Origin of the sequence: Candidatus Cybelea sp. (genome assembly GCA_036489315.1) — a bacterium.
Lineage (GTDB): Bacteria > Vulcanimicrobiota > Vulcanimicrobiia > Vulcanimicrobiales > Vulcanimicrobiaceae > Cybelea.
Genome location: DASXFZ010000012.1, coordinates 57,672 through 113,912, shown reverse-complemented (window position 1 = coordinate 113,912; position 56,241 = coordinate 57,672). Strand labels below are relative to the sequence as shown.

Annotated in this window: 58 protein-coding genes and 2 pseudogenes (1 of these 60 cut by a window edge); 28 read left to right on the top strand and 32 right to left on the bottom strand. The window is 63.9% G+C overall.

All coding sequences use genetic code 11. The features are described from left to right. Positions 1-272: 272 nt before the first annotated feature. The gene (locus VGG51_03355; GenBank protein ID HEY1882063.1) at positions 273-1,742 is read left to right on the top strand and encodes an alkaline phosphatase family protein; all 1,470 of its coding nucleotides are present in this window, start codon (positions 273-275) and stop codon (positions 1,740-1,742) included. 22 nt (positions 1,743-1,764) lie between these two features. Here VGG51_03355 and VGG51_03350 read toward each other — a convergent pair whose 3' ends face one another. Further along, complete coding sequence (locus VGG51_03350; protein HEY1882062.1) at positions 1,765-2,304, bottom strand: hypothetical protein; 540 nt, start codon at positions 2,302-2,304, stop codon at positions 1,765-1,767. A gap of 53 nt (positions 2,305-2,357) precedes the next feature. Between VGG51_03350 and VGG51_03345 the strand changes: the two genes are divergently transcribed. Together VGG51_03345 and mdlC are read left to right on the top strand one after the other, a co-directional pair. Next, positions 2,358-2,492, top strand: a complete 135-nt coding sequence (locus VGG51_03345) for a hypothetical protein (GenBank protein ID HEY1882061.1) — start codon at positions 2,358-2,360, stop codon at positions 2,490-2,492. A gap of 12 nt (positions 2,493-2,504) precedes the next feature. Continuing rightward, positions 2,505-3,974, top strand: a complete 1,470-nt coding sequence (gene mdlC, locus VGG51_03340) for a benzoylformate decarboxylase (GenBank protein HEY1882060.1) — start codon at positions 2,505-2,507, stop codon at positions 3,972-3,974. A 1-nt stretch (position 3,975) separates the two neighbouring features. Here the strand turns inward: mdlC and VGG51_03335 are convergent, their stop codons facing one another. Beyond that, complete coding sequence (locus VGG51_03335) at positions 3,976-4,914, bottom strand: HAD family hydrolase (protein ID HEY1882059.1); 939 nt, start codon at positions 4,912-4,914, stop codon at positions 3,976-3,978. A gap of 80 nt (positions 4,915-4,994) precedes the next feature. Here VGG51_03335 and VGG51_03330 point away from each other — a divergent pair, with 80 nt between their 5' ends. After that, positions 4,995-5,357, top strand: a complete 363-nt coding sequence (locus tag VGG51_03330) for a hypothetical protein (protein ID HEY1882058.1) — start codon at positions 4,995-4,997, stop codon at positions 5,355-5,357. Here the strand turns inward: VGG51_03330 and VGG51_03325 are convergent. After that, positions 5,354-6,136 (bottom strand): hypothetical protein, encoded by a 783-nt coding sequence (locus tag VGG51_03325; protein ID HEY1882057.1) that lies wholly within the window; start codon positions 6,134-6,136, stop codon positions 5,354-5,356. The genes VGG51_03330 and VGG51_03325 overlap by 4 nt on opposite strands. Next, the gene (locus VGG51_03320; GenBank protein HEY1882056.1) at positions 6,137-7,168 is read right to left on the bottom strand and encodes an AI-2E family transporter; all 1,032 of its coding nucleotides are present in this window, start codon (positions 7,166-7,168) and stop codon (positions 6,137-6,139) included. 226 nt (positions 7,169-7,394) lie between these two features. On the opposite strand from VGG51_03320, the gene VGG51_03315 reads away from it, so the two are divergent. From VGG51_03315 to VGG51_03290, 6 genes are all read left to right on the top strand, one after another. After that, positions 7,395-8,042 carry an alpha/beta fold hydrolase gene (locus VGG51_03315; GenBank protein HEY1882055.1) on the top strand — a complete coding sequence of 216 codons (648 nt, stop codon included), beginning with the start codon at positions 7,395-7,397 and terminating at the stop codon, positions 8,040-8,042. Positions 8,043-8,114: 72 nt separating this feature from the next. Next, positions 8,115-8,612 carry a hypothetical protein gene (locus VGG51_03310; GenBank protein HEY1882054.1) on the top strand — a complete coding sequence of 166 codons (498 nt, stop codon included), beginning with the start codon at positions 8,115-8,117 and terminating at the stop codon, positions 8,610-8,612. A 244-nt stretch (positions 8,613-8,856) separates the two neighbouring features. After that, entirely contained in the window at positions 8,857-9,177 is a 321-nt protein-coding gene (locus tag VGG51_03305) for a hypothetical protein (protein ID HEY1882053.1), read from the top strand. A gap of 213 nt (positions 9,178-9,390) precedes the next feature. Further along, entirely contained in the window at positions 9,391-12,633 is a 3,243-nt protein-coding gene (locus VGG51_03300) for an AAA family ATPase (protein HEY1882052.1), read from the top strand. A gap of 91 nt (positions 12,634-12,724) precedes the next feature. Further along, positions 12,725-13,177, top strand: coding sequence for a cupin domain-containing protein (locus VGG51_03295; protein HEY1882051.1), 453 nt, complete (start codon positions 12,725-12,727; stop codon positions 13,175-13,177). Positions 13,178-13,183: 6 nt separating this feature from the next. Beyond that, on the top strand, positions 13,184-14,569 hold the full coding sequence (locus VGG51_03290; protein ID HEY1882050.1) for an FAD-binding oxidoreductase: 1,386 nt from the start codon (positions 13,184-13,186) through the stop codon (positions 14,567-14,569). 44 nt (positions 14,570-14,613) lie between these two features. Here the strand turns inward: VGG51_03290 and VGG51_03285 are convergent, their stop codons facing one another. The 10 genes and pseudogenes from VGG51_03285 to rpoC form a co-directional block, all read right to left on the bottom strand. Beyond that, a complete protein-coding gene (locus VGG51_03285) occupies positions 14,614-15,963 on the bottom strand; it encodes a HAMP domain-containing sensor histidine kinase (GenBank protein HEY1882049.1) in 1,350 nt (449 codons plus the stop codon). Beyond that, positions 15,956-16,624 carry a response regulator transcription factor gene (locus VGG51_03280; protein HEY1882048.1) on the bottom strand — a complete coding sequence of 223 codons (669 nt, stop codon included), beginning with the start codon at positions 16,622-16,624 and terminating at the stop codon, positions 15,956-15,958. Before VGG51_03280 ends, VGG51_03285 begins: the two co-directional genes overlap by 8 nt. Beyond that, positions 16,621-17,838 carry an ABC transporter permease gene (locus VGG51_03275; GenBank protein HEY1882047.1) on the bottom strand — a complete coding sequence of 406 codons (1,218 nt, stop codon included), beginning with the start codon at positions 17,836-17,838 and terminating at the stop codon, positions 16,621-16,623. Before VGG51_03275 ends, VGG51_03280 begins: the two co-directional genes overlap by 4 nt. Then, complete coding sequence (locus VGG51_03270) at positions 17,835-18,536, bottom strand: ABC transporter ATP-binding protein (protein ID HEY1882046.1); 702 nt, start codon at positions 18,534-18,536, stop codon at positions 17,835-17,837. The genes VGG51_03275 and VGG51_03270 overlap by 4 nt, the downstream gene beginning before the upstream one ends. Further along, positions 18,536-20,044, bottom strand: coding sequence for an efflux RND transporter periplasmic adaptor subunit (locus VGG51_03265; GenBank protein HEY1882045.1), 1,509 nt, complete (start codon positions 20,042-20,044; stop codon positions 18,536-18,538). Before VGG51_03265 ends, VGG51_03270 begins: the two co-directional genes overlap by 1 nt. Positions 20,045-20,170: 126 nt before the next feature. Next, positions 20,171-20,878, bottom strand: a complete 708-nt coding sequence (locus VGG51_03260; GenBank protein ID HEY1882044.1) for an amino acid racemase — start codon at positions 20,876-20,878, stop codon at positions 20,171-20,173. Next, positions 20,875-21,258: a cupin domain-containing protein gene (locus tag VGG51_03255; protein HEY1882043.1), complete on the bottom strand. Its 384-nt coding sequence runs from the start codon at positions 21,256-21,258 to the stop codon at positions 20,875-20,877. Before VGG51_03255 ends, VGG51_03260 begins: the two co-directional genes overlap by 4 nt. Positions 21,259-21,359: 101 nt before the next feature. Then, the gene (locus VGG51_03250; GenBank protein HEY1882042.1) at positions 21,360-22,055 is read right to left on the bottom strand and encodes a hypothetical protein; all 696 of its coding nucleotides are present in this window, start codon (positions 22,053-22,055) and stop codon (positions 21,360-21,362) included. 14 nt (positions 22,056-22,069) lie between these two features. Beyond that, positions 22,070-23,407 (bottom strand): hypothetical protein, encoded by a 1,338-nt coding sequence (locus tag VGG51_03245; GenBank protein HEY1882041.1) that lies wholly within the window; start codon positions 23,405-23,407, stop codon positions 22,070-22,072. A gap of 386 nt (positions 23,408-23,793) precedes the next feature. Further along, positions 23,794-27,273: pseudogene (gene rpoC, locus VGG51_03240) on the bottom strand (DNA-directed RNA polymerase subunit beta'). A 320-nt stretch (positions 27,274-27,593) separates the two neighbouring features. On the opposite strand from rpoC, the gene VGG51_03235 reads away from it, so the two are divergent. Then, on the top strand, positions 27,594-27,821 hold the full coding sequence (locus VGG51_03235) for a hypothetical protein (GenBank protein ID HEY1882040.1): 228 nt from the start codon (positions 27,594-27,596) through the stop codon (positions 27,819-27,821). On the opposite strand, the gene VGG51_03230 is transcribed toward VGG51_03235, so the two are convergent. Further along, complete coding sequence (locus tag VGG51_03230) at positions 27,818-28,210, bottom strand: DUF6496 domain-containing protein (protein ID HEY1882039.1); 393 nt, start codon at positions 28,208-28,210, stop codon at positions 27,818-27,820. The genes VGG51_03235 and VGG51_03230 overlap by 4 nt on opposite strands. Before the next feature lie 6 nt (positions 28,211-28,216). After that, a complete protein-coding gene (locus VGG51_03225; protein ID HEY1882038.1) occupies positions 28,217-28,375 on the bottom strand; it encodes a lmo0937 family membrane protein in 159 nt (52 codons plus the stop codon). Between the two features lie 281 nt (positions 28,376-28,656). Between VGG51_03225 and VGG51_03220 the strand changes: the two genes are divergently transcribed. Next, positions 28,657-30,894: a SpoIIE family protein phosphatase gene (locus VGG51_03220; GenBank protein ID HEY1882037.1), complete on the top strand. Its 2,238-nt coding sequence runs from the start codon at positions 28,657-28,659 to the stop codon at positions 30,892-30,894. 64 nt (positions 30,895-30,958) lie between these two features. Further along, positions 30,959-31,492, top strand: a complete 534-nt coding sequence (locus VGG51_03215) for a type 1 glutamine amidotransferase domain-containing protein (GenBank protein ID HEY1882036.1) — start codon at positions 30,959-30,961, stop codon at positions 31,490-31,492. Here VGG51_03215 and VGG51_03210 read toward each other — a convergent pair. Then, positions 31,482-31,637 (bottom strand): hypothetical protein, encoded by a 156-nt coding sequence (locus tag VGG51_03210; GenBank protein HEY1882035.1) that lies wholly within the window; start codon positions 31,635-31,637, stop codon positions 31,482-31,484. The genes VGG51_03215 and VGG51_03210 overlap by 11 nt on opposite strands. Positions 31,638-31,689: 52 nt before the next feature. On the opposite strand from VGG51_03210, the gene VGG51_03205 reads away from it, so the two are divergent. The 4 genes and pseudogenes from VGG51_03205 to VGG51_03190 all read left to right on the top strand — a co-directional run bounded on the left by VGG51_03205 (position 31,690) and on the right by VGG51_03190 (position 33,565). Next, complete coding sequence (locus VGG51_03205; GenBank protein HEY1882034.1) at positions 31,690-31,941, top strand: hypothetical protein; 252 nt, start codon at positions 31,690-31,692, stop codon at positions 31,939-31,941. Positions 31,942-31,984: 43 nt separating this feature from the next. After that, positions 31,985-32,557 (top strand): annotated as a pseudogene (locus VGG51_03200) (UdgX family uracil-DNA binding protein). 74 nt (positions 32,558-32,631) lie between these two features. Further along, positions 32,632-33,132 carry a hypothetical protein gene (locus VGG51_03195; GenBank protein HEY1882033.1) on the top strand — a complete coding sequence of 167 codons (501 nt, stop codon included), beginning with the start codon at positions 32,632-32,634 and terminating at the stop codon, positions 33,130-33,132. A 58-nt stretch (positions 33,133-33,190) separates the two neighbouring features. Next, positions 33,191-33,565 (top strand): STAS domain-containing protein, encoded by a 375-nt coding sequence (locus tag VGG51_03190; GenBank protein HEY1882032.1) that lies wholly within the window; start codon positions 33,191-33,193, stop codon positions 33,563-33,565. A 2-nt stretch (positions 33,566-33,567) separates the two neighbouring features. On the opposite strand, the gene VGG51_03185 is transcribed toward VGG51_03190, so the two are convergent. Next, positions 33,568-35,007 carry an alkaline phosphatase family protein gene (locus VGG51_03185; protein HEY1882031.1) on the bottom strand — a complete coding sequence of 480 codons (1,440 nt, stop codon included), beginning with the start codon at positions 35,005-35,007 and terminating at the stop codon, positions 33,568-33,570. Between the two features lie 62 nt (positions 35,008-35,069). Between VGG51_03185 and VGG51_03180 the strand changes: the two genes are divergently transcribed. Next, on the top strand, positions 35,070-35,372 hold the full coding sequence (locus tag VGG51_03180; protein HEY1882030.1) for a cupin domain-containing protein: 303 nt from the start codon (positions 35,070-35,072) through the stop codon (positions 35,370-35,372). On the opposite strand, the gene VGG51_03175 is transcribed toward VGG51_03180, so the two are convergent. Genes VGG51_03175 through VGG51_03165 form a run of 3 tightly spaced genes read right to left on the bottom strand, consistent with a single transcriptional unit; the run spans position 35,373 to position 36,802 of the window. Further along, positions 35,373-35,903 (bottom strand): hemerythrin domain-containing protein, encoded by a 531-nt coding sequence (locus VGG51_03175; protein HEY1882029.1) that lies wholly within the window; start codon positions 35,901-35,903, stop codon positions 35,373-35,375. Between the two features lie 60 nt (positions 35,904-35,963). After that, positions 35,964-36,440, bottom strand: coding sequence for a DUF2231 domain-containing protein (locus tag VGG51_03170; GenBank protein HEY1882028.1), 477 nt, complete (start codon positions 36,438-36,440; stop codon positions 35,964-35,966). Positions 36,441-36,463: 23 nt separating this feature from the next. Next, complete coding sequence (locus tag VGG51_03165) at positions 36,464-36,802, bottom strand: cytochrome c (GenBank protein HEY1882027.1); 339 nt, start codon at positions 36,800-36,802, stop codon at positions 36,464-36,466. Positions 36,803-36,847: 45 nt separating this feature from the next. Here VGG51_03165 and VGG51_03160 point away from each other — a divergent pair, with 45 nt between their 5' ends. Continuing rightward, positions 36,848-37,516, top strand: a complete 669-nt coding sequence (locus VGG51_03160) for a c-type cytochrome (GenBank protein ID HEY1882026.1) — start codon at positions 36,848-36,850, stop codon at positions 37,514-37,516. A 65-nt stretch (positions 37,517-37,581) separates the two neighbouring features. Here the strand turns inward: VGG51_03160 and VGG51_03155 are convergent, their stop codons facing one another. Genes VGG51_03155 through coxB form a run of 3 tightly spaced genes read right to left on the bottom strand, consistent with a single transcriptional unit; the run spans position 37,582 to position 40,180 of the window. Continuing rightward, entirely contained in the window at positions 37,582-37,968 is a 387-nt protein-coding gene (locus tag VGG51_03155) for a cytochrome c oxidase subunit 4 (protein HEY1882025.1), read from the bottom strand. Then, the gene (locus VGG51_03150; protein ID HEY1882024.1) at positions 37,968-39,536 is read right to left on the bottom strand and encodes a cbb3-type cytochrome c oxidase subunit I; all 1,569 of its coding nucleotides are present in this window, start codon (positions 39,534-39,536) and stop codon (positions 37,968-37,970) included. Before VGG51_03150 ends, VGG51_03155 begins: the two co-directional genes overlap by 1 nt. Further along, complete coding sequence (gene coxB / locus VGG51_03145) at positions 39,533-40,180, bottom strand: cytochrome c oxidase subunit II (GenBank protein HEY1882023.1); 648 nt, start codon at positions 40,178-40,180, stop codon at positions 39,533-39,535. The genes VGG51_03150 and coxB overlap by 4 nt, the downstream gene beginning before the upstream one ends. 60 nt (positions 40,181-40,240) lie before the next feature. Between coxB and VGG51_03140 the strand changes: the two genes are divergently transcribed. From VGG51_03140 to VGG51_03105, 8 genes are all read left to right on the top strand, one after another. Next, positions 40,241-40,831, top strand: coding sequence for a cytochrome c oxidase subunit 3 (locus VGG51_03140; protein HEY1882022.1), 591 nt, complete (start codon positions 40,241-40,243; stop codon positions 40,829-40,831). Then, positions 40,828-41,640 (top strand): Rieske 2Fe-2S domain-containing protein, encoded by an 813-nt coding sequence (locus VGG51_03135; GenBank protein HEY1882021.1) that lies wholly within the window; start codon positions 40,828-40,830, stop codon positions 41,638-41,640. The genes VGG51_03140 and VGG51_03135 overlap by 4 nt, the downstream gene beginning before the upstream one ends. Then, positions 41,637-43,007, top strand: coding sequence for a cytochrome bc complex cytochrome b subunit (locus VGG51_03130; GenBank protein HEY1882020.1), 1,371 nt, complete (start codon positions 41,637-41,639; stop codon positions 43,005-43,007). Before VGG51_03135 ends, VGG51_03130 begins: the two co-directional genes overlap by 4 nt. Further along, the gene (locus VGG51_03125) at positions 43,004-43,717 is read left to right on the top strand and encodes a cytochrome c oxidase assembly protein (protein HEY1882019.1); all 714 of its coding nucleotides are present in this window, start codon (positions 43,004-43,006) and stop codon (positions 43,715-43,717) included. Before VGG51_03130 ends, VGG51_03125 begins: the two co-directional genes overlap by 4 nt. Further along, positions 43,714-44,097 (top strand): c-type cytochrome, encoded by a 384-nt coding sequence (locus tag VGG51_03120; protein HEY1882018.1) that lies wholly within the window; start codon positions 43,714-43,716, stop codon positions 44,095-44,097. Before VGG51_03125 ends, VGG51_03120 begins: the two co-directional genes overlap by 4 nt. After that, positions 44,094-45,791 carry a PQQ-dependent dehydrogenase, methanol/ethanol family gene (locus VGG51_03115; GenBank protein ID HEY1882017.1) on the top strand — a complete coding sequence of 566 codons (1,698 nt, stop codon included), beginning with the start codon at positions 44,094-44,096 and terminating at the stop codon, positions 45,789-45,791. The genes VGG51_03120 and VGG51_03115 overlap by 4 nt, the downstream gene beginning before the upstream one ends. Before the next feature lie 119 nt (positions 45,792-45,910). Continuing rightward, positions 45,911-46,954 (top strand): tRNA (adenosine(37)-N6)-threonylcarbamoyltransferase complex transferase subunit TsaD, encoded by a 1,044-nt coding sequence (gene tsaD, locus VGG51_03110; protein ID HEY1882016.1) that lies wholly within the window; start codon positions 45,911-45,913, stop codon positions 46,952-46,954. Beyond that, positions 46,948-47,829, top strand: a complete 882-nt coding sequence (locus VGG51_03105) for a type II CAAX endopeptidase family protein (protein ID HEY1882015.1) — start codon at positions 46,948-46,950, stop codon at positions 47,827-47,829. Before tsaD ends, VGG51_03105 begins: the two co-directional genes overlap by 7 nt. A 12-nt stretch (positions 47,830-47,841) precedes the next feature. Here VGG51_03105 and VGG51_03100 read toward each other — a convergent pair whose 3' ends face one another. Then, positions 47,842-48,213 carry an STAS domain-containing protein gene (locus VGG51_03100; protein HEY1882014.1) on the bottom strand — a complete coding sequence of 124 codons (372 nt, stop codon included), beginning with the start codon at positions 48,211-48,213 and terminating at the stop codon, positions 47,842-47,844. A 170-nt stretch (positions 48,214-48,383) separates the two neighbouring features. Between VGG51_03100 and VGG51_03095 the strand changes: the two genes are divergently transcribed. After that, positions 48,384-49,118, top strand: coding sequence for a Crp/Fnr family transcriptional regulator (locus VGG51_03095; protein ID HEY1882013.1), 735 nt, complete (start codon positions 48,384-48,386; stop codon positions 49,116-49,118). On the opposite strand, the gene VGG51_03090 is transcribed toward VGG51_03095, so the two are convergent. The 7 genes from VGG51_03090 to VGG51_03060 all read right to left on the bottom strand — a co-directional run. After that, a complete protein-coding gene (locus tag VGG51_03090; protein HEY1882012.1) occupies positions 49,119-49,760 on the bottom strand; it encodes a hypothetical protein in 642 nt (213 codons plus the stop codon). A gap of 18 nt (positions 49,761-49,778) precedes the next feature. Next, positions 49,779-51,098 carry a cyclopropane-fatty-acyl-phospholipid synthase family protein gene (locus VGG51_03085; GenBank protein HEY1882011.1) on the bottom strand — a complete coding sequence of 440 codons (1,320 nt, stop codon included), beginning with the start codon at positions 51,096-51,098 and terminating at the stop codon, positions 49,779-49,781. 138 nt (positions 51,099-51,236) lie between these two features. After that, a complete protein-coding gene (locus VGG51_03080) occupies positions 51,237-52,427 on the bottom strand; it encodes an acetylornithine/succinylornithine family transaminase (GenBank protein HEY1882010.1) in 1,191 nt (396 codons plus the stop codon). Continuing rightward, on the bottom strand, positions 52,427-53,644 hold the full coding sequence (gene argJ / locus VGG51_03075; GenBank protein HEY1882009.1) for a bifunctional glutamate N-acetyltransferase/amino-acid acetyltransferase ArgJ: 1,218 nt from the start codon (positions 53,642-53,644) through the stop codon (positions 52,427-52,429). The genes VGG51_03080 and argJ overlap by 1 nt, the downstream gene beginning before the upstream one ends. After that, a complete protein-coding gene (gene argC, locus VGG51_03070) occupies positions 53,619-54,587 on the bottom strand; it encodes an N-acetyl-gamma-glutamyl-phosphate reductase (GenBank protein ID HEY1882008.1) in 969 nt (322 codons plus the stop codon). The genes argJ and argC overlap by 26 nt, the downstream gene beginning before the upstream one ends. Continuing rightward, positions 54,584-55,984: an argininosuccinate lyase gene (gene argH, locus VGG51_03065; protein ID HEY1882007.1), complete on the bottom strand. Its 1,401-nt coding sequence runs from the start codon at positions 55,982-55,984 to the stop codon at positions 54,584-54,586. The genes argC and argH overlap by 4 nt, the downstream gene beginning before the upstream one ends. A gap of 16 nt (positions 55,985-56,000) precedes the next feature. Continuing rightward, on the bottom strand, positions 56,001-56,241 hold the 3' end of the coding sequence (locus VGG51_03060) for an argininosuccinate synthase (protein HEY1882006.1). It continues 980 nt past the right edge of the window; only the last 241 of its 1,221 coding nucleotides appear in the window; its start codon lies off the right edge, out of view; its stop codon occupies positions 56,001-56,003.

Genomic DNA, 56,241 nt, shown 5'->3' with positions numbered 1-56,241 from the left:
CAATCTTGTGAATACGACGTCTTGTGCCGCCCGTGCCGGCGCATATCCCCCGAGTTGCCAAAGGCCAAACGCAACAAAAGCCGCGGTGTGAAGATTCGCGAAAACGGTTTTCCTCGTTTTTCCTGGCTTGATTAAGTCGACCTTAAGCGCTGTTACGATGTTCGGGGTTAAAGCGCCCCAGGATAAGAAGCGCACAAACCTCGAATGATTCGCCCAAGCAAAAACCCAAAGCGCAGATGTTTCATCACCGCAGCCGTCGCAAGGAGATACAGTTGCAGGGTCCGTTTCAGCGAAATCTCACGCTTACCGTAGCGGTCATGCTTTTGCTTTGCGCGTGCGGTCACGCCACGGGGCCCTCATCGTCGTCCGGCCTCCCGCCGACTGACCTTGGTGCGCTCGGAGCGCCACTTCGCCCCGATGGTCGTTCCAAAAAGATCCAGCACGTCGTCATCATCGTTCAAGAGAACCGAAGCCTCAACAACTTATTCTATGGTTATCCCGGTGCCAAGACGGCGACCTACGGGTACGATTCAGAGAACCAGAAGGTGCCGCTGAAGCCGATCTCCCTCAAGACGCGTTGGGATTTGCAGCACAACGCCCGCGGGTTCATACTATCGTGCAATGGTAAGGGAGCGATTCCGGGGACTGATTGCCAGATGAACGGATTCGACAAAGAATCGTGTAACGACGCAGAGGGCCCCTGCCCCAAGAGTAAGCATCTGGCGTATGCGTACGTGCCGCACAGCGAAACGCTGCCGTACTTTACGATGGCGAAGCAATACGTCTTGGCGGACGAAATGTACGCGTCGGACTTCGACATCAGCAGCTTTGAATCGCATCAGTACATTATCGCCGGCGTGAACCCGAACTCGACGGTCGATTATCCGCTTAACGGTGCGGCCTGGGGCTGCACCGGCGGGCCGGCCGCCCAGATTGACATCCTTGAAAAGGGCCGCACGTGGGGAACCAAGACGGAACGGCCCTGCTGGGATCCGAAGACGCTCGCCGACGAGCTCGACACAGCGAGTCTTCCCTGGGCATTCTATGCGGTTCCCCTCAACGCCGGCGGCAGCGGCGGAACGGCGTGCGGCGGGAGCGGTGCGAAAGACGATACCGGAACCCGGCACGGCATCTGGAGCGCCTATCAAGCGATCAAACACATCTGCTACGGTCCCGATTGGGACCAGGACGTCCAGCCGTTCTCCCCGCCGTCGAAATTCCTGAATGATGTCGCAAAGGGCGAGCTTCGCACCGTAACGTGGATTACGCCGACGTGCGCGGACTCTGACCACGGCGGCTGTGATTCCGCAACCGGACCATCCTGGGTTGCTTCGGTCGTCAATGCCGTCGGCCAATCGAAGTTTTGGAGCTCGAGCGCGATATTTATTTTTTGGGACGATTCCGGCGGCTGGTACGACCCCGAACCGCCGGCCTATGAAAAGAACAGCGATTACGACGGCCTCGGGTACCGGCTGCCGTTGCTGATCATTTCACCCTACGCCAAAAAAGGTTACGTCGACCACACGCATTACGAGCACGGCAGCATCTTGAAATTCGTCGAGGACACTTTTAACCTTTCCAGGCTGAATCTGCCCTATGGCAGCGACGTGCGCGCTAACTCGCCGGACGACGCCTTCGACTTCTCGCAGGCACCGCGGAAGTTCGTGACGATCCAAGCGCCCTACCACGCGGAACACTTTCTTCGCGAGCAGCTCGACATGCAGCCCCCTGACACGGACTAAAACACTGCCGAAAGGGTCGCAGCTATCGGAGAATTTCAACGAGCAAGACCCAGGCCGAATACAAACTTGCGACCAGGGCGAGGACGATTCCGGCCGCAATCGCATCGGGGTAGAACTGACCGCGAATTAACCCCAAGACGGAGCCGATAACGACGGGCAGGGTCGCGGACTGAGCCAGGAGGATGTTCGACGCTAAGCGTTGCGGGGTGCGCCACACAGCCGGAAGCAGACGCAGCGTCCATAAGAGTCGCGTCGCGATAATCCACATTGCCGCCGCGACGAACGCTATCGCAAAAAGAACGCCCCTCGCGTTCACGTCTGGGAACAGCGCCAATGACGCGACGCAGAGGACCCCGGCCAGGATCGTCAGCGTTTGCCCCGCAAGTGCTACGAGATAGCGCGCCTTGACGATGCGTGACAGGTTGATCGACGTCGCCACGAAGAGAAGCCCGACCAGCGCCGCGCTGGCGCCGACCTCTGCGACGAAGAAATCGTGCCAGAGCAGCATCGTACGCGAGCCTTGCGACATCGTCGCTAGCGCATCCTTGGCGCGCAGAACCACGGGGGCGCTTCGCGTTGCCGGGCCGAAGCGAGCCGCACTGATGGGAGGTCACGATGAGCGACGATACGTCTCTTACCGTCCAGGAGGCGACCTACGATCTTCTGAGACGACTCGGCTTGACGACGATATTCGGGAACATGGGCTCGACCGAGGAGCCCTTCCTCAAGAATTTTCCGGCCGATTTTTAATACATATTGGGCTTGCAAGAGGCCTCAGCGGTCGCGATGGCCGACGGATATGCCCAAGCAACGGGAAAACCGGTCTTGGTAAATCTTCATACCACTCCAGGTACCGGCAATGGTATGGGCAACATCAACGCGGCTTACCTGAACAAGACCCCGCTGATCATCCTGTCCGGTAATCAGACTCGGGAAATGCTGGTGGGCGACGTCTACCTGACCAACGTAGAAGAGACGATCCTGCCGAAGCCTTGGGTGAAATGGTCGTATCAACCCGTTCGAGCGCAGGACGTGCCCGCCGCCATCATGAGGGCCTATGCGGCCGCGCTTCAGCCTCCCGCCGGACCCGTCTTTCTTTCGGTTCCGTTGGACGATTGGGACAAGCCCGCGTTGGGCACCGCCGTTATGAGGTCGGTCAGCACACGAGTCGCTCCAGATCCGCAGCGAGTGCAGCTCTTCGCCGAAAAGATCCGCAGTGCACGCAACCCGGTACTCGTCTACGGGCCAGGCCTCGAAAAAGCGGGCGGGTGGGAGATCGGCGTAAAGTTTGCAGAGAGACTTCAGTTCCCCGTATTGCTCTCACCGTTTACGGAGAATATGTCGTTCCCGGTGACCCATCCGCAGTATCAAGGCGTTCTTCCCCCGGCGATCGGCCCGCTCTCCGAGCGGCTGCGCGGATTCGACCTGGCGATCGTCGTTGGGGCGCAAGTCTTCCGCTACTACCCGTACGTCGGCGGATCGTATCTTCCCGATGGAACCAAGTTGCTGCAGATCACCTCGGATCCAAACGAAGCTGCAACGGCATTTGTGGGCGACAGCCTACTTGCCGATCCGCAGCTGGCTCTGGAAATGTTGATCGACTTGGTTCCGCAGAACGCCAAGCGTGAATGGCCCGCTTGGCACCTTCCTCCTCTCAAGGTTCCCGGCGCGGGCGACGTCTTGTATTCAAACGAAGTATTCTGCACCATCGCCCAATCTCGGCCGGCCGATGCGATTCTCGTGGCGGAGACAACCTCCAATCAGACCGAGTTGCTGTACTTCTGGCACATTACCGCGCCGCGCACATACTATTCGTTCGCCAGCGGCGGGCTAGGATGGGGCGCACCCGCTGCCGTGGGTATCGCCCTGGCTATCAAAAGCCAAGGGCTCAAGCGACCCGTGGTCGCCGTCATCGGCGACGGTGCGTTCCAATACTCAATCCAGTGCCTCTATACGGCCGCGCAATACAAGCTGCCAATGGTATTCGTTGTAATGCGCAACGGCGAGTACGGAGTCTTGAAGGACTTCGCCATCCTCGAAAAGACGCCGAACCTGCCGAGTGTCGAGCTCCCCGGTCTCGATATTCCAACCATCGCCAAGGGTTTTGGCTGCCAGGGAGTCTTGGCCAAATCAAAAGCGGAAATCAAGGAGGCTTTCGCTGCAGCAGTGCAGACCGGCTCGCCGACGGTGATTACCGTTCCGATTCAACCCCAGATCCGTTCTTTGGTATAACCTAGTCGGGGAAGATCGCCTTCCAATCGCGCTTCATGTCGACCACCGTCCAGCCGCGCGCCTTCGCCGTCTGCAGCGCTTTGTCGAGCCGCCCAAAGGGCGAGTGCGTATCGTACGCGTACTCGCGCTGCGCATCGGTGTGGTGGACGATCAGCATCAGGCGCGCTCCGCCGCCGGCGGCGGTCCACTCGAGCATCTGCAGGTCGCCGTCGGAATTGCCGAAGGCCGCTATCGGCTGCGCGCCGATGAACTGGTGGATCCCGACGGGTTTGCCGAGCCCGTCGTCCATCAGGTAAATCTCCGGCGTGCGGATCAGCACCGGCGCGCCGTCGCGCATCTCGAAGGTCGTCTTGAGCGAACTGCCCACGATCTGTTCCACCGGAACGCCGTAGGCCTTCGGTGCCCACGGCCGCACGAACTCGGTGCCGCCGCCGGTGACGATGTACGTTTTGAAATCGTTGGCGCGCAGGTAGCGCATCAGCTCGAGCATCGGCTGGTAGATGCACTCGGTATAGGGGCGTTTGAAACGCGGATGGCGCGCCGATTCGATCCAGTCGCTGACCGCTTTGGAGAAATCTGCGGTCGACATGCCGGTCTGCGTCGCACCGAGCAGCTTCATGACGCCGATCGCGCCCGACGCCGCGACCCCCGCCATATCGTCTTCCAGCACCGATCTGAACGGCTCGTTGGTCTGCCACTCCGGATGCGCCGGCGCGAGGCGCTTGACGTCGTCGAGCACGAACGCGAGCTGCGTATACATCGGCTGCTCGACCCAGAGCGTGCCGTCGTTATCGAAAAGCGCGATGCGCTCGAGTACCGGCACGAACTGGGGGCTGCCTTCAGTCGTCGTGCGCCGCACGAAGTCGACGATCGAATTTTTTGTGACGCCCTCGTTCCACGAAGGTAATGCGTCGGGCTCTCCGTTCGGCTGCGTCGTCATTGTCGGGGTTTTCTCGCCGCAGGTTAAGGAATCCGCCGAGAGGTCGCGCCCTGCCGCTGATGCAATACGGGAGTGCGCAAATGGGAACGTATCTCGCACCCGTTCTTCTCATCACCGGCATTATCACGCTATCGACCGGCGTGGGGCTCCTGATGCCGCGCAACGCGCTCGGAATGCTGTTCGGCATCGACACGACCGACGCCGCAACGCTCCTGCTCGGCCGCCACTGGAGCCTGCTGATCGGCCTGGTCGGCGGATTGCTGATCTACGCGGCGTACCACCCCGAGATCCGCGCCGCGGTAATGGTCGTCGGCGTGATCGAAAAGCTCGCCCTTGGCGCGCTCGTGATCGCGAGCCCCTTGCGCAAACGCCCGCCGACCCTCGCCGCCGCCGGCGCCGATGCGGTCATGGCGCTCCTCTACATTTTCTTCCTTATCCGCTAGCGCGGCTGCTCCATCGTTTCGAGCTGCACGCGCAGCGGGTTGAGATTAACCTTGACCCAGCCGGTCTGCGGCCGGTCGTAGTCGATCATCATATTGACGACGAGCACGTAGGCGACTAAGAAGGCGATCGTCAACCCGGGCGGCCGCGACTTGTTGAGCCCAAAGCGAAGCCCTAGAGAGAGCGCAGTCACGATGACCAGCAACACGGTGAGCACGAGCACCGCGGTCGGGACGTGCGTGGTCAGCGCCTGCAGCTGCTCCGCTGAGACGTCGATCGTATCGTTGAGGCTCTGCGCCAACAGCGAATATCCTAGATTGCTGGGGCTTTTACGCAATGCTCCCAACGCGATCTTCCACATTTCGCCCTGATCGTCGTCGCTCTGGGCGAGCGTCGAATCCTTGAGATTCGGATTGTTCGGCGTCTGATAGGCGGTCAGCCGCGCCGACGAGTAGGCGGTCAATACGCGCCGAAACTCCGCCGACTCCCGAGACGGCAGCGCAGCGGCGCGCAGCCACGTCGTCCCGATCGCGTTGGCCTCTTTCACAACCAGTTCTCGACGGAGGTCGAAACGTCCGGACGCCTGCGCGAACGACAACCCAATCACGAACGAGGTCAGCGTCAGCAGCCCGGCCTGCACGACGTTGAAGGCGTCGACGCGCCGCCTGTCGACGTCGGGCACGTTCAGGAGTTTGTAAGGTGCCTCGATCGAGAGGGCCATCACCACGAATAATAGCGCCGCAAAGAGCAGCGGATTTGCCTGGAAAATCAGGTATTCCATCTACGGATTCGCGCGCCGAATCGCCGGCGCGATCACGCGCACGACGACGACCTGCAGCACCGCGGCCGCCGGCACGGCCAAAAACGCGCCGGGGATGCCGAGCAGCGTACCGCCCACGATCGTCGCCAGAATCACCACCAGAAAACTCATCTGCACCCGGGTGCCGAAGATGATCGGCGAGAGAATGTTTTGATCGAGCAACTGCACGACGGTGAAGATCGCAAGCACGATCAGCATCTTCTCCCATCCGCTCGTCGCCAGCACCACGAGAAGGATGATCGGCCCGGAAATCACGGCGCCGACCATCGGAATCGCCTGGAAGATGGCGCCGATGAAGGCCAGCAGCAGCGCGTATGGCACGCCTAGGATTGCGAGCGCGATCCCGATCACGAGCCCGACGATCGTCCCGTTGAGAACGACGCCGCGGACGTAGGCGCTCAGCCGCGCACCGATATCGGAGAGCGTGTCGCGCCAGTTGTCGCGCGCGGCCGCCGGAATCAGGCTGAGCACGAATCGCTGCAGGTCGCCGGCCGCGAGCATCCAGCCGATCGCGAGCAGCAGAATCAGCGCGCCATCGCCGACCGAGCTGACGATCAGCCGCGAGCCGCCGAGCAGCTGCGGTCCGATCGTGCTGACGGCCGCGCCGGCGCTATTCGCGAGCAGCCCCGCGATCTGGTGCGCGATTTTATCATTTTCGATGTAGCGCTGCAGCACGCTCAGCTGATCTTGCAGCGAAGCGGCGTAACCGGGAATCGCGGCGATCAGTTTGGCGAGCTCGACGCCGACCGGCTGCACCAGCAGGAAGCCCAGCACGACCACGACCACGATCAGCGCACCGAACGCGATCCCGACCGCGATGCCAAAGGGCATACGCTTCGCCATCCGATCGACGAACGGCTGAAGGCCGGCCGAGAGCAGAATCGCGGTAAAGAGCAGCAGCAGCGCCGACATCGCGCCGGCCACCAGGCTCCAGATCAGAATCGCCGCGGCAAAAACCGCCGCCGCCGTCACCCAGCTTCGAACGCCGATCATCCAGGCTATCCTAGCATGCCCGCAAAGCTCCTTGCGATGTTCCCCAGCATCGAGCCCTACGAGAGCGGCTTGCTCGCCGCGAGGGATTCCCAGCAGATCTACTGGGAGTGCTCCGGCAATCCCAACGGAACACCCATCGCCTACCTGCACGGCGGACCCGGCTCCGGCTGCAGCGCACGGAATCGCTGTCTTTTCGATCCCGCGATCTACCGAATCGTTCTGACCGATCAGCGCGGCTGCGGCCGCAGCCCCGCACCTTATCGCCGATCTCGAACTTTTGCGCCGGCACCTCGCGATAGAGCGTTGGTCGATCGTCGGCGTATCGTGGGGCACGACGCTTGCGCTCGCGTACGCGCAAGCCCATACGCATCGCGTAAGCGCGATCGTTCTGGCCGGCGTTACCACAACCTCGCGCCGCGAGGTGCAATGGATTACCAACGGCGTTGGACGTATCTTCCCAGCGGAGTGGGAACGCTTCGCTGCAGTTGCGCACGGCAATCCAGACCGCGAACTCCGCTTACCCGGCCTCTACAACGAACTTCTCTTTCACGAGGACGCCGCGGTGCGCGAACGAGCCGCGCGTGAGTGGTGCATCTGGGAAGACGCCCACGTTTCGCTGGCTCCCGGGTACGCCCCGAATCGGCGATTTGAAGATCCGGCCTTCCGCCTGCTCTTCGCGCGCCTCGTAACCCATTATTGGAAGCACGCAGCGTTTCTCGATGAAGATCAGCTGATCCGCAACCGCTACGATATCAGCAGTCCGCTCGAAACCGCATGGCGCCTTCACAAAGCGTGGCCGCCAGCGAGCTGCACGTCCTACACGACGCCGGACACGGCGGCAGCTCGATGCCCGCAACTCTGGTCGCCGCTATAAGTCGTCTGCCGGCCGGCCTCCAACCCCCGGCCTTAGGCTCTCCCCAGGAACGGGTCCCATAATTGATCTCTTATGATCCGGGACCTCGCACGCGCCGCAGCTATGCTCGCGGCAGTGTTGCCGCTTGCGATCTCGGCGCCGGCCGGGGCCGCGCCGCATTCCCCGCCGCCCCGGATGACCGTGCACCCCACACCCTCTCCGGCCCGGCCACCCACACCCAGGCCCCAAACTACCGCGAAGCCCGCGGAGAACTCGTCCGTCGACCCTCAGGTTCTTTCGCTCGCTAAGGAGTGGTTTCGCCGCTTCCAAATCGGCGACATCGATCGAACGCAGCTGAGCGACACCGTTAATAAGCAGCTCACGCTCGCGATAATCCGCCGCGAGGCCGCACAGCTGAAGCCGCTAGGCGACCCGTTGTCGATCACTTTCCTGCGCTCGTATCCGATCAGCGGCATGCTCGGATACGATTTTCAGTTGCAGTTTAAATCGGTACGAATTATCGAGATGATCGCCTTCGACGGCTCCGGCAAGATTGCCGGAATCGATTTCCTCACGCTCGTCCACAACTAAGGGCGCTCTTCGGCGCCGAGTGATCCAGCTCGCGGTTTCGAGCGTATTGCCCTTACATTTGACACCCGTCGCGCAGCTCATAGCTCCTTTGGGGCTTGAAAGGAATGTACGGACAATGAAAGGCTTGTTAATCGCGACCGTCGCCGGCGCTGGTATCGCCGCGATCTGCCTGACTATGGCCGTTTCCGCCGGCGCAGCCATAGCGCCCCTTGGGCGCAGTTACACTGGCAATTGGCCGCTGACCGTGAGCCACTCTAAGAACGCCAACGGCACGTACTGCCTGACGCTGACCGACGGCGGCTACCTTGGCTGGCGGCATAGCGGTGGGGCTTCCCTAGTTACATTTTACGGCAGCAAACTGACCGGCACATTCCAACTCATCGACCACACCCTCGTGGCAACGATCACGCAACCGGGGGAGGGCAGTCAGAACGCCGGGTTGGTGTTTGCGGCCCCGGACAGCGGCCATGGGACGATCGGCCGGCAGGGGGTCTACGAACAGGTCTACGGAGGGGGAGAGTTCGACTCGGGCGTGTTGATCGTGGGCATGAAGGGCGGTTGTTGAAACGCGCCGCATCTCTGAGTTCGGAAGGCCGCAATAGAACGTCTTCTTAGCTCGCCAATCGCGGTTCGGACTTCACGATTCTTGTCGCTAGCCAACTTGGTTACTGACGCCCTACGGTGGAAGGCAAGAGGCTGCGCCGCCGGCTCGAACTGAAAAAAAATTGCCCACCGGGAAATGGCTTCGGAGGAGGCTTCTCCGCTGAGCGCCTGTCCAATGCAGCTGCACGTTCGCCTTCTGGGACAATTCGACGCTACGCTCGATGGTCGCCAGTTGAGCAAGCTCGCCGCTGCACGTCTCCAAACGCTCTTCATTTATTTGCTGCTTCATGCCGGCGCTCCGCAGTCGCGTTCGCATCTCGCGTTCCTCTTCTGGCCGGATGCCGAGGAGTCGAATGCGCGAAATAATCTCCGGCAACTCCTTCACCAGCTTCGAGAAGCGCTGGGAGAAGCCCAAGGATTCTTGCGTACCACGGCGAGCTCCGTGCAATGGGAGTTCCGCGAGTCATGCCATGTCGATGCGATTGCATTCGAGGAAGTGCTCGCCACAGCCGAAGAGGCTAAAGCGATTGACGATGCGTCGCACCGGCAGGCCGCTTTAAAACGAGCCATCGATCTGTGCGCGGGACCGCTGGTGCCCAGCTGCTACGATGAGTGGATCTTTGCCGAACGCGACCGTCTGGCGCACAGATGCATTCAAGCCGTCCAACAACTCGTGCAGCTGATCGAATCGACGCGCGAATACAAGACGGCGTTGCCATACGTCAAGCACTGGATTAAGCACGATCCAACTGATGAAGAAGCCTACCGGTGCCTCATGCGCCTCTGCGCCCTTTGCAACGATCGAGCCGGGGCCTTGCACGTCTTCCGGGAGTGCTGCGAGGCACTCCAGCGCGAACTCGACACCGGGCCTAGCGAATCAACGCTTCGCCTGCACGAGCGTATCAAAGCGGAAGACCGAACCATTACTCGCGACACCGATCGACGGGATGCCCTCGTGTCCAGCCCGCCGCTGGTCGGCCGAGTCGACGAGTGGCGCGCACTTCGAACCGCGTGGGACTTGGCGGCCGCCGGAACTGCCCACTTTACGCTCGTAGCAGGCGAAGCCGGTATCGGCAAGTCGCGACTTGCCGCGGAGCTCGTCTCGTGGGCCGACCGCCTGGGCTTTGCTACGGCGAAAACGCGCTGTTATGCCGCGGAAGGGCGATTGCCGCTCGCTCCGGTGACGGAATGGCTGCGATGCGAAGCGCTTCGCCCGACCCTCGACAATCTCGATGATGTTTGGTTCACGGAAGTTACGCGAGTGGTGCCCGATCTCGCGAGCAGGCGGCGCGCGATACCGCAGGGGGGATTGGGTGAACGTCAGCGGCTCTTCGAAGGATTGGTACGCGCCGTCCTGGCTGCTCCGCAGCCGCTTCTTTTGGTCATCGACGACCTGCAGTGGTGCGATCCTGAAACGCTCCAGTGGCTGCACTTCCTGCTGCGCTTTAAGCCTGCGCCTTCGGTGCTCGTCGTCGGAACCGTTCGATCCGAGGAGTTGTCGAGGTCTCATCCATTTCGCGAGCTGCGACTGCGTCTCCAAGAGGAGTCGGCGCTTACAGAAATCACGCTCGAGGCGCTCGACGCCGCCGAAACCGCGGCACTTGCCGCTCAGGTGGCAAACCGCCCCTTCGACGTCGAAACGACCACGCGTCTCTTCCGCGAAACCGAGGGCAACCCGCTCTTCGTGGTCGAGATGCTCCGTAATAACGGCGGCCGTACTCTGGACGCGAGTGCCGACGGTTCCGGGCTGTCGCCGCGGGTCCAGGCCGTGATCGCAAGCCGGCTGGCCCAACTCTCACCGACCGCAAGAGAAGTCGTTTCCGCCGCGGCCACGGTGGCGCGCGCGTGCGAACTATCGATCCTCGCTCAAGCGCTAAAGTGCTCCGAGCATCAGCTCGTACCGGCGCTCGACGAGCTCTCGGAGAAGCGCATCCTCCGCGAGCAGACTCCGAACACCTATGACTTCACCCACGACAAGCTGCGCGAAGTCGCGTACGAGCAGATCAGCGCGCCGCAACGACGTTCGCTCCACCAAATCGTTGCGTGCGCACTCGAGGGTGCAAAGAGCTCCGATCTCGATCGTGTGAGCGGCCAAATTGCCGCTCATTTCGACCGCGCGGGACTAGTGGAGCGGGCAATTCCCTACTATATCCGCGCCGCCGCTGCAGCGCAATCCGTGTACGCCAATAGCGAGGCGCAGTCCCAGATCGAACGGGGACTCGCGCTGGTATCGACATTGCCCGAAAACTCGAATCGTGATGCTCGGGAACTCGAACTGCAACTCGTGCTCGCACCGATTTTCCGAGTGACGCGCGGCTGGACGACACCCGAACTCGAATCCGTGCTCGACCGAGCGCTCGCGCTGAGCGAAAAGATTGGAACTCCGGCCCAGCGCACCCAAGTACTCTACGGACTGCAGTCCCTCTATCTCGTGCAGGGCAAACACGAGCGCGCGCAACTCCTCACCGACGAGATCGCCGAACTCGTACAGCGGTCGCCGCGCGGCGAGCGCCAGCTCTCTGCCGTTGCCATGATGGTGGGAGCCCAACTGGTGCGGGGGCGGTTCCACGAAGCCATCGACGAGTGGGAGAGCCTCTTTCAAAATCTCGATCCTCGGCAGCTCCAGCACCTCCAGGATTCTCAAGGTTTGAACTACCGGATCATCTCGTCGGCATGGCAGTCGCATGCATTTTGGTGCGTGGGCCGGCCGCAGAAGGCTCTTGATCGGTGTCTTGAGGCCGTTGAGCTGGCGTTCGATCTGGGGCAGCCCTTCAACCAGGCACTAGCAGCCACGTACTTCGCATTGCTGCAACAGCTGCGCGCTGACGCCGTAGCCTTTCGACGGCAGGCCGAAGAAGCATTACGTCTGAGCACCCAATTCGCGGCTCCGTACTATGGCGCGTGGGCGTCGATCCTCGCCGCATATGCGAGGGCCTGCGATCGGCCACGGTCCGAGTCGATCTCGGAAGTCGAGGATGCTATCCAAGGATTCACCAGCACCGGCGCGCGGATAAGGTTGCCTTACTACCAAGCGCTGCTCGCAGACGTCTGTTTGCGGGCACACGAACCAGAGCTTGGCCTGCACGCGATCGAGACCGGGTTGGCCGCTGCGCGCGAGAGCAACGAGCGGTGGTGGGATGCCGAGTTGCACCGCTTGCGGGGCGAGCTCCTCGTCGCGCGCGGCGCCGGTGCCTCGGAAGGCGATGCAGCGTATCGGCGCGCGCTGGAAATAGCGAGGGCGCAAAAGGCGAAATCGTTCGAGCTGCGCGTAGTCACCAGCCTCGCGCGGCTCTGGCGCACATCGGTTCAGTCAACGGGGGCCAGGGAGCTGCTGGCGCGGACGCTGGATTCGTTCTCCGAAGGCTTCGACACCCCGGACCTTGCGGCGGCACGCAGCCTCTTGGCGGACGGCAGGTGAAAGCCGCGGCCTAACGATCGACTAACGCCGCATGCGCTAGTCTTCGCTATCTCCCACGCTGGACGTGAGAGAATCGAAAAGGAGACCGATCATGAAAGCTTCACATGCCGCACTGCTGCCTCTCGCATGCATTCTCGCCGTTGGCTCGTTGGGCGCGATGGCGGCGGGTCAACCAACGATCGTCATGCCAAATCAAGCGAAGTATGGTCCAGCGCCAAAGCCGTATCCGGCTGAGGCCAGGATGGCGGTTCTCTCCGGTGATCCCGGCAAGGCCGGGTCCCAGTACACCGTGCGTTTGGAACTGCCCAACGAGACGAAAATCGCCGCGCATACGCACGGCGACACGGAGAACGTTACGGTTATTCGCGGAACGCTCATGGTTGGCGTCGGCTCGTCGTTCAATAGTTCGAAGATGCTTGCGCTGACGCCCGGCTCGTATGTATCGATTCCGCCGGAAACGCCCCATTATGCTATGGCTAAAGGTGAAACGGTCGTACAGATTAACGGCATTGGGCCGGCGTCCACGACGCTCACGGGTCAATAGTCGAAGATGACTGCTACGAATCTCGAAGGACGACTTCCCGAGCTGCGCGCGAAATTGCGGGGCGAGCTGCTCACTCCGGCCGATGGGGGATACGAGCAGGCTCGAAAGGTTTACAACGGAATGATCGACCGCCATCCGGCAGCGATCGCCGTGTGCCTGGACGTAGCTGACGTGATCGCGGCGGTTGGATTTGCTCGCGATAATCGCTTGCCGCTCGCGGTGCGCGGCGGGGGCCACAACGGCCCCGGCCTCGGCGTATGCGACGATGGAGTCGTGGTCGACCTCTCGCGCATGAGGGGCATCCGCGTCGATCCCGAAAATCGGACGATTCGCGTGGAAGGCGGATGCGTTTGGGGCGACGTCGACCATGCTACGTACCCCTTCGGGCTAGCCGTGCCCAGCGGCTTCGTCTCCACTACCGGCGTCGGGGGACTCACCTTGGGCGGCGGAATCGGCTACCTCACTCGGCGATACGGGTTAACGATCGACAACCTGCTCAGTGTCGATATTGTCCTGGCCGACGGAAACCTCGTTCACGCGAGCACGGATGAAAACCCCGATCTCTTTTGGGCGGTTCGCGGCGGCGGGGGAAACTACGGTGTCGTCACGTCGTTTTTGTTCCGCGGCAACTCTCTCGGTACCGTGTACGGTGGTCCGATCTTTTGGCCGCTGGAGGATGGCGCAAACGTACTTCGCAAATGGCGAGACTTCATCTTGGAAGCACCCGAAGATCTCAATGGGTGGTTCGGATTCGTGACGGTGCCGCCGGCGCCGCCCTTTCCGCCCGAGCATCACTTGAAAAAGATGTGCGTGACGGTCTGGTGCTATACGGGCGGTCTTGCCGGCGCGGAGGCAGCTCTACGCCCCGTTCGAGCGTTCGCACCACCGATCATGGACTTTGCGGGCCCGATTCCTTTTCCAGCACTGCAGAGCATGTTCGATCCACTCTACCCTGCGGGCTTGCAATGGTACTGGAAGGCCGACTTCGTCCGCGATTTGACCGATAGTTCGGTGGATCTCCACGTGAAATATGCGCGGCTCCTTCCGAGCATGCATTCGACGATACATCTCTATCCCCTCAACGGTGCGGCGCACCGCACGGGGCGCGCCGACACAGCATTCAGCTTTCGAGACGCGAACTTTGCCGAGGTCATCGTTGGCGTCGATCCCGATCCCTCAAACAACGACCGGCTCATGCAGTGGGCAAGGGATTGTTGGCTAGAGCTCCATCCCTTTTCGGCCGGAGGCGCCTACGTAAACATGATAATGGACGAAGGCGAAGAGTTCGTCAAATCCGCGTATCGCGATAACTATCCACGTCTGGCGAACATAAAGGCGAAGTACGATCCCGGCAACTTGTTCTGCATCAACCAAAATATTAAGCCGTCGTAGGCGTCTCCTCAATGCCTGCGGGCTCGCCGAGCGATCGATCCCTTTCAGCCGAGAGGGAACGACATGCTCACCCGCGTCCCGGCGTCAACGGCGCTTTCGATGGCGATGGAACCGCCAATGCGTTCGACGGCGCGCTTGGCAATCGCAAGGCCAAGCCCCGATCCCTCGCCGCTGCTCCGCGCATTGCCTCGGTAGAAACGATCGAAGGCGTGTTCGACGTCTTGTTCGTTCATGCCCGGGCCGCGGTCGCTGACCCTCAGATCAACCCGGTCGGCGTTGCCCGTCACCTCCACCGCGATCGGCGCAGCCGGCGCGTACCGCACTGCGTTTTCGACAACGTTCTTGATCGCTTCGTAGAGTTCGGCTTCGTCCGCGGCAACGATCGCGGCTCGCGGCGGCGCGATCACCACGATCCTTCCTGGACCGGCAAGTGGGCCCAGTTCGTCGGCGGCGCGTCGAGCCAGCGCGCCGAGGTCCACGTGCTCCGTACGCGGCGCGGCCGGCCGCTCGAGGCGCGCGAGCAAGATCAGCTTATCGATCGAGAGGCGCATGCGCCGGCTCTCCGCCAGCATCGTCTCCTCGATGCGCGCGACGCTCTGCGGATCGCTGACGACGCCCTGCTGCAAGACTTCGAGATATCCCATGATGATCGTGAGCGGCGTTCGCAGCTCGTGGCCGGCGTCGGCGACGAACTGACGCATCTGCGCCTCGTTGCGCTCGCGCTGCGCAGTCGCGGTAGTGAGCCGATGCGCGACGTCGTTGTATGCAGCGGTAAGCGCGCGCAGATCGCTCTCCTGGAAGCGTAAGGGTTCGGGTGTGAAGTCACCGCCGGCGATGCGCCGCAAAGCCGCGGCGACGTCCTCGAGCGGCGCGACCGCCCGGCGCGCGATCGTACGACCAATCAGCCATGCCGCCAGGACGGCCAGGCCGCCGACCGGCAGAACGAATGCGAAGTAACGTTCGAGCAGGTGCGTGAATCCGCCGAGATCGGGCGCGATGACGACCGTTCCGCCGGAGACGTCGACCACGGATCCATGCAGGCCGAGAAGCCCCGCGGCCGCGCGGCTCAAGCGCCCCGGTTCGGGCGTTCGCCCACCGCCTTGCGCGAGGAGATGATGTCCGCCATCGTACACCAGCACGCGTACGCGAGAACCGCCGATTTCCTCCGCGAGCGCCGGCGCGTACGCCGGCAAAGCTTCGTTTTTGCGCTCGTACGCTGCCGCGCGAAGCGTTGCCCGCTGCGCCGCCGAGCCGATCGATTCATTCAACGACCCGGCGTACAGCAAGAACGCCAGCAGGCTCGTCGTCGCCACGACCAAGACGATCAAAGCGACGGCCTGTACGACGTAGCCGCGCGTGAGACGCGAGGCAAACGGCGAGAAGAGCTCAGGCACGCAGTGTGTACCCCGCTCCGCGAACCGTCTGGATCAGCGGACGGTCAAAACCCTCGTCGACCTTGCCGCGCAAATAGGAAATGTATCGCTCGACCGCTCCGGTGCCGACGTCGGCCTCGCTCCAAACGGCGTCGAGCAGCTCCTCACGCGTAAAGACGCGTCGCGGCCGCTGCAGGAGCGTAACGAGCAGCGCGTACTCCAGCGGCGACAGGTCGAGCCGGCGTCCATCCCGCTCGACGACGTGCTCGCCGAGGTCGACGCTCAGTCCTTCATATTCCAAAACCGAACGCGACTCGAGATGCGGGCGCCGCAGCTTCGCTTCGACGTGCGCGATCAGTTCCGAGATTTCGAACGGCTTGCTCAAATAGTCGTCCGCGCCGTGCGCGAGCCCCTCGACCTTATCTTCGACTTCGCCGCGCGCGCTTAGCATGACGACCGGAGCATCGGTGATACGCCGAAGCATCGGCAGCAACTCGATTCCGCTGGCCTTGGGCATCATGACGTCGAGCACGATCAGGTCGGGCGCCCATTCGCGCACGAGCTGGAGCCCGGCGGCACCGTCGGCGGCACAGCGAACCGTGTAGCTGTGGTGGCCGAGCGCCAGCGAGAGCAGTTCGCGGATGTGCGGCTCGTCATCGATGACGGCGATACGTGCGTTCACTCGAATCGCAGGGCCTCGATCGGGTTGAGCTGTGCCGCCTGCCGTGCAGGATAATAGCCGAAGAAGATGCCGACCATGGCCGAGAAGGCTACCGATGCAAGGATCCACTGCGGCGGAATCGTCATCGGCCACTGGGTCAACAGCCCGACGCCGAGTGCGCCGATCACGCCGGCGACGATTCCGATGATGCCGCCGATGGTCGAGAGGACGATCGATTCGGTCAAGAACTGCCGCAGGATCGTCGCACCTCGGGCGCCGACCGACATGCGCAGGCCGATTTCGCGCGTGCGCTCCGTTACCGAGACGAGCATGATGTTCATGATGCCGATTCCGCCGACGATCAGCGACACCGCCGCGACGCCCGCCAGCAGCAGCTCCATCACCGTCCCCGTCTGCGATGCGGCCTGCGCGATCGACTGCAGATTGCGCACCTGAAAGTCATCGGTCAGCGGCGGCACGATCCGATGGCGCCGTTCCAGCAGCTGCGTTACGCTTTGCTGCACCGAGTCGATGTCCGCGGCACTCGCGGCCGAGACCATCAGCGAGTTGACGGTGGTGAGCCCCGTCAGCCGTTCCATCGCGGAAGTATAGGGAATCAGGACGGTGTCGTCCTGGTCTTGCCCAAGGCCGCTCTGGCCCAGCGCCGCCAACGTGCCGATGACGGTAAACGGTGCGCCCTTAATGATGACGGTTTGGCCGATCGGCGAGCCGCCCTGCGGAAAGAGCTGCCCAACGACGCTCTGCCCGAGCACCGCGACCTTGGCCGCCGACGCGACGTCGCTCTCGCTGATAAAGCGGCCGTCGGCCAGCGGCCACGAGCGAATGAAGGTATACGACGGCGCGACGCCGGCGATCGTCGTTTGCCAGTTGTTCTCACCGGCCACGACCTGCGTGCGCACCGAAGCCGTCGGCGAGACTGCGGCGACGCCCGGCAGTTTGGCCAGGGCCAGCCCGTCGGCGGGCGTCAGCGTCGATGCGCCGCCGAAACCGGTGCGCGCACCGGTTTGCGTGACGCTTCCGGGCTGCACGACGATGAGATTCGAGCCGAGGCTATTGATGCTCTGCTGCACCGAGGTGCGCGCGCCGGCGCCGATTGCGACCGTGACGATCACCGCGGCGACGCCGATGACGATGCCGAGCATCGTGAGCATCGATCTCGCTTTATTGCGAACCAGCGCTGCTAGAGCGAGCGCGAGGGTGGCTTGGAGTGTCATGCCGCTTGCCTTTCGTTTACTTCGTCGCTGGTGATGAGGCCGTCGCGGAAGGTGACGATGCGGCGCGCATAAGCGGCGACCTCGGGTTCGTGCGTCACGAGCATGATCGTGATTCCTTGCTCCGCATTGAGGTGCGAGAAGAGCCGCATCACATCTTGCGAGCTCTTCGTATCGAGCGCCCCCGTCGGTTCGTCGGCGAGGATCAGCCCGGGATTGTTGACCAGCGAACGCGCGATGGCGACCCGCTGCTGCTGGCCGCCGGACATCTGATTGGGATGATGGCCGGCCAGCTGCGCGATGCCAACGAGTTCCAGTTTAGCCGTCGCGATACGGCGGCGCTCGGCTTCGTGGGCGCCGGCGTAGACCATCGGCAGCTCCACGTTCTCGATGGCACTCGTGCGCGGCAGCAGGTTGTACGCTTGAAAAACGAAGCCCAGGCGGCTGCCGCGGATATCGGCGCGCTCGTCGGCCCCGAGGCCCGAGACGTCGGTGCCTTCGAAGCGGTACGTGCCTGCCGTCGGCGTGTCGAGAAGCCCGACAACGTGCATGAAGGTCGACTTTCCCGAGCCCGAAGGCCCCATGACGGCGACGAACTCGCCGGGCTCGAGACGCAGATCGACGCCCCGCAGTGCGTGCACCCGCTCGCCGCCGAGTGCGTATTCCTTGCGCAGACCGTTGACTTCGACGACGGCGTTCATCAGTGTATCCCTCGCACCGCGCTGCGCACCGGTGAGCCGCCCATCGGGGAACTGCTGCCGGTCCGCGGGCCGCGCTGGTTTGTCGCCCAGCCGGTGACGACCCGATCGCCGTCGGCGAGCGTATCCGTGCCGAGCGGCAGCACCGCCGCGAGCGTTCCATTGCTCAACGCGACTTTCACGTGAATGGGCGTCGGTCTGCCGGCACGATCGACCGTGAGCGTTGCGGCGGAGCCGGCCGAGACACCGCTCGTAGCCGAGCCGCTGACGCTTCCCCACGGCGTGGACGATCCTGTCGCCGCGGTGTGCAGCGCGCCTACCGGCACGGTCAGTGCGTCGGGTGCGTTCGCGACAGCAATCGTCGCATTTGCGGTCATGCCGGGCAGCAGTTCTCCGCCGGTATTACCTGCGTAGACCACGACGTCGTAGGTGACGACGTTGTTGAGCGTCTGCGGGTTGATGCGAACCTGAGCGACCGTACCGTGGAAGGTTTTGTTCGGGTAGGCAAGGACCGAAAAGTTCACCTGGTCTCGAGCCTTGACTCCCCCGATATCAGGTTCGCCAACGTTGATATCGACTTCCATTTTCGCCAGGTTCTGCGCGATCGAAAAGAGTGTCGGCGTCTGCAGGGACGCGGCGACGGTCTGACCGACCGACACGTCGCGGGCGACGACGGTTCCGTCGACCGGCGAGGTAATGACCGCGTGCTGCAGGTTGAGCTCGTCTTGCCGCACGACCGCTTGGGCCGCGAGCACGTTTGCCTGCGCGGCCTGGACGCTCGCGGCTTGACCGTTCGCCGTCGACGACTGTTCGTTGACCGTTGCGGCGCCGGCCATCACTTGCGCCTGCGCCTGCGCGACCGCGGCCTGCGCTGCGGCGACGTCACTCTGATCCTGCGCGACGCCGGCGCGATCGGCATCGACTGCACTCTGTGCGACGTATCCCTGCGCGAGCAGCGCGGCGTCACGGCTTTCGGTTTTCTGGGCGAGCGTCAGCGCCGCTTGGGTTTTGCCGACGTTTGCCTTCGCCGACGCCATCGCGGCGGCTTCGGCCGCGTCGTTTGCGTTTGCGACCGCAATACCGGAAGCAGCGCTGCTGGCACTGCCGGCGGCCGCAGAGACTTGAGCCTGCGCTTGCGCGACGGCGGCGCGCGCTTGATCGAGCTGCGCCGCAAGGGTGCTCGTGTCGAGACGCGCCAGCACTTGTCCTTGCTCGACCTTCGTGTTGTAGTCGGCGTCGATCGAAGCGATCGTCCCGGATACCTGTGTACCGACCGAAATGAGGTTCTGCGGATTGACGGTGCCGGAAGCGGTTATCGATTGGACGAGGGTCTGCGTCACGACGGGCGCGGTGATCATTTGCGCGTGCGAGCGGGAATGCAGAACGGCCCAAAGCGCGAGCCCGGCGAGCAGCACGCCCGCCGCCGGCAGGAGCCAACGCGGCAGCCGTGCGATGGCGCCGGAGAGTCCTCCGAGGCCGTTGGGGCGAGGAATCGTGATTGACGACATCATGGATCAACTCTAATGGGGACACCTGACAACCAGTGGAGAGTCTGCCGCCTTCGCTTAAACGCAGATTAGGGCCGCGATCGACGACGTCGCGTAGACTTGGGCGTCCTGACCGCTAAAGCGTCGCGCTTAATTCGAAGCGCCAACCGTTTCGCCGGTGGCGCGCCGCACGGCCGCCCGCGCGAGAAGCCTCGTCGAGTCGAGCACCGGCACGGCGGAATTCGAGTCGTCGAGCACGAGCGGGAGTTCCGTGCACCCGAGCACGACCGCGTCGCAGCCGGCGGCTTCGAAGTGCTCCGTCACACCGATGAGTTCGTCGGCCGATTTGAGATGGAACTCGCCTCGCACGAGCTCCTCCAGAATGATCCGATTGACGGTCGCGCGATCCGCTGCGTCGGGGCGCAGATACTCCAAGCCGACGGCCGAAAAGGCGCTGGGATAGACCGGACCGTCGACCAGCCAGCGCGTCCCCATCAGGCCGATCCGCGAAAAACCGCGCTGCAGCGCCTCGTCGCGCACGACTTCGGCGATGTGCAGCCACGGCAGCTCGGTTCGGCTCGCCGCCTCCGGCTGCACTTCGTGAATCGTGTTATCCGGGCAGATCAGGAAATCGGCACCGGCGGCCGCGAGTTTCTCCGCGGACCCCACCATGAGGTCTGCGACGCCGCCCCAATTGCCCGCCTCCAGACACTCGACGTAGTCGCCGAACGAGTACGAGTGCAGGGAGACTTCCGGATGCGCGTGTCCGCCGAGGTGCTGCGCGCCCATGGCGCAGATCGTGCGGTAGCAGAGCGCGGCGCCCTCGTGCGAACAGCCGACGATCCCGATGTGCTTCACGCCGCGTCTCCCGTTGCCACGATGCCCAGCGACTCCACCATCAGCACGACCGACTTGTGCGGCGAGCGCGGCCGGTGGATCGTGCCTTTGGGGATGGTGAAGCCTTGGTGCCGCTGCAGCACGACCGAGTCGTGCCCTTCGATATCGAGCGTAAACTCGCCGTCGAGCACGAGGAAGAACTCGTCTTGCTCGATATGCTTGTGCCACGGAAAATCACCTTCGAAGATTCCCAAACGGATGACCGCGTCGTTGACCGTCGTCAGCGTCTGATTGAACCAGGGCGCGTTGGCGGCAACCTCGGCCGGGATATCGACCAGGCGCAGCATTCCGTACTTGACGTCTTCGTTATTGTGAAAGTTCGCGGGCAACGCTTCGTGCACGGCTTCAGGCTCCTTTTCACAACGAGTATAGCCTAGCGTGCGAAGCGCGTGTCAACCGTCTTCGAAGTCTCAAATATTCTCACAGCCGCAGGCGGCCGAGCTCAGAGGCAGGCTCGCAGCACGAGCGTCAGCAGCAGCAGCACCGCGCAAAATTGTACCGTTGCGATCGCCGCTCGGCGCGCTTTCCTCGCGCTTGTATCGTCGAGCGGAGCCTCGCTCCAGGAGGACGACGCCGCGCCGTACAGGCCCGACCCTTTCGCGCGAACGGTGCCGTCGTCGGTAACCGCGATACCGGAAGCGGCGGCGATGGCGCTCGCGACTTCGTCCAGCGGCAGCGTGCTCGCGTTTCCCAGCGTGTTGCTGAACAGACCGATCCGTTCGCCTTCGGCCGTCACGATCGACAACGCGTCGCGCATCGTGGAAAAACCCAGCGTCGTGAATATCTCAGAGCGTCGTTCGACGGCGCGGATATCCGACAGCGGCAGCCGGACCTCGCGGAAGTGCGGCACCAAGAGCCGGCTGTGTCCCGCGATCACCCTCGCCTCGAGCGTCGCCGCGCCGAGGGTGACGCGAGTTCGCACGGCGGCGACCAAGCCGAAGGTCGCGAAGAGACCGAACCCCGTGGTCACGACCCCGGTGAGAAGCACCATCCACTCGCCGCTCCGGTCTGCGCTGTATGCGTACGGCAGACCGAAGAGCAGCGCCGAGATCCCGAACATGAAGACTGCTAAGAATCCCAGCGCGATCCGCGTTGCGAGGCTGAACCTCCACGTCCGGTCCGCGCCGATCGGCGACATCGCAGCGGTGCCGGCTAGTAGTCGACGCCGCGCAGCAGATCGGCTGCAGGTACCTTCTGATAGTTCGAGTTCGCTTCAACGAGTGTGTCGGCGAAGCCGGCGCCGATGGTGCTGTGCTCGCCGGTTTGCGTGTTGACGACGACCGCCCGATCGAGCGAGTAGTTCTCCATCGCGACGGCCTGTCGGTGCATGCCCTCTTGAGCCGCGCGATCGCTCGCCAGCGCCTCGTCGGTTCGCTCTTGACGCGCCGCATCGGCCGCTCTGTCGTTAGCGATATCGGCTTCGAACATCTTCTGGAAGCTCTGGCGAATCGCGTCTTCTTGCGCGGCTACCGCGCCGAAGTTGATGCGGACGCTATTGAGAACCGCATTTGCCGTCTCGGCCTGGCGTGCGACCTGCGACTCATTCACGAAGATATGGCTGTCCGACAGCCCCCACAAGCCATTCGGATTCGGCGGCAGCACGAACGCGTGCGCGATGAAGTGGATCGTCTTCGCCCCGCTGCCCAGCGTACCGGTGATGTCGGCGGCCGACGGACCCGCCGGTGTCGAGCGAATCACGTGAATCTGCGCCTGCAATCCACGCTGCTGGGCCAGCGCCTTGTACATGGCAACCCAAGATTGAACCGGATCGCCCGTATAGGGCAGCACGGCGCCGTGCAAATTCTCGCGCGCCAGCGGCGAGGCCGTGCGCAGGAACATTTGCGCGCGCGGGTTCGAGGGATCGATCCCCGTGAAATGCATGTTGTAGGAGACCTGCGCGCCGCCGCCGGGCCCGCTCGCCATCGCGCTCCCGCCGCCGGCGTTGAGCGTCCAGTCAGCGGGAATGCTGATGCTGCCGGTTCCGTCGGTGAAGGGGTGGGGGATCAGTTGTTCGGGCGGAGCGAGCCGTTTGGCTCCGGTAGAGGCGTTCGGTGACCCGGGCGCGGTCATTCCCTGGAGCCGGCGCATCATCGGCCCGATCGTCGTGTGAAAACGAGCGGACGTATCGTACAGCGCGGCGCCGGCGGTCTGCGCACCAGCGTTGGCGGTGACGATCGCCACCCCGGTGTACGGCGTGCCGTTGCGAGCGGCGGTGAAGAGCAGCGCCAGCGAGTGATCGCGGGAGTCTACGGCGACTTGCGCGATCGTCGGCCGCGCGCCGAGGTCTGCATGCACGCGCCTCATGAGCGTCGCGGTCGCGGCGGACAACGACGAACTCCCCAGGGTCCCGGTGAGGACCGCGCCGCCGCCGGGGTTTGCCGTGGTCTGGAAACTGCCGCTCGTCGTCGCCGACGCCGGGAGCCGGGAACTGAGGCCCCACAGGATGCATCCAACGAGGGCCGCGATCAGGAATCGAAAGTACACGTTCATTGCAAGCCAGTATAGCGGCCATTTTGCGACGTGTGCATGGGGAGTAAACCCTACGAAAAAGGCCCCGCGGATGAACGCGGGGCCTTCGAGGGTGGGCGGTGGAAGCTTTAGAGGTCTTCCGGGTTGATGCCCTTGAGCCGGTCGTACTGCGTCTTCGTCGGGGACGCGTGCGGGTTGGCGTGGTCCGGGTACTCGCCTTCGTACTGCACGGTGAGCGGTTCGCGATTGCGCTCGTAAGCGCTCACGAGCCGGCTCATACCGTCGCCGTTGGTGCCCATCACTTCGGCGAGCGCCGCTTCGTCGGCGGTCATCGTCGCAAAGGGCATCTCGAACTCGTGACGCGGACGCCCGTCCTCGTCAACGTCCTGGCCCTCGGGCACGATGTCGACGTTGCGATACCGCGACATTCCCGTACCGGCGGGGATCAGTTTGCCGATGATGACGTTCTCCTTGAGCCCGAGCAGCGGATCGTATTTGCCCTTGATCGCCGCATCGGTGAGCACGCGCGTCGTCTCTTGGAAGCTCGCGGCCGAGAGGAACGACTCCGTCGCCAGCGACGCCTTGGTGACGCCGAGCAGCACCGGATTCGCGGTCGCCAGCTCTTTGCCGGCGGCCTTCATCCGTTCGTTGGCCTCGTGGAACGCCGCCGCTTCGACCAGCTGGCCCGGCAGCAGCGTCGTGTCGCCGCCTTCGACGATCTTGACCTTGCGCAGCATCGAGCGAACGATCACTTCGATGTGCTTGTCGTTGATGTCGACGCCCTGCGAACGATAGACCTTCTGCACTTCCTGAACCAGGTAGTTTTGCAGCGCGGTCTCGCCCTTGACGCGCAGGATGTCGTGCGGGTTGAGCGAGCCTTCGTTGAGCTGGTCGCCCGGCTCGATCGCCTGGCCCTCCTGCACCATCATGTGCGTGCCCGGCGGGATCTCGTACTCGTGCTCTTCGCCGTGCGAATCGGTGATGTAGATGATTCTCTTGTTCTTCTCGTCACCGAACCGGATCGTGCCGCCGACCTCGACGATCGTCGCCTGACCCTTGGGTTTACGCGCTTCGAAGATTTCCTCGACACGCGGGAGACCCGTGATGATGTCTTCGGTCGCGACGCCGCCGGTGTGGAATGTTCGCAGCGTCAGCTGCGTACCCGGTTCACCGATCGACTGCGCCGCGATGATGCCGACGGCCGTGCCGATATCGGCGCGGTTGCCCGCCGCCAGATCGCGACCGTAGCACATCGAGCAGACGCCGTACTTCGACTGACAGGTCAGCACCGAGCGAATCTTCACTTCGGTGATGCCGTTGTCGATGAGCGCCTTGGCCTTCTCTTCGTCGATCTCGGCGTCGCGCGTGACGATCGCCGTCGTCGGACGCTTTGGATCGATGCGAACCTCTTCGGCCGCGCGGCGGCCGATGATCCGGTCGATGAGCGGCTCGATGACCTCCTTGCCCGCGCGGATATCGCTGACGACGATCCCGTTGGCCGTGCCGCAATCTTCCTCGCGGACAATGACGTCTTGCGCGACGTCGACGAGACGGCGCGTCAAGTAACCGGAGTCGGCCGTACGCAGCGCGGTGTCGGCAAGACCCTTGCGCGCGCCGTGCGTCGAGATGAAGTACTCAAGGACCGTTAGGCCTTCTTTGAGCGACGCCTTAACGGGGATCTCGAGAATCCGGCCCGACGGGTCGGACATCAAGCCGCGCATGCCGCCGAGCTGTTTGACCTGCGCGATCGAACCGCGCGCACCCGAGGTCGCCATCATGAAGACCGGGTTGAGTGGATTCTGCGAGGCCTGCATGGCGCTCGTAACCTCGTCAGAGGCCTTCGACCAGATGTCGATGGTCTTGTTGTACCGCTCGTCTTCGGAGATGAAGCCTTGCTCGTACAGACGATGCAGCTCGTCGACTTCGTCCTGCGCCGCACCGACGATCTCGTACTTGCTCTCCGGCACCACGACGTCGTTGATCGAGACCGTCGTTCCCGAGAGCGTGGCGTAGTGGAAGCCGAGTTCCTTGATCGCGTCGAGGAAGCGCGCCGTTTCGGCATTGCCGTAGCGGCGATAGCAGTCCGTGATCGTCTTCTTCAGGCCGCCCTTATCGATGATGCGGTTGACGAACTCGTGGTTCCACCGGTCCGGGAAAGCCATGTTGAAGATAGAGCGCCCAACGGTCGTCTTGATCAGCTCGCCCTTCCAGCGCACGTAGATCCACTCTTGCAGGCTGATCTGCTTGGTCTCGTACGCCGTGATGGCTTCTTTCGCGTCGAAGAATGTCGGAAGCGCGCCGGGGACGTCGCCGTCGGGAGCGTTCCTCTTCCTCGGCCGAGTGATCTGCTCGGTTTCGTCGGTCATCGCGGCCTTCGCGGGACCGGCATACTGATCGCGTTGGAACGTGAGGTAGTAGAGTCCGAGCACCATGTCTTGTGTCGGAATCGAGACCGGGTTGCCGTACGCCGGCAGCAGGATGTTGTTCGAGGAGAGCATCAGGATGCGCGCCTCGGCCTGCGCGCCTGCCGAGAGCGGCAAGTGCACCGCCATCTGGTCGCCGTCGAAGTCGGCGTTGTACGGCGTGCAGACCAGCGGATGCAGGTGAATCGCCTTACCCTCGACGAGCACCGGCTCGAAGGCTTGAATGCCTAAGCGATGGAGCGTTGGCGCGCGGTTGAGCAGCACCGGATGCTCCTTGATCACTTCTTCGAGCACGTCCCAGACTTCCGGGCGTACCCGCTCGACCATGCGCTTCGCGCTCTTGATGTTGTGCGCGAGCCCGCGGTCGACGAGCTTCTTCATCACGAACGGCTTGAAGAGTTCGAGCGCCATCTCTTTGGGCAGACCGCACTGGTGCAGCTTGAGCGAGGGTCCGACGACGATGACCGAACGGCCCGAGTAGTCGACGCGCTTGCCGAGCAGGTTCTGCCGGAAGCGGCCCTGCTTACCCTTGAGAATATCCGAGAGCGACTTGAGCGGACGATTGTTAGGCCCGGTAACCGGACGCCCACGACGCCCGTTATCGATCAGCGCATCGACCGCTTCTTGCAGCATGCGCTTTTCGTTCTTGATGATGATCTCGGGCGCGTTGAGTTCGAGCAGCCGCTTGAGGCGGTTGTTGCGATTGATCACGCGCCGGTAGAGGTCGTTGAGATCCGAGGTTGCAAAGCGGCCGCCGTCGAGCTGAACCATCGGGCGCAGCTCCGGCGCGATAACCGGCACCGCAGCGAGCACCATCCACTCGGGACGGTTGCCGCTGTTCAAAAAAGCTTCGACGACCTCCAGCCGCTTGATCGCCTTGAGGCGCTTCTGGCCGCTGGTCTCCTTGAATTCTTTGCGCAGATCTTCTTGGATCTTACGCAGGTTGAGGTCGCGCAGCAGCTCGCGGATCGCCTCGGCGCCCATGCCCGCTTTGAAGCGGTTGCCGAATTTGTCGCGCGCTTCGCGATACTTCTGCTCGGAAAGGACCTCACGCTTGGTCAGCGTCGTGTCGCCCGGATCGATGACGACGTAGGCCGCGAAGTAGATGACCTTCTCGAGCTGGCGCGGCGACATGTCGAGCAGGATGCCGATGCGGCTCGGTACGCCCTTAAGATACCAGATGTGACTGACCGGCGTCGCGAGCTCGATGTGGCCCATCCGCTCGCGGCGCACCTTGGCGCGGGTGATCTCGACGCCGCAGCGGTCGCAGATCATCCCTTTAAAGCGGATGCGCTTGTACTTGCCGCAGTGGCATTCCCAGTCTTTGGTCGGGCCGAAGATCTTCTCGCAAAAGAGGCCGTCGCGCTCGGGCTTGAGCGTACGGTAATTGATGGTCTCGGGCTTTTTGACTTCTCCGAACGACCACGCGCGAATTTGCTCCGGCGACGCCAGGCCGATGCGCATTGCGTCGAAGTTGTTGACGTCAATTAGGTTCAAAGGATGGAACTCCAGCGGGCCCACGGCGCCGGCGCTTACGCAGGGAAGGCCAGACCCACGTCGTCACGTAGGGGCTCCCACCGTCGCTCCTGGCGCGGGGCACAGAGGGGCATTATATCACGGGACGTCTACCAATGTCACCTCCGAGCTGCCGTGGGGTGCCGTGTCACCCTGAGCCTGTCGAAGGGCGGTCGAAGGGCGGTCGAAGGTAGCCTATAGACGATCCAGCCAATCGGTGGTACCCTTGCTCCAAATCATAACAACCCTGCCCCTGAAGGGCCTTAGTTATGACGGAGATGGACAAGGTGTGGGCCCGCATAAAGGCCCACGCGGCGCAACAGGCCACGCACACACCGCAGCTCGGCTTAAGCGAGGCGGTGATGGTTGTCGTGCGGATCTGCCGAGAGGAGCTCTCGAGCTATCCGCCCGACGAGGCGATCGAGTACCTCACCGCCGAGCTGCTGCGCCTTATGAAGGAAGCACGGGTCAGGCGCTTCGATCGAGGTGTCGTCTAGCTTTTCTTTCGCGAGGCCCGCTTGCGCGTGGGGACCTTGTCGCCCTCAGCCCGCGCCTCGCTCAGCCCGATGGCAATCGCCTGCTTGCGGCTCGTCACCTTTCGGCCGGAGCGGCCGGATTTGAGCTTGCCGGCCTTCATCTCGCGCATCACGCGTTCGACCTTCTTGCCGGACTTGCGGCTATACTTACGTGCGCTTGCCTTCTTGCGGGTCTTTTTCCGACCGGCAGTTTTCTTCCGGCCGGTGCTCTTCTTCCGGCCGGTGCTCTTCTTCCGGCCCGTGCTCTTCTTCCGGCCCGTGCTCTTCCGGCGCACGGTCGTCTTTCGTCGTCCCGCGCCTTTGCGCGATGCGGCTTTTCTGCGCGTGGTCTTCTTCTTACGTGCCGGCATCGAGGGTTAGACCCGCGCGCCTCGGCCGGTGATCAGGTTGACGACGATCAGAATAACGACGATCAGCAGAATCAGATGGATCAGCCCGCCTCCGAAGTGGAGCAAAAACCCCAACAGCCAGAAAACGAACAGAATCACAATAATCGTCCAAAGTAGTCCTACCATGTACTCTCCTTGCGCGTGGTGGCATCGAACGTAATCATTGCCTGCCACTTTACCCCAATTGCGCCCGCCCAATGCACCTCCTCATAATTAGAAAACGGCGACGTGCAGTTTCCCGAGCATCGAGGGCCGAAAAGAGACCGCCTGGCTGGATTTTCAAAGTGATGAAACCGTTCCCGGAATCTGAGCCGTCGTTTTCGGCCGGCGAGAGGAGTATTTGCTCCATTCGTGCGGTTATCGCGCGGGCGTGCGACGTGCTCTGGCAAGCGGGTCCCTCCGGCATCGTGACGAACGTCCTTGTCTGCCGTCCGGCTCGCTCCGAGGGGCAGGGGCGCCTCGATGAAACCGAGGTCACGCAGGTCGATGCGCTGTGGGGCAAAGCCCTGCGCTGTGCGGAGCGCTTCAGCGCCGTCTACCACGTGCGCGCCGCGGGCGGCTCGGCGCTGCGCAACTTCCTCGTGCAGGCTGTGCCGGTCTTCGACAATCGCGACGAAGTGCTCTATTGGTCCGGGCACGCTACCGAAGTCGAGCGCTTCGCCGATGCCGGCACGCGCTTTATTTCAGAAGCTACCGCGGCGCTGTCGTCGTCGCTCAACCGCTCCACGATCGTTAACCGCTTCATCGAAGCCGCCACCGTCGAGTTCGCCGATGGGTGCGCCATCTTTACCTTCGACGACGCGGGCGCGGTGCAGCTCGAGGGCTTCACCGACGGCCGCTCCACGGCGCCGCTGCGCGCGGAATCGCTGACCGTCGCCGTCGATGCAGCGCTGCGTTCGAAGGAGCCGCAACTGATGCTCGCCGCCGCGAAGCCGGCGCCGCCGGAGAACGTACGCTCGCTGCTCGCCGTGCCGCTGCTCGCGGGAACGAGCTGCGCCGGCGCGGCGGTCTTCTTCGAGTCGGAGCGCCGCTCGAGTTTTGCTGCACGCGAGCAGGATGTCGGCGTCATCGTCGCGCGCCAGCTGGCGATGGCGCTGGAAAACATCAAGACTTTCGAACGCGAGCGGCACGTCACCGAGCGGCTTCGCTTTCTCGCGCGGATAACGGACCGGCTCTTCGCGACCGTCGGGGGTGCAGAGACGCTTTCCTTGCTGCTCGATGAGATCGTCGAGCGCTTCGCGGACTACGCGATTGCTGCGGAGCTGAGCGGCGAGAGCTTGCGCGTCCTCGCGCGTTCCGGAACGGCGGCGAATCTGCACGAAGAGAGCGAACGCGAGTTCGTCGAACATCTCGCCGCGCGCCGTTCGCTGCGCAACGGAACGCTCTTGAAATTCGGCCCGCTGTCGGAAGCGGTCCGTCCGCTCTCATGGATGATGGTTCCGCTCTACGCGGGCGACGCCGTCTACGGCGCGATCGTTGCCTGTTCGAACAGCCGCCGCTACGGAGCCGAGGATCTCGAGCTGCTCGAAGAGATTGGCCGGCGCGCTTCGAATGCGCTCGATCGCGCGGAAAACGTTGTTCGCGAACGCCGTCTGATCCAGACGCTCCAGCACGCTACCCTTCCTCCGCTGCTCGCGAAAGTTGAAAATGCGACGCTGAGCGCGATCTATCGCCCCGCTTCCTCTGAGGTGCAAGTGGGCGGAGACTGGTACGACGCCTACGATCTCGACGAGCATCGCGTGCTCTTCAGTGTCGGCGACGTCACCGGTCACGGCCTCGAGGCCTCGGCGGTGATGGGCAAGCTGCGCCACTCGATCAACGTGGTCGCGATGTACGAACCCAATCCCGCGAGAATCCTCGACGCCGCCGAGCGGATTCTCTTACGCCGCTTTCCGGCCGCCATCGCCACGGCGTTCGTTGCGGTCTTCGATCCGCGCACGCTGACGATCGCCTACGCCAACGCCGGGCACCCATATCCGCTCCTACGCATGCGCGACGGTACGATCCAGGAACTCGAAGCCGACGGACTCCCGCTCGGGCTGCGCTCCGCCGGCGAGCCGGCGAGCCCGATCAGCAAACGGCTCAGCGAACCGGCCCTGCTGACGTTCTACTCCGATGGATTGACGGAAGCGACGCACGACACTCTGCGCGGCGAACGCCTGCTGCTCGAAGCGGTCGGCAGTCGGGCAATTCTCTACGTTGAGAACCCCGCACGCTTCATCGAAGAGTACTGCCTGCGCGGTCAATCACCCGACGATGTCGCGATCCTTACGGTAAACTTCCTCAAGTGCCGCCGCTGGCGATTCGAATCGCGCGACTGGAACGCCGCGAAGCTGGCGCGCCGTGAATTCGCCGCCGCCCTCGACGCGGCCGGCATGCCCGAACGCAGCGTCAAAAACGGCGAGCTGATCTTCGGTGAGCTGAGCGCGAGCATCGCGCAGCACTCGGAAGGTCCGGTCGAAGTCGCCCTCGAGTGGTGCGCCGGCGCGCCGGTGCTGCATGTCGTGGCGCGCGGCAATGAGAACGCGCGCCGCGATTACGATCACGATCTTTGGCTCGTCGGGCGTCTCGGCGCGCGCGTCGACGTCGAGATCCTTCCCGGCTTCGGCGCTCACGTCACCGCCGCCATGTCCGTCTCACCCTAGCGTCATCTGAGCGAGCATACGCCAAGCGCGTTATCTAAGCGCAGCCGACGGGCATACGGCCAAGGTGAACGAGAAACAGAAACGAGTCGCCGTCCTCGTTACCGACGGTTTCGAAGAGTCCGAGCTTACCGAGCCTACAAAATCGCTCCGCGATTCGGGCGCAAAAGTCGAGATCATCTCGCAAAAGACCGAGCCGATCCAGGCTTTTAAACATCACCAGCCGACGATAAAGGTCGGCGTCGATAAGACGCTCGACGAAGTCTCGCCCGAGGACTACGACGCCGTGCTGCTCCCGGGAGGCGCGCTGAACGCCGACGGCATGCGCACCGACGAACGGGCCCAGCGATTCGTTGCACAAATGAACGAACGGGAAAAACCGATTGCCGTCATCTGCCACGCGCCGTGGCTGCTCGCATCCGCAGGGCTCGCTCGCGGCCGCACGCTGACCAGTTGGCCGACAATCGCCGACGATCTGCGCAACGCCGGTGCGGAGTGGATCGATCGCGAAGTCGTCATCGACCGAAACCTCGTCACGAGCCGCGGGCCGAAGGACATCCCCGCCTTCAACGAAGCGGTGCAGTCGCTGCTCAATCGGTGAGGTAGAGCGTCCAGGGTTTCTCCGGATGGTGATCGGCGGGGAAGACTTCGCCGGCCGTGAGGTGTCGGCGAAACCCGCACTGCGAGCACTCGTATTGGCCGCTCACCGCGACCGGGTCGCCCGCCGTTCCAAATATCTCAGCCATGCTTGGCTTGTACCCGGGTTTCTCGGCTCTCAAGGCCGGGGATATCGAAGCTATGCTCGCTGCACTCTTTGAAAATGAACCGCAAGCCAGCGCTGCCGCCACGGTCCTGCGCGAGTTGGGATTCGACTCGGAAGTGATTCTGCGCGGCGCCAATACGTTCGAGGAACGCACTCGGGACTTTTTCGCCGGTAAACCGCCGTCATTCGAGCCGCACGCGCTCTTGCTCAGCGCCAACGCCGATGACGAACGCTTTGCGCGAACGGTTCAGCGCCACTACGGGATTCTGATCGAAAACGCCGGCTGATTCGACGCGCTCGGCGGCTGATTTCTTTCCGAGCCGCCTCTCGCTCAAAAGCCTACGCGACGCAGCCGCGGCGTGCCGTGGCTGCGACCTCTATAAATACGCGACGCAGACCGTCTTCGGCGAAGGCCCGGCTCGCGCGCGCCTGATGCTCGTCGGTGAAGAACCCGGCGACAGCGAGGATCTCAAAGGTCACCCGTTTGTCGGCCCCGCCGGGAAGCTGCTGCGTCGCGCTATGGACGCTGCCGGCATCGGACCACGCGACGCTTACGTGACCAACGCCGTCAAGCACTTCAAGTTCGTGGAACGCGGCAAGCGCCGCATCCATCAAAAGCCGAAAATCGTTGAGGTTCGCGCCTGTAAGCCGTGGCTGGAGGGTGAGATCGCGCTCGTGAAGCCGCGGTTGATCGTCGCGCTGGGCGCGACGGCGGCGCAGTCGCTGCTCGGCTCAACTTTCCGGTTGATGGCCAACCGCGGGCGGGTGCTCCCGGGACCGCCCCGGATTCTGCCGACGATTCATCCCTCGGCCATCCTCCGGGCGCCCGATGGCCAGGACCGCCGAGTCAAGATGTTGGACCTCGTCAACGACCTGCGAACGGCAATCCGCGATGTAAGTTAATCTGTGATCGTTTAGGGTCTTGACCCTGTGATTTCGATGGGTATAATACGTTCCATCGGAGGAAATCGCAACACGTGCTTGACCCAGCAATCGACGTCCATACCCCGACCCAAGCCCACAACGATGCCATGGCGTCCCCGATGAAAGAGGTCATCCGGCAGCTCGCCGACCTGCTTGGCGCGACGACCGTGGCCGCGATCGGCGACGTTAAAGAGACCCGGGCCGTTACCCAGTGGCTGAGCGGCGAACGCGAGCCGCAGCGTCCCCACGCTTTGCGTTTCGCCCTTCAACTGGCGCTGATGATATCCACCCGCCCAACGCGCGATGTCGCACGCGCCTGGTTCTACGGCTCGAACCCCCAACTCGAGGATCGCTCGCCTCTCGCCGTCCTGCGAGACGATCCCCTGGAGGAGGCCCAGGGCCCCTTGATACGCGCGCTGCGCACGTTCTCAGCCCGCGACGGCGCCGCCTCGCAATCCAGCTCAAATGGCAGTGGGAATTCCAACCCGCCCGGGGGCCCACCCGAAGTTATTCACAACTCCGGCACCGGTGTTCATAACGCTCCGGTGAGCTAAGGTAGCAAGCCCCAATCACGCTTGCTTTCGCGAACGGAAACGCTGAGTATTAAGAACAATGGTTACTCCCGAAACGGTCGTGATGGTCTTTAACGGAGAGTACGACCTCACCTCAAAGGATCAGCTGCGCGAGGCGTTTAGTCTCCTCGCCGACAGCGAGCGCGCGGTCCTCGACTTCAACGACGTGACCTACCTCGATTCCACGGCGCTCAGCGAACTCACGCTGCTGCACAAATCGCGCAGCGCTGCCGGGCTCGATCCCGCCACGATCGTCACCAGCAACGGCAACATCCTGCGGCTGTTCGAGATCGTCGATATGCGGCAGTTCTTCAATTTTGCCGGCGCGATTCCCGAGCTCGCGGCAGACGGCGACTCGGTCAGGATCCAGCACGCCCGCTCGTTTGGAACAAACGGAGCGACTGCCGGTCCCTAAAGCTACTCCGTATCGATCGGATCGTTCGACGGCGGCTCCTGCAGGAAGTGCGCGATCGGGTACTTCGACGGAATCGAAGAGAACGGACGAGGACTCTGCGTGAAGTCGAAGGCGTCGTCGAGACTCGTCGCGCGCGTATCGGTATAGCCCTGTGAGGCCGGCCCGATCGGCCCCAAGCCGTACACCTCTTCGATGAAGTGCAGGATGCTGCCGTACTCGTACTGCACGTGCGAGACGTAGTTCGTTTTCGCGTACGGCGAAATAATCAGGCACGGCACGCGGACGCCTAACCCGCGATAATCGAGCTGCGGCGGCACCGCGTTGTCGTACCAGCCGCCCCAATCGTCCCACAGAACGATAATCGCCGTCGTCCGCCAGTACGGGCTTTCGCCCACGGCGTTGACGACCGACGCGACCCAGGATGGGCCTTGATCGCTGCGAAAGTGCGGATGATCGGAGTCGTCCTTACTCGGTGTTACCCAGTCGACTGAGGCCAGCGCGCCGTTTCTGGGATCGCTCAAGATCCTCGACTGCGGGGCAATGATATTGCTCCAATCGCGCCCGTACCGCGTGTACCTAACCGCCTCGAAGGGCTCCCACATCCCGTCATCGAGCTGTTTGCTCGCGTAGTACTTCCACGATACGCCGCTGCGATCGAGCACGTTCGCGATCGTGTTGAACTGATCGAAGCACGGATAAGGGCCGGCGTAGTAGTGTTCCCTGCCTCCGGCCGTCAGATACGAGCTCCGCGTACCGGGCGGGGAGTCGCAGTCGTCGTAGATGCCGTTGGGGAAATCGACCTCCGATCGGCTCGGTGACTGCTCGATCGCGTCGTTGCCCGCCACAAGCGTGAGATGGCCCGTGAAGCTCCCCCCGAACTCGGTGGGAAACATCGCGTCGGCTAGCACGTACCGCCGCGCCATCGTCCAATAAGGCCTCAGCAGCGACGGGTCGACGTACGAGTACGCTTCGTACGGCGCCCGGCTGCCGAACTTGGAGAAGCCGTCCATCTTCCCATTATCGTAGTCGAAGGTGGCCGCGCGATAGTTGTGGGCTAGGTCCGGTCCGTTAAAGGTGATCTTTTGCAGCGGAATCGAGACGTCGCCCGACGGACAAACCGAAGCCGATCCCGTCGCCGGGCGAAAGCGCGGCGCGAGGTGCTGCGTTCGCCGGCTTCCGACGGGGATCGCGCAGCCCGTCATCGGCGCATTGGCGTTCGGGTACCCGGCAAAGAAATTCTCGAAGCTGCGGTTCTCTTGCACGATGATGACGACGTGCGAAATGTATTGGCTCGGAGATCCGCTCGGCAGGCGCACCGTCGGCAGGGCTGCGCGGCCGCCCGCAAAGCTGCCGCCGTTTGGCAGGCTACCGCTGCCGGCCGTGCATCCGGCGACAAGAACGACGCAGCAAGCAGCAAGCCTGCAAAGCGCTCCGCGAAGCATGCCGCGTCTTTGCTCCCGCTAGCGCGGGTTACCTGGTTAGCGCGGCGGGGTACACGCCCCTCATGCGCAATCTCGAAGACGTTAGAACCGGCTTCGCCGTACTGGAAAATGGCACGCACCTGCAAACCGCGGCGATGCTGCTCGATCCCGGCGAGGCCAGCGGTCCGCTCGCCAACGAGCATCCGCAAAGTGAGCAGGTGCTGTTCGTCGCCAAAGGTACCGTCGAAGCCGAGATCGGCGAGCGGCGCTTCACGATGAAGAGCGGCGACAGCGCGATCGTCCCGCCCGACGCGCCGCACCGCTTCACCAATCGTTCGAGCGAGCGCGCCGTGACGTTTAACGTCTACGCGCCCAAGGCGTACTGATTAGCGCTTCCGAGCCTTCGTTCGGGAAGCCCCCGCCGATTTTTCGCGGGCCGGGGCGCGCTTGCGGGCCGGCGCCCGCTTTGCAGCAGCGAGCATCCGTTTCTTTGCCGCCGCCATCTCGTCGCCCATTTCCTCGAGTTCGTCGGCTTCGAGCACGCCTCGCGCGAGCGAGAAGATGGTGCTTTCTTCTTCCTTGACGTGATGCGTCACGTTCTCGCAGAGCACTTGCACCTCGGCTTTGAACTGCTCGTCCGGCTGTCGTCCCGATTTGAGCAGCGCGATGAGTTCCTTGATAAGGGCGTGCTCGGTATAGGCTTCGAAAACGTCGACGGTTTCTTCAGCTTTCTCGGCGCGCTCGCGCAGCACGGGGTAGAAGAACTTTTCCTCGATCGCCGCGTGCACCGTGAGCGCCTCTTCTATTTCTTGCGCGAGGCCGGCGAGGCGATCGTCGTCGGGATCGCACTTTATCGCTCGATCCAGCAGACCCCCAACCATTTTGTGATCCTGTTTTAACAGCGTCAGTACGTCCATTGCAGATCCTCCTTCGGCCCCGTGATGCCCGAGCGGACCGCACCTCAAACTTAAGAGACGCTAGCGCCGAGCGGTTTGATCCTCCGCGCGACGAAGTTCGGTAACGTCCTCCTCGGACGAACCGACGAGGTGGCGATGTGCGACGTCCCCGCCGAGATAACCCGCCACCGCCAGCACGGCGATGCCGAGGACGGTCAGCACGTAACCGCCCACGGAAGTGTGGTCGTGAAAGCGCACTGCGCAGGCCCATCCGAAGATCACGATCAACGCGATGTTGAGCGTCATGTGCCACGCGGCGACGTTCTTTGCTTTGAACGACATCGGCGCCGTCAGATAATCGATGAAGCCGAAGAGTCCGGCGACGAGCGAGCCGAGGACGCCGAACAGAATCAGCCAGGTCCCCATCGGCGACCAAAAGGCAGGCCCCGCCCAGATCGAGATGATGTCGGCGACAATGGCCGCCACGAAGCAGCCGATTGGGAAGGTTACCAAGATCGGGTGAATGGGATGCCCTGCGATGGTTGCCTTACCTTGCATAGCGCTTCAATACCCACCCAAGATTAGAGCGACTCGACGTATGCCGCTGCGTCGCGCACCTCAGAAGGCGTCAGGAACTTTGGATAGAGGCGCGGCATTGGCGGCTGCGGATCCTCAATCCAGGAAACGAGCCCTCCGTAGCTCATCCGCTTCGATTCCCCGTACAGGGAAGGCCCAACGGGGCCCCCGGCGCCCTCCGCGCCATGGCACGTTTCGCAGTTTGCCGCAAAAACAAGTGCGCCGGCGATGCGATCCCCCCCGACAGTAGCGCCGGTCCCGGCGCTAACGTCTTGTCGCTCGACCGACGCGCTCGTGCACGCAACCGTGCATAGCATGAAGACTAGGCCAAGCGCGCTGCGCATGGGAACGTTGTACCCGCGGATTTGGCGGGTAAAAGCAAGCCTACAATGCTGCTTGCGGCTGCCGCCCTGGGGGCCACGCTGTACGCGACGTACTGCTCCTCGTGCCACGGTAACGTCGGCCAAGGATCGAGTCTCGCCCCATCGCTCATCGGCAAACCGGCGGTCGACGTTCACTTTATGCTCGATAGCGGACGCATGCCCGCGGCAGCACCGTACGTCAATGGAATTCCGCGCGTGGCGCGGTTCGACGAGCCGCAGATCACGGCCATCGTGCAGTACGTGCTGCAGCTCTCGCCGCAGCCTGCCTCAGCCGCTCTGCCGCTCGTCATGCCCGGCAATATCGACGCCGGCCGCCGCCTCTTTGCCGAAAACTGCGCCCAGTGCCATGGAGCGACCGGTGACGGTGCGTCCGTCGGATCAAACGACGTCGCGCCCGCGCTCTCCACGGCGACGGTCTTTCAGGTCGCCGAGGCGGTCCGTGCGGGGCCCGGCGTCATGCCGAGCTTTGGTTCGGACGTTCTGAGCGATCAAGACGTCAGCGATATCGCGCACTATGTGAACTACGTGCAGACGCAGGGAAACGCCCCGGGCGGCACCAACGCCGGCGGATTCTCGCTCGCGGACGACGGCCCGGTTGCCGAAGGCTTCGTTGCCTGGCTGTTCGGGCTCGGCGCGCTCGTGCTATTCATACGCTTCCTCGGCACCACCAACTAGCGTGCATCTAGTGTGTCTCCCTGATCAAAACGCGCGGGCGCCACGTCGAAGGAGCCGTCGAAAATCTACGTACGCGCGCTTTCGGCGCCGAGGCGCCAAAAGCAAAGAATCATACCGACGAGTCCGGCGATACCCAGTAAAGGCGACCACAACAGACCGGTAAACAACGCAAGCGTGCACAGCGCGATCAGCACCGGCCATGGGCTGTTCGTGGTGAAGACGCCCAGGTCGTCGCCGGCAGCCATTTGGGGCGTTTCATTCGGATCGTCGCCTTCGAGCCGTGCATCGCGCTCGGCCACGACAGCATAGGCGGCCGCAAATGCCAAGCCGGTCGCCATTACCGCGAGCAGCGCGGTGCCGGCCGCTTCTTCGTGCGCCACGAACCAGTAAACGACCGCGATAACCGCGCCGAAGGCCGCTGCGAAGGCGAAGAGGCCGACGAACGAACGCATCAGACGGAGCCCGGCCGCGAATCGATCGCCGGACGCCGGCTGCGAATCGCCGGCAGCGTTTTGAAGTTGAACTCCGGCGGCGGCGACGTCGTCATCCACTCAAGGCTATATCCGCCCCACGGGTCGTCCTCAACGGGCGCGCGCCGTCGAATCGAGACGAGGACGTCGATGAAGAACAATGCGACGCCCAGCGTCATGATCAACGCTCCGGCGGAGGCGACGGCGTTGAGCAGCGGGAGGTGTCCCACCGCCGGATACGTGTAGACGCGCCGCGCCATGCCTTCCATGCCCATGAAGCCCATCGGAATGAAGGTCGCATTGAAGCCAAGGAACAGCAGCGCGAAGACCCAGCGCCCGATGCCCTCCTCGAGCTTGACGCCGAACATCTTGGGGAACCAGAAGTACAGCGCGCCGAACAGCGCGAACATGCTGCCCCCGCCGATCGTGTAGTGGAAGTGCTGCACGATGAAGTAACTGTCGTGGGCCTGGTAGTCGATCGGTGGAGATGCGATCATGACGCCGGTGATCCCGCCGATGAGAAAGTTGAGCAGGAAGCCGATGGCAAAAAGCATCGGAACCTGCAAAGCGATCGATCCCTTCCACATCGTTCCGATCCAGTTGACGAACTTCACCCCGGTCGGCACCGCAATCAAGAACGACACCGCCGAAAAGAACGGATTGCTGACGGCGCCGGTGGTGAACATATGGTGCGCCCAAACGCCCAGCGACAGCGCCGCGATTGCAAACGCGGCGATCACCATCCCGACGTACCCGAAGACCGGCTTACGCGAGAAAGTTGCGATGATCTCGGTCACGATGCCGAAGTAGGGCAGAATGAGCACGTAGACTTCGGGGTGTCCGAAGAACCAAAAGAGATGCTGATAGAGAATTGGATTGCCGCCGTACGCCGCATCGAAAAAGTGGCCGCCCAGGTGGCGTTCGATCAGTGCCATGGCGAAGGCAGCCGCGAGCGACGGAAAGGCCATGATGATTAGCACCGCCGTTGCGACGATCTCCCAGGTAAAGATCGGAATGCGCCACATCGTCATGCCCGGCGCGCGAAACAGAAAGACGGTCACCAGGAGGTTGATCGAGGTCAGAATCGTCGAGATGCTCGTCATCAGCAAACCGATGAAGAAAAGATCCTGGCCGGCACCCGTGCCCACGAAAAACTCGTTGATCGGAGCGTACGCCGTCCAGCCCGTCGCGGCCGCGCCGCCGTAGGTCGCCAAACCGGCGAAGACTGTGATGCCGCCAAGCACGAACAGCCACAGCCCCGTCGCGTTGAGCCGCGGAAAGGCGACGTCGGGCGCACCGATCTGCAACGGCACGAGATAGTTGGCCAGCCCGATTCCGAACGGCGCGATGACGAGAAAGATCATCGCCGTACCGTGCAGCGTGAAGACCTGATTGTAGGCGTGCGGGCCGAGCAGGGTGTTGCCGGGAACCGCCAGCTGCGCCCGGATCAGGGCCGCGAGCACGCCGGCGATGACGAAGAACGAGAGCGTCGACACGACGTACATGATGCCGATCTTCTTGTGATCGGTCGTCGTGAGCCATTCGATCACGGCTGGCCTCCCCCCCGGCCGGTAAGGAAATGCCGATAGGTTTGTGCCGGGACGACCTCCACGTAGAACGCCATGAACGCGTGATCGAGCCCGCAGAACTGCGCGCAGCGGGAGCGATAGCGGCCGGTACGCGACGGCGTCAGATCGAAGACGTTGGTCATTCCGGGAATCGCGTCGCGTTTGAAGAGGAAGGCCGGCACCCAGAAGGAGTGGGTAACGTCGGCCGATCGCAGGTCGATCTCCGTCGACTCGCCCGCCGGAAGGTAGAGCGTTGGCGGCGAGACCGGCGTAGCGGTCGTTATCGTGCCGTTGGGATAGGCGAACTGCCACGACCACCGGAAGGCCGTTACCGCGACGCGGTTGTGCGAAACGCCGACGTGATCGATCGGCATCTCGATGACGTAGGTCACGCCGAACAGCGCCACCACCATCAGGAGCGGGACGACGACGTAGAGGATTTCCAGCGGCGTGTTGCCGCTGAACTGCGCGGGATCGGGCCTCCGGCGTTCGCGGTAGGCCGCCAAGCACCAAAAAATGCACGCGTAGACGAAAATTCCGACGCCTATGCCGGCGCCGATGAAGACGTACCAATCGGTTCGCATCGCGACGCCCTGAAGCGACGCCGGATTGGCCAAAGAATCCACGGTGCTCTCTTACCCAAGCCGCGCGGTGTAGAAAGCCCTGGCCCCGGGTAGACCGCTAGTATGACCACGTCGGCGAGTGGTAGCGCACGGCCGCTTGCGCCGTTACCGGTTCGCGCGCACCCGCTGGTCTTTGGAGTCGTTCTCTTTCTTTCGTCCGAGCTGATGTTCTTCGCAGCGCTCTTCGCGTCGTACTACGACCTGCGCGCCAACCGTTCGCAGTGGCCGCCGCCGATGGTGCACCTCGACACGCCGGCGGCGACGTTTGGGACCTTTCTGCTCTTCGCCGCATCGGCGGTGATGGTGCTGGCCGGCCGAGCCATGGATCGCAACAACCTGCGCGCCGCGCGAGCCTGGACCATCGCCGCGATCGTCGCAGCGGTGGGCTTCGTTGCGATCGCGATTCGCGGCTACGCAAGCGACACGTTTACGATCTCAACCAACGCCTACGGTTCGATCTATTACGCGATGACCGGCTTCCACTTGCTGCACGTGATCGCCGGGATCGGCATTTTGACGGCGCTGGCGATCGGCATGGGCAGCCGCGCGTTGCTGACGAACCGGCGGGCCGGCGCCGAGGCCATGACCTACTACTGGCACTTCGTCTTCATTGTTTGGGTCGGTATCTTCGGAACGATCTACTTTGTCCGATGAGTCCCCGTAAAGAACTCGGAATCGCAGGGGCGCTCCTCATCGCGGTCGTCGCGAGCGTCCTTTTCATCGTCGTCTACTTTACCGCTCCCGACCGCCTATACGAAGGCCTGGCGATCGCGATCGCCGCCGCCGCATTATCGCTGGCGCTCGCCGGCTGGGCCTTTTGGATACTCCCGTTCGAGCACGTCGTCGACGCGATCGAAACCTATCCGTCGCCGCCCGGCGAGCGGGCCGCAGAGCAGACGCTGGCCGTCGCCGATCTGCGCAAGATCGCACGGCCGAGGTTTCTGGTCGCGATGCTTGTCGGCGCACTCGGCAGCTTCGCGGCGGCACTGATCGTGCCGATACGATCGCTGGGGCCCGCGCCCGACGATCAGCTTTTTCATACGCGTTGGCGCCCCGGTAAGAGGCTCGTGCGGGAGGACGGCACGCCGGTGCACGTCGACGGACTGAACGTCGACTCGAGCGTGGCGATCTTTCCCGACGGTGCGATCGACGACGCGCAATCGCAGGCGACGCTGATTCGGCTTCCGCCCGACATCGGCGGCACCGCCGCGGGCTACGTCGCGTACTCGCGCCTCTGCACGCATGCCGGCTGTCCGGTCGCGCTCTATCGCGCCGCCGCGCGAGAACTGCTCTGCCCCTGCCATCAGTCGGTTTTCGACGTCGTCAACGAGGGCGCGGTGCTCTCAGGACCGGCCGACCATGCGTTGCCGCGTCTGCCGATCGAAGTCGGCCCCGATGGAATCCTCCGCGCGCGCGGCGACTTTCCCGAACCAGTTGGGCCAGGCTTCTGGGAGCGCGGATGACCAACGTCGAGCGTTTCCTTCTTTGGATCGACGACCGGCTCGGCAGCGCCCACTTCGTCCGCCACGCCTTACGCAAAGCCTTTCCCGATCACTGGTCCTTCATGTTGGGCGAAATCAACATGTACGTGTTTGCGGTGCTCGTTGGAACGGGCACGTTCTTAGCCTTCTTCTTCGATCCCAACGGCTCGAAAATCGTTTACGAGGGGCCCTACTCGCTGCTCGACGGCGCGACCGTCTCGCAGGCCTATGCCTCCGCGATGCGTCTCAGCTTCGAGATCAACGGCGGCCTGCTGATTCGCCAGATCCATCATTGGGCGGCGCTGCTCTTCGTCGCGGGCATCGCCGTCCACATGGGGCGAATCTTCTTCACCGGTGCCTTTCGCAAGCCGCGCGAGATCAACTGGGTCGTCGGCGTAATGCTCTTTTGGCTCGCGCTCTTCGAAGGCTTCACCGGGTACTCAATGCCCGACGACCTCTTGAGCGGAACCGGGCTGCGCATCGCCGTCTCGGTGCTGATGTCGGTTCCGGTGCTCGGCACCTGGCTGACGTTTCTTGCGATCGACGGGCTCTATCCGACGGCACGCCTCATCGGCCGGCTCTTCGTCGTGCACATCTATCTCGTGCCCGCGCTGATTGCGTTGCTGATCGCCGTGCACCTCGCCATCGTATGGCGGCAGAAACACTCGCAGTTTCGCGGCCCGGGCCGCACCGAGCGCAACGTCGTCGGCTCGCCGCTGATGCCCCGTTACGCCGTGAAATCGGGCGCGCTGCTGCTCGCCGTCGTTGCGGTCTGCGCCGGGCTCGGCGCGCTCGTCCAGATCAACCCGATCTGGCTGTGGGGCCCGTACGATCCTTCGACCGCGGTGAGTCCAGCGCAACCCGATTGGTACATCGGCTGGCTTGAAGGGGCGCTTCGCATTGGGCCGCCGTTCGCGCTGCATCTGTGGGGACACACGGTTCCGTCCGTCTTCTGGCCCGCCGTTGCGCTGCCCGCGATTCTTTTCGTGCTGCTCTTGATCTGGCCGTGGATCGACGCCGCGCTGCGAAAAGACCGGCAGTCGCATCAACTCCTCGATAACCCGCGCGACGTGCCGTGGCGCACGGCGTTGGGCGCCGCGGTTTTCGTCTTTGCGCTTGCCCTGACGCTGGCCGGTTCCGACGACGTTCAGGCCCGCTATCTGCACATTTCCGTCACGTCAGTTACGTCGTTCTACCGGCTCTTCTGTATTGTGGGACCGATCGCGGCGTTTGCGATCGCCTATGCGTTCGCCGCCGAGCTGCGGGCGCGCGACGGAGTTCACAAGGCGCCGAGGTTACGTCTTCACCGCAGCGCCAGCGGCGGATTCGAAGAAGAGCATCTTCCATGAACGCCGCAAGGCGCGCGTCGCTGTATTTGAGCGCTGCGGTGCTGCTGTTCGCTGCGACGGTCGGACCGCCGCTCGATCGCCTTGCCGACGACTCCTTCACCTGGCATATGCTCCAGCATCTGTTGCTGCTCTATGCGGTACCGCTGCTGGCCGTGCTCGCAAGCCCGTTCGCGCTCTTTCCCGCGCTCTTCGGCAAGGCGCGCACTGCGCGGTTGGTCACCGCGACTCGTCCGCTTCACGCCGTTGCCCAGCCCGCCGTCGCGCTGGCATTCTTCTTTGGGGTTTTGTGGGCGACGCACTTTTCCGGCCTCTTTCAGCTCGCGCTCGTCCACTCGTCGTTTCACCTTTTCGAACACGCGCTGTATCTCACGGCGGGGATGCTTTTCTGGCTGCCGGTGCTATCGCCGCCGCCGCTGCGGTCGATCGGCTTTCCGTCAAAACTCCTGTACCTCGTCATTGCGCTGCCGCAGGGAGCGCTCGTAGCGATGGCCATCGACGCGGCTCGTGCGCCGCTCTATCAGCACTACGCGGTCGTCGAAGGCCAAAGCACGGCGCTTGCGGATCAACACAGCGCTGCCGCGGTCATGTGGATCGCGGGCGGCCTCGTGCTATTGTGTGCCTTTCTCACCACACTGGGGTTGTGGGCGCACCGCGAATCCGGCAACGATTCGCACATTCCACCACTGCGACGTGAAACGGTCAAAGGATGATCAAACCGCTGCTCTTCGCCGCCGTCATTGCGCTTGCTGCAAGCGATCCTTCGATGCTCGTACCGTCCTATACGGCCGGGCAAGCTGCCAAAGGCCAAATTCTCTTCTACGAAAACTGCGCCGAGTGCCACGGTGCGGAGCTGGACGGAAAGTACGGTCCCGCGCTGAGCGGTCCAAGCGGTAACGTGCAGTGGGAAACGGTTACCTACGTTTGGGGCTATATGACCGCGCACATGCCGGCCGGTAACGCCAACGGACTTCGCCCCCAGGAGTACGTCGAGATCATGGCCTTTCTTCTCAAAATGCACGGTAATCCAGCCGGTTCAAAACCCCTGACGGCGGCTGCCGCCAATGCTTCGAAAGCCTTCATGGGCCAATGAAACGCGCGCTTCTAACGGTCGTGCTGCTCTTGAGCGCGTGCACGTCGAACTCGGCGAGCCACGGCACGCCCGAATGGCAGAGTGTCAGCGACGCGCGTCTGCGCGGCGCAAACCGCGACGACGGCTGGCTGATGTACCTGCGCACCTACGATGCGCAAGCGCACGCCCCGTTTACGCAGATCAATGCTTCGAACGTCGCAAAGCTGCACGTGGTCTTCAGCCACGAAGTCTCGATTCCGGAGGGATACGAAGCGCCGCCGATCGTCAACGGGCGCACGATGATCGTCACGACGCCCAAAGATCGCGTCTACGCGCTCGATGCGGTCACTGGCGAGCTCCGTTGGGAGTACGACCGTGTCATACCGAAGGTCGCACTGCGCACCGTCTGCTGCGACATCGTCAACCGCGGCGTCGCGCTGTACGGCGACAACGCGTACATGGCGACGCTCGACGATCACGTTTTAGCGTTGGATGGGCGTAGCGGCAAGATCGTTTGGGATGCGACAATGGCGCCGCCGGGCATCGGCTACGCGATGACGGCCGCTCCGCTCGCAGTCAACGGAAAGATCGTCGCCGGCGTCGCGTGCGGCGAGTACGGGCAACGCGGCTTCGTCGAAGCCCTCGATGCGAAGACGGGCGCGATGCGCTGGCGGTTCTACACGGTTCCTGCTCCGAACCAGCCCGGCGGAAACACCTGGCCGGGGCTGACCTACCAGCGCGGCGGCGCGTGCCCTTGGATGACGCCCAGCTACGACGTCGAGACCAATACACTGTTCGTCGGCACGAGCAACCCATCGCCGTGGCTGTGGATAGAACATCCCGGGAAGAATCTTTACAGCGACTCGATTCTCGCCCTCGATCCCGACAGCGGCCGGCTCAAATGGTACTTTCAACAGACGCCCAACGATCCGTGGGACTACGACGCGGCGTCGACGCCTCTACTTGCCGACGTCAGCGTAAACGGTGTCCGGCGGCACGTGCTCTTCCAGCCCGGCAGAAACGGCTGGCTCTACCTGATCGACCGGACCAACGGTTCGTTGATTTACATGAAGCAGTACACGAAGGCAACGTCGGTTACGGGATACGACGCTGCCGCCAGGACGGGCACGGTAAACGCTTCACTCAAGCCGCAGATCGGCCGCAGCGTCTTTACCTGCCCGGCCTTTTTCGGCGGCGACAACTGGTGGTCGTTTTCACTCGATCCTAGCAGCGGAAACGTCTTCGTGCCGACGATGCGAACCTGCATGAAGCTTGTCGGTGAGCAGCCGCCTGCGATGTTTCATCCGGGCAGCGCCGCACTCGACGAGGGATTCTCGGTCGAACCGGTGCCCGGCGCGAAGGGGTGGGGAGCGCTGCAAGCCTACGACCTCGCAACCGGCAAGCGAAGGTGGAGCAAAGAAACGTTCTATCCGTGGACCGACGGAACGCTTTCCACGGCCGGCGGCCTCGTCTTCAGCGGCACGCCCGATCAAAAGTTCTACGCACTCGACGAACGAACCGGCCGTGTGCTCTGGACGTTTCATGCGCGTTCGGGATTCATCGGGCAGCCGGTCACCTACATGGTGGACGGCAAGCAGTACGTTGCGGTGCAGAGCGGCTACGGCGGGGTCGCACCGTTTTGGGGAGGCAAAAAGGTCGCCCCGATGTTCCGCAGCATCCCGCTGGGCGGCACCCTCTACGTCTTCAGCCTATAAACGTCCGACGTCACCCTGAGCAACGCTCCCGCCATCCAGTGCCACCCTGAGGCGCGCAGCGCCAGCGCGAAAAGCGAAGGGCGAAGGACGACGCCCCCATGAAGACCTAACAAAACGTAATGCTGCTCCTGGGCATCGAAACGTCCTGCGACGATACCGCGACCGCCGTCGTGCGCGACGGGCGCGACGTTTTGTCGAGCGTGTCGACGAATCAGGACCAGTTCCATCGGAAGTACGGCGGAATCGTCCCCGAGATCGCGAGCCGGCGGCACGTCGCGCTCCTCTCGGCCGCGGTCGAAGATTCGCTCGACCGCGCGGGCACGACGTTCGAAGCGATCGATGGGATCGCGGTGACCGCAGGGCCGGGCCTGATCGGCAGCCTGGTCGTCGGAGTTGCCTCGGCCAAAGCGCTCGCGTTTGCGCTCGATAAGCCCCTCTATGCCGTGAACCATCTGCACGGCCATCTCTTCGCGCCGTTTCTCGATCGTGCAGAAGCGCCGCCGTATCCGTTTCTCGCGTTGCTGGTATCCGGCGGACACTCGCAGCTGGTCGCCGTCGACTCGCCGGCGCAGCTGCGCATCCTCGGGCGGACGCACGACGACGCCGCCGGCGAAGCGTACGACAAGACCGCGCGCCTCCTCGGCCTGCCGTATCCCGGCGGCCTCGAACTCGATCGTCTGGCGCAAACCGGCAACCCGAAGGCGCACGCGTTTCCGCGTTACCGTCCCACGGACGGCTCGCTCGATCTCTCCTTCTCGGGCTTGAAGACCTCGGTCCGCTACTATCTCGAGTCGGAGGCCGGCCGGGGCGCGGATCGCGCCGATGTGGCCGCCTCGTTTCAAGCTGCGGTAATCGATCAGCTGATGACGCGCCTGCAGTCCGCGTTCGAACGCGAGCGTTATAACGCGGTCCTCGTCTCGGGCGGCGTCGCCGCCAACTCGGCGTTGCAAGCGGCGGTGCGCGCCTGGAGCGCGCGCAACCGCGTACCCGCGTTTATTCCGCCGCCGAAGTACTGCACCGACAACGCCGCGATGATCGCCGCCGCTGCGTTCTATCAGCGAGATTGCACGCGCGTCGACCCGCTCGCGCTCAGCGCCGATCCCAACCTTTCATTCTCGATTCATTCGCGCGCAATAGATCCGGCCTTTGTGACGAATTGGTAAAGAGCATCTTCATCGGTCCGTACGGCGTACGAGCGGGATGGCGATTCCTCGCGTACGTCGTGCTGCTCGTCGGGCTGGTGATCGGCATCGAGTTTCTGCTGTTGCCGCGCGTGCTCGCCGCGATCCACTACAACGAACCGGGCCTCACGGCTGCGGGCCTGATCTACCAAGAGATCGCCGAAGGCCTCTGCGTCTTCATCGCAACCGGTATCCTCGCGCTGTGCGAGCACCGGCGAATCGACGCCTACGGGCTGCCGGTGCGTCTGGCCTTCGGGGGCCTCTTCTGGGAAGGCGCCGCGCTCGGCGTCATCGGCGCGGGCGGCGTCGCGCTGGCAATGATTGCCGCCGGCGGCATGGTCGTGCACGGCCTCGCGCTGCACGGCGGCATGCTTCTCGTCACCGCGCTGCTCTGGCTGATCGGCATGGTGCTCGTCGGCGTTAACGAGGAGTATATGTTTCGCGGCTATCCCCTGCAGGCGCTGAATCGCGGCCTGGGTTTTTGGCCCGCGGCGATCGTACTCTCGCTCCTGTTCGGGGCCGCGCATCTTACCAAACCCGGCGAAAACGCGATCGACATCACGAACATCGTTCTGCTCGGACTGCTGCTCTGTCTCTCTCTGCAGCGCACCGGCTCGCTCTGGCTCGCCGTCGGCTTCCACTTCAGTTTCGACTTCATGCAGTTTTTCGTTATCGGTACGCGCAACGGCGGTGCCGAGCCGGTCGGCCATCTTCTCCAGGTCGCCTTTCCCGGGCCGGCGTGGGTAAACGGCGGTGCCCTCGGAACCGAAGCCAGTTATTTCATGCTGCCGATGATGGCGCTTTTCTCGCTCTATCTGGTGCTGCGCTATCCGCGCGCGCAGGCGCTGCAAACGTAACGCGCTCCGCGTCTAGTCGTCCATGTGCGCGTAGCGCACTCGGACCGATTTTCCATCCCGGCCGATCACGTCGTCGAGCGACGGAACGACCTGCAAGAACTTGCCGAGATCGAGCATCTCGAGGATCCGCAGCAGGCTCGGATTGTTGAGCACGAGGGTCGCCCGCTCGAGCTTCGCCGCCTCACGCGCGTTGCGCAGCCACACGAGCTCCTCGATCATCGTCGAGTCAAAATAGCTGACGTCGCTGAAATCTAAAACGACGCTCGCCTCGTCGACGAGCGCCGCAAACTCCTGGCGAAGCCGTTCCTTTGAAGCGAGGTCGTACTCACCCCGGAAGACCACAAGAACCATGTCGGCGTTTTGAACGCCGCCGTCATTGATCACCGTTTGTCCAAATTCCCAAGCAGCGGTTCCTTAGTATGACCAGGCTGAGTGCTAGCCTACACCGCCGAACGGGTCGGGTTCTGTACGGTTTATGACATTGCCCGAGCGCTTGCCCGCCTACCCGGGCATAAAGCTCGTCTTTGCTTCATAATTGGGAGGAACCGCTTTTTATGCAAAAGCAGCGCCGGGCAACCGGAAATTTGTTTCTCGATAACCTTTCCGGGCCCGCCTTCGAACGCTTGCGTCCGGCGCTGACGCCGATCTCGCTCGAATCCTACCAGCCGGTCGACGACGACGGGATGCCGGTAGAACGGGTGCTCTTTCCGCTTCGCAGCATGATCTCGATCGTGCTGGACATGGCCGACGGCAGCACCGCCGAGGTGGGGGTCGTCGGCCGCGAGGGAATGACCGGACTGGCTGTCGTTCTCGGCCAGACCACCGCCCGCCAGCGTAGTCTCGTGCAAATCGCCGACGGTGCGGAATGCCTGCCGATCGAGGACTTTCGTGCCGCCCTGGACCACGAACCGGAGCTGCGCGCGTTCTCGCTGCGCTACGCGCAGGCCGTTCTCGGCGTCTCCGCCCGCCTCTCCGCCTGTAACGCACTTCACTCGACGAACGAGCGCTGCGCGCGCTGGCTCCTCATGGCGAACGACCGCGTCGGTCGCGAGCGCATTCGCCTCACGCAAGAGTTCCTCGGAGATATGCTCGGCGTGCGGCGCGCCAGCATCGCGCTCGCCGCTGCGGCGCTGCAAAGCGCCGGATTCATCAGCTACACGCGCGGCCTTATCACGATCCTCGATCGCCCCGGACTGGAGTCGGCCTCCTGCGAGTGCTACGAGAGCATGGAACGCGAGTGGGAGGCGACGATGGGTTATTCCTTGCGCCGTTGCGGGCTTGCTGACTGACTAGGCGTCGAAGGCGACGATCTGGTTGGCCTCCCGATGGTTGGTCCAGAACCGCGATCCGTCGTACGCAAGCGCACGGGCAGCGAACGGAATGCGCGCGAGTTCTTCGTACTCGCCGTGGCCGTTCTGCGTGACCTTGCCGATGAAATAATCCTGGCCGTCTTCGTCGTCGGTCGTCAGCACGTAAAACGTGCCGTCGACGTAACACTGCCCGCAAATGCCGCGCGGTACGTCGATCTCGCGCATGATCTTGCCCATATCGTCCAAACCCAGGATGCGTTTGTTATACCACTGGCTCACGTAAAGCCACGATCCGTCGTAGCTGAGTTGGGAGCCGGTGTCGTCGGGGCACGGCAGCGCGTCGTGGCTCTTGAACCCGTGGCCGGGAACGAAGCGGCGGATGATCCGGTCGTCCTCGTCGCCTTCGCCGCAGATCACGCGCAGTTCGTCGCCGACGACCGTCATACCCCAGGGCTTACCGGGCGCGGTATCTTCTTCGATCAGCGTCCACTGGCGCGGATCGAGCGCGTAAAGACGGCAAGTCTCGATGGAGCCCATCCACAGCTTCTCGCCGTCAAACGCAATCGATTGCGGACGCGGCGCCGGGGAGGGCAAACGGAGCGATTCATTTACATCGTGCACGCGGGGTAGCTTGTCTCTCTAGCCGCCGGCGACCTCTCCTGCGTAAAGGTCGCGCCGCGTCGCGGGCAGCTCGACGAAACCGCCGGCGCGCGGACGCGCCAATAAGGATTGATAAATTCCGATTCGACCGACGCGAAAACCCTGCGCGCTGCCGGCCAGGTAGAGCCGCCAGAGGCGGTAAGTTACTTCGCTCGCGGCCGCGACGGCGGCCGCCCGGTTGCGCTCGAGATTCGCGACCCACTCGCGCGTGGTGCGCATGTAGTGCTCGCGCAGGCTCTCGACGTCGCGCACTTCGAAGCCCGCGCGTTCGGAAATGTTCAACGCCGCGGAGATCGGCACCAGCTCGCCGTCGGGAAAGATGAGGCGATCCATGAAGCCGGTAGTCTTTCCGTCGCTGCGCGGATCTTGATTCGAGATGCCGGTGTTGAGAAAGAGTCCGCCGGGTCGCAGCGCGCGATAGACCGCGCGAAAATACGCGGGCAGCTTCGCGCGCCCGACGTGTTCGAACATTCCGATGCTAACGATCTTGTCGAAGCGCTCGCCGCGCAGATCGCGGTAGTCGCGCAACTCGACGCGCGCGCGATCGAAAACGCCGCCATTGGCGATGCGCCGCCGTGCCTCTTCCAACTGACGCGTGCTGAGCGTGATACCGAGCACTCGCGCGCCGAAGCGCTGCGCGGCGCGCAGTACGAGGCCGCCCCACCCGCAGCCGACGTCGAGCAGCCGTTCGCCCGGGCGCAAACGCAGTTTGCGCAGCACGTAGTCCATCTTTGCGGATTGCGCGGCGTCGAGCGTCTCGCAGCCGTCGTCGAAATAAGCGCTCGAGTAGTTCATCTCGCAGCCGAGAAAGCTCCGGTAGAACTCGACCGGCTGATCGTAGTGAAAGCCGATCGCGGCACGATCCCGCGCGCGAGAGTGGCGCCCGCCGTGCAGCTTCGCCTCGCGCAGCTCGGGCGGCGGCATCGCCGGAAGCCGAGAAAGCGCTGCCAGCAGCCGCACGACCCGCAGCGGGCTGCGCGCTTGGCCGACCCGATAGAAGGCGTCGACCGCGCACTCAAGATCGCCGTGCACGTCGAGCAATCCGGCGGCGAAGGCGCGCCCGGTCGAAAGATCGGCTGGCGGCGTAAAGGCCAGCCGCAGCGCACCCGGCGCGTTGACCCGCAGGACGAACCGTTCGTGCTTATCAGCCCACACGCGCGTTCCGTCCCAAAGCTCGACGCTGAAATCGCTCGCGAAGGCGCGCCCGAACAGCAAACGCAGCACCTCGAGGGCCGTATTCGCCCACGGGTCGCGCGAAGCGACTTCGGCTGTGCCTACATCCCGCGTCGGGGCGATCATCGTACAAGCCTATCTTACCCGGCAAACGGGCAATTGATGCAAAGGGGAGCGGGGCCCGCGTTTTAAACGGGCCCCGTGTTTTCTTGCGAGTAAGCTACTGCAATGGACTGTGCCCTCTCCAGGAGACTTACGCTAACCTTATTCCACGCTTTTACAAATATAAAACGCCACCTCGCGCAGCAGTGACACCGCGCGAGATACGTCTGCCTCGGAAATAATTAGCGGCGGCGCAAAGCGCAGCGTGTTGCCTCCGGCGGTTCCGAGGAGCAGCCCGTTTGCCCGGGCGGCGCCCGCTAAAGCGCTCGCTTCGTGCGGTGCGGCGACGGGCAGACCGATGAGCAGACCCATCCCGCGCGGCGCGCCAAAGACGTCGGGCCGCGCCCGTGCCAGCGCTCCCAACGCCTCGAAGAGCTGCGCGGAGCGCTCGCGCACGGCAGCGTCGAGATCGAGTTCGTCTCGAACGCGCAAATGTGCCATCGCGGCCGCGCACGGAATTGGGGAGCCGCCGAAGGTCGAGCCGTGATCGCCCGGCGCAAAGCCGATCGCGGCGCGTTCGTTCGCAATTGTCGCGCCGATCGGCAGACCGTTCGCCAGCGCCTTCGCCAGCGTCACGATATCCGGTCCAATACCGAACTGCTCGAACGCGAAGAAGCTCCCCGTCCGTCCGGCCCCGCACTGAATCTCGTCGAAGACGAGCAACGCGCCGCGTTCGCTGCAGAGCTGCCGCGCGCGAGAAAGAAACTCCACGCTCGCCGGATGCACGCCGCTCTCTCCCTGCACCGGCTCGACGATCAGCGCGGCGACCTGCTCGTCGATCGCTCCCTCCAGCGCTGCGACGTCGTTGAACGGCGTAAACGCAAAGCCCGCCGGCAACGGTTCGAATCCCTCGTGATACGCGGCGTTGGCCGTCGCCGCGAGCGCGCCGAGCGTGCGCCCGTGGAAGGAACCGCTGCAGGCCAGTATCGTCCGCCGTTCGCGCTCGCCGCGGCGGTAGGCCCACTTGCGCGCGAGTTTGATCGCGGCTTCGTTGGCCTCCGCTCCCGAGTTGCAAAGAAAGACCGCATCCATCCCCGAGCGCGCGAGCAGCTCGCGCACGAGCGAGGTCGCGGGCTCGTGGTGGTAGAGATTGCTCGCATGCACGAGCCGGCGCGCCTGCGAAGCGACCGCGTCGGCGATCGCCGGGTGAGCGTGCCCGAGCGCGCAGACCGCAAGGCCGCCGATGCAATCCAGATACCGCTTTCCGTTCTCGTCGACGACCTCGCAGCCGTCGCCCGCGACGATCGTGATCGGCGCACGCCGGTAGGTATCGAGAAATCCGCCGGCGAGCATCAGGTGCGGTAGCTCGCGTTGATGCGCACGTAGTCGCGCGAGAGATCGCAGCCCCAACCGGTCGCCTCGGCTTCACCGATCCCCAGGCGCAGCTCGACGCCGATCGCCGAACCCTCCAGTTCGCGATGCGCCTCGGCCTCCGAAAGCAGCTCGATCGCGCCCTGCGCGACCCACGGCTTTCCGTTGAGATAGAGCGACCAGCACGCCGGATCGAGCTGCGCGCGCGCCGCACCCGCGGCCGCGACGATCCGTCCCCAGTTCGGATCTTCGCCGTAGATCGCCGTCTTGACGAGGTTGCTGTTGATGATCGCGCGCGCGATCTGCCGCGCCTGCGCTACGTCGCGCGCCTGGCTCACCCGCACCTCGAGCGATTTGGTCGCGCCCTCGCCGTCGGCGACCATCGCCTGCGCGAGATCGAGACAGACGGCGTGCAGCGCCCGCGCGCAGGCCGGGGGTGCTTCGCCGCCGTCGAGCAGTGCCGGAGCGAATGCGTACACCGCGTCGTTAGTCGACATGTCGCCGTCGACCGAAATCATGTTGAAGCTCGCGTCGCTGGCGCTCTCCAGCACGCGCGCGAGGCCGCCGCGCGAGAGGGGAAAATCCGTGGCGATAAAGGCGAGCATCGTCGCCATGTTGGGAGCGATCATTCCCGACCCTTTGGCGATCCCGCCGACGACGTATTTGCGATCCTCGTGATAGAACGCGTAGGCCGAGAGTTTCGGCACGCGATCGGTCGTCATGATCGCTTCGGCCGCGTCGTAGGCCGCCTTCCCGCCGAAATCGAGCTGCATCGCGGCGCGCTCCAAGCCGCGCTGCACGCGATCGATCGCCAGCGGCACGCCGATCACGCCGGTCGACGCGACGACGACCTGCGAGGGCAGCAGATCGAGCAGCGCCGCCGCTTGGCGCGCGGTCGCGCGCGCGTCGCGCTCGCCGCGTTCGCCCGTGCAGGCGTTCGCGCAGCCCGAATTGCAGACGATCGCGCGCATCGCCGGCGAGCGCCCGAGGTGTTCCGCGCTCACCAGCAGGGGTGCGGCCTTGATGTCGTTGGTCGTCACCACCGCCGCGCAGCTCTGCGGTGTATCGAAGAGCACCAGCGCCAGGTCGCGCTTGCGCGGCTTGATCCCGGCGTGCACGCCCGCGAGGCGCACGCCCGGGACGCAGCCCAGGCCGCCTCTCAGGGCGATCAGCTCAAGCGACGACGATGCGATTGCCAAACCCGCTCTCCTCCGGGAGTCCCAGCATGATGTTGAGATTCTGAACGGCCTGTCCGGCCGCGCCCTTGCCGAGGTTGTCGATCGCGCAGATCGCGCGCACGACGCAGCCTTGAACGTCGACGCGCAGCTCCGCGCCGTTGGTTCCCACGACCCCTGCGACGCTGGGCGTCCGGCCGGCGGCGAGCACGCGCACGAACGGGCTTCCCGCATAAGCGAACTCATAGGCCGCCTGCACCGCGTGCGCGTCGAGCGCCTCCTCGAAGATCGCGTAGGCGTCTACGAGCATGCCCCGCGCGATCGGCACGACGTGCGGCGTAAAGGTGACGCTCGCCCGAATTCCCCCGGCACGCAGTGCGCGCTCGATCTCCGCCTGATGGCGGTGTCCCTCCAAGCCGTAGGCACGAATCTCGCCGTTCACTTCGGCGAAGAGCGATTCCACGCGCGGACGGCGTCCGGCGCCGGTGATGCCGCTCTTCGCATCGATCACGACCTGACGCGGCGTGCCGATCGTCCCCAGCGGCAGCAGCGAAAGCAGGGTCGCCGTCGGGTAGCAGCCGGGATTGGCGACCAGGCGTGCCTGCGCGATTGCCGCCCGTTCCCACTCACACAAGCCGTACGCCGCGGAGGCGTCGGCGCGATACTGCGCGGAGAGATCGATCGCGCGCAGTCCGGCCTCGAGAAGCCGCGGCACGATCGCGCGCGATTCGTCATCGGTTCCGCCGACGATCGCCACGTCGCCGGCGCAGGCGCTCTGCAGCACGCTGCCCGGCTCCGCGCAGCAGTACGGCGCGTCGCGCAGCAGCGCAAAGTGGTCGCCGAGCCGCTCGCCCGCGTGGCTGCGGCTCTCGACCACGCCGACCTCGACGAACGGATGCGCGTGCAGCCATCGAACGGCCTCGGCCGCCGCATACCCGGCTGCGCCGGTCACGTGCACGCGGGTCACAACTGCGTCTGCAGGTTGCGCAGCTCGGATTCCAGCGAGGCGAGTTGGCGGCGCACTTCGTCGGGTGAGGTCGAGCCGCGCGTCCTTTTCCCTTCGACCGAGGCTTGCGCGTCGAGCGGCGCCGGCAGCGACGCAATTCCGCTCTCGCCCGCGAGCCACGCAAAATCTTGCGCGGCCAGCGCGCGCTGCTCCGACTCCGCACGCGCCACCGCCGCACCGACGAGCGCATGCGCCGTGCGCGCCGTCACGCCGTGTCCGATCAGCGCGTCGGCGACGTCGGTCGCCACGGTGTACCCCTCGAGTGCGCCCGCCGCCATCTTCTCCCGCACGAACGTCACCGCGTCGAACGCCCGCGCGAATGCTTCGAGCGTGCGCAGCGAATCCTCGACGATCGCGATGATCTGACTCTTGGTGACCTGCAGGTCGCGCTGGTACGAGGGCGCGAGCCCGCAGAGCGTTGCCAGCGCACCGGCATACCTCCCCACGCCCGCCGCCGCCCGAGCGCGCACGAGCTCGAAGGGATCGGGATTGCGCTTCTGCGGCATCAAGCTCGATCCGGTCGACGCCGCGTCCCCTAGCTGCACGTAACCGTAGGCAGGCGCGGCCCACGCGATCAGTTCCTCGCAGATGCGCGACGCATCGATCGTCGCCCGCACGAACGCGTGCGCCAGATCGAGCGCCGCGTCGCGGTTGCCGATCGCGTCGAGCGCGTTGCGCGCGGGCGCAGCGAAGGCGAGCGCATCGGCTGCCCGCATCCGGTCGAGCGGCAGGCTCGACCCCGCCAGCGCTGCGCTGCCGAGCGGACACGCGGCCGCCGCTGCGCGCCGCGCCGCCAAAAAGCGCGAAGTTGCACGCACGAACGGTTCGGCCCAGGCCATCAGCACGAACGCGAGCATCGCCGGCTGCGCCGGCTGCCGATGCGTGCAGGCCGCCAGCAGCGTTCCCGCTTCGAACTCGCCGCGTGCGCGCTCGCCGATCGCGCGTGCGATCGCGTGCGCGCATCGCGCGGCGCTGCCCGCGCGGTCGCGCACGTAGAGAAGCAGCGTCGTCGCGACCTGATCGTTGCGGCTACGCCCCGCGTGCAGCCACTCGCCGGTCTCGCCGGCGAGGGCGCGAACGCGCGCGTCGATCGCCCCATGCACGTCTTCGAACCCGCCGGCACGCGCCGTCTGCGCGAAGCTGCCGTCGGTAATCTCGTCGCGCACGCTCTCCAGCGCGCCCAGCAGCGTCGTCGCCTGCGGCTCGTCGATGATTCCCCCTGCCCGCAACGCCGCAACGTGCGCGCGCGAGCACTCGACGTCGAACGCGGCGAGCACGAGATCTTCTTCGAGCGAGGAGCCGAACGCGAGGAGTTGCGGATCGGGTGCGTTCGCGAAGCGTCCGCCCCACTGGAGCATGCTCACCTGCGAAATCCTATGTTGCGACGCGCTCGCGCGCGGCCGCTGCCGCGAACGCTTCGAGCGGCAGCGCCTGCAGCGCGATGAATCCGCCGGCCGCCTGATGATCGAACTCGTCGCGCGTGCCATAGGTCGCCAGACGCTCGCGGTACAGCCCGTTGGGCGAATGCAGCCCGATAACGGTTGCGTTCCCGCGATACAGCCGCAGGCGCACCTCCCCACTCATCCGCGTCGCAAAACTCGCGTACAACGCATCG

What these genes read in the sequence shown, in the direction of transcription:
- VGG51_03345 (HEY1882061.1), top strand. Translation starts at nt 2,358, where the DNA reads ATGAGCGACGATACGTCTCTTACCGTCCAGGAGGCGACCTACGATCTT.
- VGG51_03335 (HEY1882059.1), bottom strand. Translation starts at nt 4,914, where the DNA reads ATGACGACGCAGCCGAACGGAGAGCCCGACGCATTACCTTCGTGGAAC.
- VGG51_03330 (HEY1882058.1), top strand. Translation starts at nt 4,995, where the DNA reads ATGGGAACGTATCTCGCACCCGTTCTTCTCATCACCGGCATTATCACG.
- VGG51_03325 (HEY1882057.1), bottom strand. Translation starts at nt 6,136, where the DNA reads ATGGAATACCTGATTTTCCAGGCAAATCCGCTGCTCTTTGCGGCGCTA.
- VGG51_03320 (HEY1882056.1), bottom strand. Translation starts at nt 7,168, where the DNA reads ATGATCGGCGTTCGAAGCTGGGTGACGGCGGCGGCGGTTTTTGCCGCG.
- VGG51_03310 (HEY1882054.1), top strand. Translation starts at nt 8,115, where the DNA reads ATGATCCGGGACCTCGCACGCGCCGCAGCTATGCTCGCGGCAGTGTTG.
- VGG51_03300 (HEY1882052.1), top strand. Translation starts at nt 9,391, where the DNA reads ATGCAGCTGCACGTTCGCCTTCTGGGACAATTCGACGCTACGCTCGAT.
- VGG51_03295 (HEY1882051.1), top strand. Translation starts at nt 12,725, where the DNA reads ATGAAAGCTTCACATGCCGCACTGCTGCCTCTCGCATGCATTCTCGCC.
- VGG51_03290 (HEY1882050.1), top strand. Translation starts at nt 13,184, where the DNA reads ATGACTGCTACGAATCTCGAAGGACGACTTCCCGAGCTGCGCGCGAAA.
- VGG51_03275 (HEY1882047.1), bottom strand. Translation starts at nt 17,838, where the DNA reads ATGACACTCCAAGCCACCCTCGCGCTCGCTCTAGCAGCGCTGGTTCGC.
- VGG51_03270 (HEY1882046.1), bottom strand. Translation starts at nt 18,536, where the DNA reads ATGAACGCCGTCGTCGAAGTCAACGGTCTGCGCAAGGAATACGCACTC.
- VGG51_03265 (HEY1882045.1), bottom strand. Translation starts at nt 20,044, where the DNA reads ATGATGTCGTCAATCACGATTCCTCGCCCCAACGGCCTCGGAGGACTC.
- VGG51_03250 (HEY1882042.1), bottom strand. Translation starts at nt 22,055, where the DNA reads ATGTCGCCGATCGGCGCGGACCGGACGTGGAGGTTCAGCCTCGCAACG.
- VGG51_03245 (HEY1882041.1), bottom strand. Translation starts at nt 23,407, where the DNA reads ATGAACGTGTACTTTCGATTCCTGATCGCGGCCCTCGTTGGATGCATC.
- VGG51_03235 (HEY1882040.1), top strand. Translation starts at nt 27,594, where the DNA reads ATGACGGAGATGGACAAGGTGTGGGCCCGCATAAAGGCCCACGCGGCG.
- VGG51_03230 (HEY1882039.1), bottom strand. Translation starts at nt 28,210, where the DNA reads ATGCCGGCACGTAAGAAGAAGACCACGCGCAGAAAAGCCGCATCGCGC.
- VGG51_03225 (HEY1882038.1), bottom strand. Translation starts at nt 28,375, where the DNA reads ATGGTAGGACTACTTTGGACGATTATTGTGATTCTGTTCGTTTTCTGG.
- VGG51_03210 (HEY1882035.1), bottom strand. Translation starts at nt 31,637, where the DNA reads ATGGCTGAGATATTTGGAACGGCGGGCGACCCGGTCGCGGTGAGCGGC.
- VGG51_03205 (HEY1882034.1), top strand. Translation starts at nt 31,690, where the DNA reads ATGCTCGCTGCACTCTTTGAAAATGAACCGCAAGCCAGCGCTGCCGCC.
- VGG51_03190 (HEY1882032.1), top strand. Translation starts at nt 33,191, where the DNA reads ATGGTTACTCCCGAAACGGTCGTGATGGTCTTTAACGGAGAGTACGAC.
- VGG51_03185 (HEY1882031.1), bottom strand. Translation starts at nt 35,007, where the DNA reads ATGCTTCGCGGAGCGCTTTGCAGGCTTGCTGCTTGCTGCGTCGTTCTT.
- VGG51_03180 (HEY1882030.1), top strand. Translation starts at nt 35,070, where the DNA reads ATGCGCAATCTCGAAGACGTTAGAACCGGCTTCGCCGTACTGGAAAAT.
- VGG51_03175 (HEY1882029.1), bottom strand. Translation starts at nt 35,903, where the DNA reads ATGGACGTACTGACGCTGTTAAAACAGGATCACAAAATGGTTGGGGGT.
- VGG51_03170 (HEY1882028.1), bottom strand. Translation starts at nt 36,440, where the DNA reads ATGCAAGGTAAGGCAACCATCGCAGGGCATCCCATTCACCCGATCTTG.
- VGG51_03165 (HEY1882027.1), bottom strand. Translation starts at nt 36,802, where the DNA reads ATGCGCAGCGCGCTTGGCCTAGTCTTCATGCTATGCACGGTTGCGTGC.
- VGG51_03160 (HEY1882026.1), top strand. Translation starts at nt 36,848, where the DNA reads ATGCTGCTTGCGGCTGCCGCCCTGGGGGCCACGCTGTACGCGACGTAC.
- VGG51_03155 (HEY1882025.1), bottom strand. Translation starts at nt 37,968, where the DNA reads ATGCGTTCGTTCGTCGGCCTCTTCGCCTTCGCAGCGGCCTTCGGCGCG.
- VGG51_03140 (HEY1882022.1), top strand. Translation starts at nt 40,241, where the DNA reads ATGACCACGTCGGCGAGTGGTAGCGCACGGCCGCTTGCGCCGTTACCG.
- VGG51_03135 (HEY1882021.1), top strand. Translation starts at nt 40,828, where the DNA reads ATGAGTCCCCGTAAAGAACTCGGAATCGCAGGGGCGCTCCTCATCGCG.
- VGG51_03130 (HEY1882020.1), top strand. Translation starts at nt 41,637, where the DNA reads ATGACCAACGTCGAGCGTTTCCTTCTTTGGATCGACGACCGGCTCGGC.
- VGG51_03125 (HEY1882019.1), top strand. Translation starts at nt 43,004, where the DNA reads ATGAACGCCGCAAGGCGCGCGTCGCTGTATTTGAGCGCTGCGGTGCTG.
- VGG51_03120 (HEY1882018.1), top strand. Translation starts at nt 43,714, where the DNA reads ATGATCAAACCGCTGCTCTTCGCCGCCGTCATTGCGCTTGCTGCAAGC.
- VGG51_03115 (HEY1882017.1), top strand. Translation starts at nt 44,094, where the DNA reads ATGAAACGCGCGCTTCTAACGGTCGTGCTGCTCTTGAGCGCGTGCACG.
- tsaD (HEY1882016.1), top strand. Translation starts at nt 45,911, where the DNA reads ATGCTGCTCCTGGGCATCGAAACGTCCTGCGACGATACCGCGACCGCC.
- VGG51_03095 (HEY1882013.1), top strand. Translation starts at nt 48,384, where the DNA reads ATGCAAAAGCAGCGCCGGGCAACCGGAAATTTGTTTCTCGATAACCTT.
- VGG51_03085 (HEY1882011.1), bottom strand. Translation starts at nt 51,098, where the DNA reads ATGATCGCCCCGACGCGGGATGTAGGCACAGCCGAAGTCGCTTCGCGC.
- VGG51_03080 (HEY1882010.1), bottom strand. Translation starts at nt 52,427, where the DNA reads ATGCTCGCCGGCGGATTTCTCGATACCTACCGGCGTGCGCCGATCACG.
- argH (HEY1882007.1), bottom strand. Translation starts at nt 55,984, where the DNA reads ATGCTCCAGTGGGGCGGACGCTTCGCGAACGCACCCGATCCGCAACTC.